Origin of the sequence: Martinezella multihospitum (assembly GCF_900094585.1) — a bacterium.
GTDB classification, from domain to species: Bacteria; Pseudomonadota; Alphaproteobacteria; order Rhizobiales; family Rhizobiaceae; genus Rhizobium; species Rhizobium multihospitium.
In genome coordinates this window covers 111,901-168,055 of sequence record NZ_FMAG01000005.1, presented here as the reverse complement: position 1 = coordinate 168,055, position 56,155 = coordinate 111,901, and the positions used below count along the sequence as shown (strand labels likewise).

At 60.8% G+C, this 56,155-nt stretch carries 54 protein-coding genes, 1 tRNA gene and 1 pseudogene (2 of these 56 running past the window's edge); 26 read left to right on the top strand and 30 right to left on the bottom strand.

Annotation, left to right across the window (positions count from 1 at the left end):
• Window positions 1–542 carry the 3' portion of an HAD-IA family hydrolase gene (locus GA0061103_RS21325; RefSeq protein ID WP_092714745.1) on the top strand. 64 nt of this gene lie to the left of the window's left edge, so only the last 542 of its 606 coding nucleotides appear in the window; its start codon lies beyond the left edge, outside the window; it ends in the stop codon at window positions 540–542.
• Window positions 543–552: 10 nt separating this feature from the next.
• On the opposite strand, the gene GA0061103_RS21320 is transcribed toward GA0061103_RS21325, so the two are convergent.
• Window positions 553–1,074 carry a GNAT family N-acetyltransferase gene (locus tag GA0061103_RS21320; protein ID WP_092714744.1) on the bottom strand — a complete coding sequence of 174 codons (522 nt, stop codon included), beginning with the start codon at window positions 1,072–1,074 and terminating at the stop codon, window positions 553–555.
• Window positions 1,075–1,092: 18 nt separating this feature from the next.
• Entirely contained in the window at window positions 1,093–1,665 is a 573-nt protein-coding gene (locus GA0061103_RS21315) for a helix-turn-helix domain-containing protein (protein WP_092714742.1), read from the bottom strand.
• Window positions 1,666–1,836: 171 nt separating this feature from the next.
• Here GA0061103_RS21315 and lepA point away from each other — a divergent pair, with 171 nt between their 5' ends.
• Window positions 1,837–3,669: a translation elongation factor 4 gene (lepA, locus tag GA0061103_RS21310; protein ID WP_092714740.1), complete on the top strand. Its 1,833-nt coding sequence runs from the start codon at window positions 1,837–1,839 to the stop codon at window positions 3,667–3,669.
• Between the two features lie 41 nt (window positions 3,670–3,710).
• Window positions 3,711–3,833: pseudogene (locus tag GA0061103_RS21305) on the top strand (type II toxin-antitoxin system CcdA family antitoxin); the annotation flags it as partial.
• A gap of 24 nt (window positions 3,834–3,857) precedes the next feature.
• Here GA0061103_RS21305 and GA0061103_RS21300 read toward each other — a convergent pair.
• Together GA0061103_RS21300 and GA0061103_RS21295 are read right to left on the bottom strand one after the other, a co-directional pair.
• Window positions 3,858–4,313: a GFA family protein gene (locus GA0061103_RS21300; RefSeq protein WP_092714737.1), complete on the bottom strand. Its 456-nt coding sequence runs from the start codon at window positions 4,311–4,313 to the stop codon at window positions 3,858–3,860.
• 85 nt (window positions 4,314–4,398) lie between these two features.
• Complete coding sequence (locus GA0061103_RS21295; RefSeq protein WP_092714735.1) at window positions 4,399–5,133, bottom strand: type 1 glutamine amidotransferase; 735 nt, start codon at window positions 5,131–5,133, stop codon at window positions 4,399–4,401.
• A 226-nt stretch (window positions 5,134–5,359) separates the two neighbouring features.
• On the opposite strand from GA0061103_RS21295, the gene GA0061103_RS21290 reads away from it, so the two are divergent.
• Window positions 5,360–5,653, top strand: coding sequence for an Rdx family protein (locus tag GA0061103_RS21290; protein ID WP_092714733.1), 294 nt, complete (start codon window positions 5,360–5,362; stop codon window positions 5,651–5,653).
• Between the two features lie 19 nt (window positions 5,654–5,672).
• Here GA0061103_RS21290 and GA0061103_RS21285 read toward each other — a convergent pair whose 3' ends face one another.
• On the bottom strand, window positions 5,673–6,101 hold the full coding sequence (locus GA0061103_RS21285; RefSeq protein ID WP_092714731.1) for a BA14K family protein: 429 nt from the start codon (window positions 6,099–6,101) through the stop codon (window positions 5,673–5,675).
• Between the two features lie 180 nt (window positions 6,102–6,281).
• Here GA0061103_RS21285 and GA0061103_RS21280 point away from each other — a divergent pair, with 180 nt between their 5' ends.
• The 3 genes from GA0061103_RS21280 to GA0061103_RS35580 all read left to right on the top strand — a co-directional run bounded on the left by GA0061103_RS21280 (window position 6,282) and on the right by GA0061103_RS35580 (window position 8,305).
• Window positions 6,282–7,712: a phosphomannomutase gene (locus tag GA0061103_RS21280; RefSeq protein ID WP_092714729.1), complete on the top strand. Its 1,431-nt coding sequence runs from the start codon at window positions 6,282–6,284 to the stop codon at window positions 7,710–7,712.
• A 92-nt stretch (window positions 7,713–7,804) separates the two neighbouring features.
• A tRNA-Leu gene (locus tag GA0061103_RS21275) sits at window positions 7,805–7,889 on the top strand.
• A 284-nt stretch (window positions 7,890–8,173) separates the two neighbouring features.
• Window positions 8,174–8,305, top strand: a complete 132-nt coding sequence (locus GA0061103_RS35580) for a hypothetical protein (RefSeq protein WP_280949802.1) — start codon at window positions 8,174–8,176, stop codon at window positions 8,303–8,305.
• Window positions 8,306–8,348: 43 nt separating this feature from the next.
• On the opposite strand, the gene GA0061103_RS21270 is transcribed toward GA0061103_RS35580, so the two are convergent.
• Complete coding sequence (locus GA0061103_RS21270; protein WP_092714727.1) at window positions 8,349–8,615, bottom strand: DUF982 domain-containing protein; 267 nt, start codon at window positions 8,613–8,615, stop codon at window positions 8,349–8,351.
• Between the two features lie 297 nt (window positions 8,616–8,912).
• On the opposite strand from GA0061103_RS21270, the gene GA0061103_RS34795 reads away from it, so the two are divergent.
• Window positions 8,913–9,095 carry a hypothetical protein gene (locus tag GA0061103_RS34795; protein WP_113348069.1) on the top strand — a complete coding sequence of 61 codons (183 nt, stop codon included), beginning with the start codon at window positions 8,913–8,915 and terminating at the stop codon, window positions 9,093–9,095.
• Window positions 9,096–9,326: 231 nt separating this feature from the next.
• On the opposite strand, the gene GA0061103_RS21260 is transcribed toward GA0061103_RS34795, so the two are convergent.
• Both GA0061103_RS21260 and GA0061103_RS21255 read right to left on the bottom strand, forming a co-directional pair.
• On the bottom strand, window positions 9,327–10,103 hold the full coding sequence (locus tag GA0061103_RS21260) for an SDR family oxidoreductase (protein ID WP_092715165.1): 777 nt from the start codon (window positions 10,101–10,103) through the stop codon (window positions 9,327–9,329).
• A 109-nt stretch (window positions 10,104–10,212) separates the two neighbouring features.
• Window positions 10,213–11,076 (bottom strand): MurR/RpiR family transcriptional regulator, encoded by an 864-nt coding sequence (locus tag GA0061103_RS21255; protein ID WP_092714723.1) that lies wholly within the window; start codon window positions 11,074–11,076, stop codon window positions 10,213–10,215.
• A 274-nt stretch (window positions 11,077–11,350) separates the two neighbouring features.
• Between GA0061103_RS21255 and GA0061103_RS21250 the strand changes: the two genes are divergently transcribed.
• From GA0061103_RS21250 to GA0061103_RS21240, 3 genes are read left to right on the top strand one after another with little or no spacing between them, the layout of a single operon-like run.
• Entirely contained in the window at window positions 11,351–11,836 is a 486-nt protein-coding gene (locus GA0061103_RS21250; RefSeq protein WP_092715163.1) for a hypothetical protein, read from the top strand.
• Between the two features lie 11 nt (window positions 11,837–11,847).
• Window positions 11,848–13,323: a M81 family metallopeptidase gene (locus GA0061103_RS21245; protein ID WP_092714720.1), complete on the top strand. Its 1,476-nt coding sequence runs from the start codon at window positions 11,848–11,850 to the stop codon at window positions 13,321–13,323.
• Window position 13,324: 1 nt separating this feature from the next.
• Complete coding sequence (locus tag GA0061103_RS21240; protein WP_092714718.1) at window positions 13,325–14,428, top strand: D-TA family PLP-dependent enzyme; 1,104 nt, start codon at window positions 13,325–13,327, stop codon at window positions 14,426–14,428.
• A gap of 182 nt (window positions 14,429–14,610) precedes the next feature.
• On the opposite strand, the gene GA0061103_RS21235 is transcribed toward GA0061103_RS21240, so the two are convergent.
• From GA0061103_RS21235 to GA0061103_RS21210, 6 genes are all read right to left on the bottom strand, one after another.
• Window positions 14,611–15,744 (bottom strand): ABC transporter ATP-binding protein, encoded by a 1,134-nt coding sequence (locus tag GA0061103_RS21235; protein ID WP_092714716.1) that lies wholly within the window; start codon window positions 15,742–15,744, stop codon window positions 14,611–14,613.
• Window positions 15,745–15,828: 84 nt separating this feature from the next.
• The gene (locus GA0061103_RS21230) at window positions 15,829–17,058 is read right to left on the bottom strand and encodes an ABC transporter substrate-binding protein (RefSeq protein WP_092714714.1); all 1,230 of its coding nucleotides are present in this window, start codon (window positions 17,056–17,058) and stop codon (window positions 15,829–15,831) included.
• 36 nt (window positions 17,059–17,094) lie between these two features.
• Window positions 17,095–17,952 carry a carbohydrate ABC transporter permease gene (locus tag GA0061103_RS21225; protein WP_092714712.1) on the bottom strand — a complete coding sequence of 286 codons (858 nt, stop codon included), beginning with the start codon at window positions 17,950–17,952 and terminating at the stop codon, window positions 17,095–17,097.
• Window positions 17,949–18,836: a carbohydrate ABC transporter permease gene (locus GA0061103_RS21220; protein ID WP_092714710.1), complete on the bottom strand. Its 888-nt coding sequence runs from the start codon at window positions 18,834–18,836 to the stop codon at window positions 17,949–17,951. Before GA0061103_RS21220 ends, GA0061103_RS21225 begins: the two co-directional genes overlap by 4 nt.
• A 13-nt stretch (window positions 18,837–18,849) precedes the next feature.
• The gene (locus GA0061103_RS21215) at window positions 18,850–20,007 is read right to left on the bottom strand and encodes a Gfo/Idh/MocA family protein (RefSeq protein WP_092714708.1); all 1,158 of its coding nucleotides are present in this window, start codon (window positions 20,005–20,007) and stop codon (window positions 18,850–18,852) included.
• Window positions 20,008–20,200: 193 nt separating this feature from the next.
• The gene (locus GA0061103_RS21210) at window positions 20,201–20,533 is read right to left on the bottom strand and encodes a hypothetical protein (protein ID WP_092714706.1); all 333 of its coding nucleotides are present in this window, start codon (window positions 20,531–20,533) and stop codon (window positions 20,201–20,203) included.
• A 248-nt stretch (window positions 20,534–20,781) separates the two neighbouring features.
• Between GA0061103_RS21210 and GA0061103_RS21205 the strand changes: the two genes are divergently transcribed.
• The gene (locus GA0061103_RS21205; protein WP_245304838.1) at window positions 20,782–21,642 is read left to right on the top strand and encodes a glycosyltransferase family 25 protein; all 861 of its coding nucleotides are present in this window, start codon (window positions 20,782–20,784) and stop codon (window positions 21,640–21,642) included.
• Between the two features lie 163 nt (window positions 21,643–21,805).
• Here GA0061103_RS21205 and GA0061103_RS21200 read toward each other — a convergent pair whose 3' ends face one another.
• The gene (locus tag GA0061103_RS21200) at window positions 21,806–23,788 is read right to left on the bottom strand and encodes a polysaccharide biosynthesis protein (RefSeq protein ID WP_092714704.1); all 1,983 of its coding nucleotides are present in this window, start codon (window positions 23,786–23,788) and stop codon (window positions 21,806–21,808) included.
• 215 nt (window positions 23,789–24,003) lie between these two features.
• On the bottom strand, window positions 24,004–25,680 hold the full coding sequence (locus GA0061103_RS21195; protein WP_092714702.1) for a GumC family protein: 1,677 nt from the start codon (window positions 25,678–25,680) through the stop codon (window positions 24,004–24,006).
• A 194-nt stretch (window positions 25,681–25,874) separates the two neighbouring features.
• Between GA0061103_RS21195 and GA0061103_RS21190 the strand changes: the two genes are divergently transcribed.
• From GA0061103_RS21190 to GA0061103_RS21130, 12 genes are all read left to right on the top strand, one after another.
• On the top strand, window positions 25,875–26,954 hold the full coding sequence (locus GA0061103_RS21190) for a glycoside hydrolase family 5 protein (protein WP_092714700.1): 1,080 nt from the start codon (window positions 25,875–25,877) through the stop codon (window positions 26,952–26,954).
• Window positions 26,955–27,042: 88 nt separating this feature from the next.
• Window positions 27,043–28,278, top strand: coding sequence for a hypothetical protein (locus GA0061103_RS21185; RefSeq protein ID WP_092714698.1), 1,236 nt, complete (start codon window positions 27,043–27,045; stop codon window positions 28,276–28,278).
• 154 nt (window positions 28,279–28,432) lie between these two features.
• A complete protein-coding gene (purU, locus tag GA0061103_RS21180; RefSeq protein ID WP_092714696.1) occupies window positions 28,433–29,317 on the top strand; it encodes a formyltetrahydrofolate deformylase in 885 nt (294 codons plus the stop codon).
• A 99-nt stretch (window positions 29,318–29,416) separates the two neighbouring features.
• Window positions 29,417–29,968 carry a hypothetical protein gene (locus GA0061103_RS21175; RefSeq protein ID WP_092714694.1) on the top strand — a complete coding sequence of 184 codons (552 nt, stop codon included), beginning with the start codon at window positions 29,417–29,419 and terminating at the stop codon, window positions 29,966–29,968.
• A gap of 134 nt (window positions 29,969–30,102) precedes the next feature.
• Window positions 30,103–33,030 (top strand): aminotransferase, encoded by a 2,928-nt coding sequence (locus GA0061103_RS21170; RefSeq protein ID WP_092715160.1) that lies wholly within the window; start codon window positions 30,103–30,105, stop codon window positions 33,028–33,030.
• 511 nt (window positions 33,031–33,541) lie between these two features.
• The gene (locus tag GA0061103_RS21165; protein ID WP_015338438.1) at window positions 33,542–33,736 is read left to right on the top strand and encodes a hypothetical protein; all 195 of its coding nucleotides are present in this window, start codon (window positions 33,542–33,544) and stop codon (window positions 33,734–33,736) included.
• 295 nt (window positions 33,737–34,031) lie between these two features.
• Entirely contained in the window at window positions 34,032–35,030 is a 999-nt protein-coding gene (locus GA0061103_RS21155; protein WP_092714690.1) for a P1 family peptidase, read from the top strand.
• 17 nt (window positions 35,031–35,047) lie between these two features.
• Window positions 35,048–35,965, top strand: coding sequence for a LysR substrate-binding domain-containing protein (locus GA0061103_RS21150; RefSeq protein ID WP_092714688.1), 918 nt, complete (start codon window positions 35,048–35,050; stop codon window positions 35,963–35,965).
• 158 nt (window positions 35,966–36,123) lie between these two features.
• Window positions 36,124–37,653, top strand: coding sequence for an ABC transporter substrate-binding protein (locus GA0061103_RS21145; RefSeq protein WP_092714686.1), 1,530 nt, complete (start codon window positions 36,124–36,126; stop codon window positions 37,651–37,653).
• 145 nt (window positions 37,654–37,798) lie between these two features.
• The gene (locus GA0061103_RS21140) at window positions 37,799–38,752 is read left to right on the top strand and encodes an ABC transporter permease (RefSeq protein WP_092714684.1); all 954 of its coding nucleotides are present in this window, start codon (window positions 37,799–37,801) and stop codon (window positions 38,750–38,752) included.
• On the top strand, window positions 38,749–39,615 hold the full coding sequence (locus GA0061103_RS21135) for an ABC transporter permease (protein WP_092714683.1): 867 nt from the start codon (window positions 38,749–38,751) through the stop codon (window positions 39,613–39,615). The genes GA0061103_RS21140 and GA0061103_RS21135 overlap by 4 nt, the downstream gene beginning before the upstream one ends.
• Window positions 39,616–39,638: 23 nt before the next feature.
• Window positions 39,639–41,030 (top strand): amidase, encoded by a 1,392-nt coding sequence (locus GA0061103_RS21130; protein WP_092714681.1) that lies wholly within the window; start codon window positions 39,639–39,641, stop codon window positions 41,028–41,030.
• A 20-nt stretch (window positions 41,031–41,050) separates the two neighbouring features.
• Here the strand turns inward: GA0061103_RS21130 and GA0061103_RS21125 are convergent, their stop codons facing one another.
• Window positions 41,051–41,530, bottom strand: a complete 480-nt coding sequence (locus GA0061103_RS21125) for an Lrp/AsnC family transcriptional regulator (RefSeq protein WP_092714679.1) — start codon at window positions 41,528–41,530, stop codon at window positions 41,051–41,053.
• 151 nt (window positions 41,531–41,681) lie between these two features.
• On the opposite strand from GA0061103_RS21125, the gene GA0061103_RS21120 reads away from it, so the two are divergent.
• On the top strand, window positions 41,682–42,581 hold the full coding sequence (locus tag GA0061103_RS21120; protein WP_245304837.1) for a DMT family transporter: 900 nt from the start codon (window positions 41,682–41,684) through the stop codon (window positions 42,579–42,581).
• A 34-nt stretch (window positions 42,582–42,615) separates the two neighbouring features.
• On the opposite strand, the gene GA0061103_RS21115 is transcribed toward GA0061103_RS21120, so the two are convergent.
• The 4 genes from GA0061103_RS21115 to GA0061103_RS21100 form a co-directional block, all read right to left on the bottom strand.
• The gene (locus GA0061103_RS21115) at window positions 42,616–42,855 is read right to left on the bottom strand and encodes a hypothetical protein (protein ID WP_092714676.1); all 240 of its coding nucleotides are present in this window, start codon (window positions 42,853–42,855) and stop codon (window positions 42,616–42,618) included.
• Between the two features lie 74 nt (window positions 42,856–42,929).
• Entirely contained in the window at window positions 42,930–43,784 is an 855-nt protein-coding gene (locus GA0061103_RS21110) for a C40 family peptidase (protein WP_092714674.1), read from the bottom strand.
• 16 nt (window positions 43,785–43,800) lie between these two features.
• Window positions 43,801–44,145 (bottom strand): MarR family transcriptional regulator, encoded by a 345-nt coding sequence (locus GA0061103_RS21105; protein WP_092714672.1) that lies wholly within the window; start codon window positions 44,143–44,145, stop codon window positions 43,801–43,803.
• 369 nt (window positions 44,146–44,514) lie between these two features.
• Window positions 44,515–45,906: a leucyl aminopeptidase family protein gene (locus tag GA0061103_RS21100; protein WP_092714670.1), complete on the bottom strand. Its 1,392-nt coding sequence runs from the start codon at window positions 45,904–45,906 to the stop codon at window positions 44,515–44,517.
• A gap of 167 nt (window positions 45,907–46,073) precedes the next feature.
• Between GA0061103_RS21100 and GA0061103_RS21095 the strand changes: the two genes are divergently transcribed.
• Window positions 46,074–46,904 (top strand): tetratricopeptide repeat protein, encoded by an 831-nt coding sequence (locus GA0061103_RS21095; protein ID WP_092714668.1) that lies wholly within the window; start codon window positions 46,074–46,076, stop codon window positions 46,902–46,904.
• Window positions 46,905–46,997: 93 nt separating this feature from the next.
• Here the strand turns inward: GA0061103_RS21095 and GA0061103_RS21090 are convergent, their stop codons facing one another.
• The 9 genes from GA0061103_RS21090 to GA0061103_RS21050 all read right to left on the bottom strand — a co-directional run.
• The gene (locus tag GA0061103_RS21090) at window positions 46,998–47,642 is read right to left on the bottom strand and encodes a LysE family translocator (RefSeq protein WP_092714666.1); all 645 of its coding nucleotides are present in this window, start codon (window positions 47,640–47,642) and stop codon (window positions 46,998–47,000) included.
• Window positions 47,643–47,765: 123 nt separating this feature from the next.
• A complete protein-coding gene (locus tag GA0061103_RS21085; RefSeq protein WP_092714664.1) occupies window positions 47,766–48,743 on the bottom strand; it encodes a type II secretion system F family protein in 978 nt (325 codons plus the stop codon).
• A gap of 21 nt (window positions 48,744–48,764) precedes the next feature.
• Window positions 48,765–49,772: a type II secretion system F family protein gene (locus GA0061103_RS21080; protein WP_092714662.1), complete on the bottom strand. Its 1,008-nt coding sequence runs from the start codon at window positions 49,770–49,772 to the stop codon at window positions 48,765–48,767.
• An 8-nt stretch (window positions 49,773–49,780) separates the two neighbouring features.
• Entirely contained in the window at window positions 49,781–51,265 is a 1,485-nt protein-coding gene (locus GA0061103_RS21075) for a TadA family conjugal transfer-associated ATPase (protein WP_092714660.1), read from the bottom strand.
• A gap of 78 nt (window positions 51,266–51,343) precedes the next feature.
• Window positions 51,344–52,615, bottom strand: coding sequence for a CpaE/TadZ family protein (locus GA0061103_RS21070; RefSeq protein ID WP_092714659.1), 1,272 nt, complete (start codon window positions 52,613–52,615; stop codon window positions 51,344–51,346).
• Between the two features lie 37 nt (window positions 52,616–52,652).
• Window positions 52,653–53,390: a CpaD family pilus assembly protein gene (locus GA0061103_RS21065; RefSeq protein WP_092714657.1), complete on the bottom strand. Its 738-nt coding sequence runs from the start codon at window positions 53,388–53,390 to the stop codon at window positions 52,653–52,655.
• A gap of 55 nt (window positions 53,391–53,445) precedes the next feature.
• On the bottom strand, window positions 53,446–54,951 hold the full coding sequence (locus GA0061103_RS21060) for a type II and III secretion system protein family protein (RefSeq protein WP_092714655.1): 1,506 nt from the start codon (window positions 54,949–54,951) through the stop codon (window positions 53,446–53,448).
• Window positions 54,952–54,965: 14 nt separating this feature from the next.
• A complete protein-coding gene (gene cpaB, locus GA0061103_RS21055) occupies window positions 54,966–55,781 on the bottom strand; it encodes a Flp pilus assembly protein CpaB (RefSeq protein ID WP_092714654.1) in 816 nt (271 codons plus the stop codon).
• A gap of 156 nt (window positions 55,782–55,937) precedes the next feature.
• A protein-coding gene (locus GA0061103_RS21050) for an A24 family peptidase (RefSeq protein ID WP_092714652.1) crosses the window boundary here: on the bottom strand, window positions 55,938–56,155 show its end. 313 nt of this gene lie beyond the right edge of the window; the window shows 218 of its 531 coding nt (coding positions 314–531); its start codon lies beyond the right edge, outside the window; the stop codon is at window positions 55,938–55,940.

Genomic DNA, 56,155 nt, shown 5'->3' with positions numbered 1-56,155 from the left:
CGCTGTTCACCTATCTGGAGCGGGATCTCGGCTTGCCTCTGGATGTGCTTCAACAGGCGTTCTTCAAAACCTATTGGCAGGATATCGTCACCGGCCGCGATGCGCTGGAGCCGAGGCTAGCGGAGGTTCTCGGCAGGATCGCGCCTGAGCTTACGGCCCGAACGCTGATCGACTATTGGTTCGAGAACGATTCTCGCCTCGATCACGGCCTGCTCGACGACCTCGCCGCGCTGCGGGCCGGAGGAACGAAGATGTTCCTGGCAACCAATCAGGAGCATATGCGCGCCGCCTATCTGATGGACGAACTTGGGCTCTCCTCGCGTTTCGACGGCATCTTCTATTCCGCCGCCCTCGGCCATCAGAAGCCATCAACCGAATTCTTTCGACTGGCGACCGAACGTGTCGGGATCTCCGCAAGCGAGATCGGCTTCATCGACGACATGGAGGCCAATATCGAAGCCGCACGGCACTTCGGCTGGAAGGCGATGCTGTGGACTTCGGGTTCCAGACTGCGCGATGCCGTGGCCGCCTTCTCAGCCTGAATTGCTTTGTTCAGGCCGAGATGCGCTTATAGAAAATGGTGGTGTCGCAAAGGCCGCCCTCGGGCCATAGGGCATAATCCGGCACCACGCCGACGCGCTGCCAGCCAAGGCGCGGATAGATCGCCTCCGCATCACTGCCTGTGGCAGTATCGAGCACCAGCAAGGTCTTGCCAATGTGGGCGGCTTCGCGCTCCGCGGCGTCCATCAGGAGGCGGGCAAGCCCCTTGCCCCTTGCGGACGTGTGCACCAGCAGCTTCTTGAGATCGCCGCGATGCGGCTGGTTCGGCATTTGCGCTGCGCCCACCTGCACCGTTCCGACAACCTTGCCCTCGAGCACGGCGACGAAAAGCAGCGTCGCGCCGCTTTCGACGCTGTCGGCAACGCCCTGCCAATAGGGCAAGGCATCAGCCGTTCCGTAAGGCTGCATAAAGCCGACGGAGGCGCCGCCATTGACGCAATCGACAAGCACATCGCAGAGATCGGATAGGCTGGCGCGGGCCTCGGCGGCGGAGAGAAGACGAATATCGGTCATGAAAAGGTCCTTGGGTAGCTATGAACGGCCGTGATCGAGGATGACGCTGTAGCGTGCCGGACCCTCGCCGGGATTGTGGAAGGCATGGCCGTCGCCGACGCCCATGAAGAGACAATCGCCGGGCATCAGGTGATGGGTGACATCGCGATGGGTCACCTCCATCTCGCCCTCGAACAGCCAGACATGCTGGCTCATATCGGCGCTCGCCGTATTCGGCGGGAAGATGACCCGCGCACCGGCGGGGAAGATGACCTCGACGACATCGACCTTCGAGCCCGTGCCCGGCGGCGAGACGGCGCGCCTGACATAGCCGGTTCCCGGATCGCGCCAGATCGCCTGCTGCTCGCGGCGGGCAAGCGGCGATACCTCATCCTCTTCCTCGGCGAAGAAAGCCGATAGTGAGAGGCCGAGCGCTGCACAGAGCCGCGACAGCAGCGAAGCCGTCGGGCTCGCCTCCGCCCGCTCGATGCGCGAGATCATGGCGCGGCTGACGGCCGAGGCAGTGGCAAGCTCATCCAGCGTCAGGCCGCGGGCGATGCGCAGCTCCTTGATGCGCACGCCGATCGCCAGTTCCAGATCATCATCCGCCATTATCAATGTCTCACGCCTTGGAATTCTACTATATGAGAAATACACGATCTCATGATGGAATCAAGTCCGCATCGGCGCTCCCTGGCGGCGGGCTGGAAAAGGCTAACATAACGTGAAGATAGCCGCCAAAACCCCGCTTTTCCGCTTTGCGGCGCGGGGCGGCGCTGCTATATGGCGCGCATGAGCACCAATTCCACCACTCCGCTTTCGCATATCCGCAACTTCTCGATCGTGGCCCATATCGACCACGGCAAATCGACGTTGGCCGACCGCCTGATCCAGACGACGGGCGGCCTTGCCGAACGCGAGATGTCGGAGCAGGTGTTGGACAATATGGAGATCGAGCGCGAGCGCGGCATCACCATCAAGGCCCAGACGGTGCGCCTGCACTACAAGGCCAACAATGGCGAAACCTATATCCTCAACCTGATCGACACGCCCGGACACGTCGACTTCGCCTATGAAGTCTCGCGCTCGCTGTCGGCCTGCGAGGGATCGCTGCTGGTTGTCGACGCCTCTCAGGGTGTGGAGGCGCAGACGCTGGCGAACGTCTATCAGGCGATCGACAACAATCACGAGCTCGTCACCGTCCTCAACAAGATCGACCTGCCGGCGGCCGAACCCGACCGCATCAAGGACCAGATCGAGGAAGTGATCGGCATCGATGCCTCCGATGCGGTGCTGATTTCCGCGAAGACCGGCCTCGGCATTCCGGACGTTCTCGAAGCCATCGTCCACAAGCTGCCGGCGCCGAAGAGCGCGGGCGGCGAAAAGGCGCCCTTGAAGGCGCTGCTGGTCGATAGCTGGTACGACACCTATCTCGGCGTCATGGTTCTCGTGCGCATCATCGACGGTACGCTCACCAAAGGCCAGACCATCCGCATGATGGGCACGGACGCGAAATACCAGATCGAGCGCGTCGGCGTTCTCACGCCGAAGATGGTTGCCGTCGACAGCCTTGGCCCCGGCGAGATCGGCTTCATCACCGCCTCGATCAAGGAAGTGGCCGATACCCGCGTCGGCGATACCATCACCGAAGACAAGCGCCCGACCGCAGAAGCGCTGCCGGGCTTCAAGCCGGCGCAGCCTGTGGTGTTCTGCGGCCTCTTCCCGGTCGATGCCGCCGATTTCGAAGATCTGCGCTCGGCCATGGGCAAGCTGCGCCTCAACGACGCCAGCTTTTCCTTCGAAATGGAATCGTCCGCCGCCCTCGGCTTCGGCTTCCGCTGCGGTTTCCTCGGCCTGCTGCACCTCGAAATCATCCAGGAGCGCCTGGAGCGCGAATTCAATCTCGACCTGATCGCGACGGCGCCTTCGGTCGTTTATCAGCTCACCATGACCGACGGCACCGAGATCGAGCTGCACAATCCGGCCGACATGCCCGACGTCGTCAAGATTGCCGAATTCCGCGAGCCATGGATCAAGGCGACGATCCTGACGCCGGACGATTATCTCGGCTCGATCCTGAAGCTTTGCCAGGACCGCCGCGGCATCCAGACGGAGCTGACCTATGTCGGCAACCGCGCCATGATCACCTACGACCTGCCGCTTAATGAAGTCGTCTTCGACTTCTACGACCGCCTGAAGTCGATCTCCAAGGGCTACGCCTCCTTCGACTACAGCCTGACGGACTATCGCGAGAGCGATCTCGTCAAGATGTCGATCCTAGTCAACGCCGAGCCGGTGGATGCGCTCTCAATGCTCGTGCACCGCTCCGCCGCCGAAAAGCGTGGCCGCGTCATGTGCGAAAAGCTGAAGGACCTGATCCCGCAGCACATGTTTCAGATCCCGATCCAGGCCGCGATCGGCGGGCGCATCATCGCCCGTGAGACGGTGAAGGCCCTGCGCAAGGACGTGACCGCCAAGTGCTACGGTGGCGACGCCACCCGCAAGCGCAAGCTGCTTGACAAGCAGAAGGAAGGCAAGAAGCGCATGCGGCAGTTCGGCAAGGTCGAAATCCCGCAGGAAGCGTTTATCGCCGCGCTGAAGATGGGGGATGAGTGAGCGACCCGAAGCGCGGTATCTCAGCTCCCGTCGAACATAACGCTCGCGTCAGTAAAGTTGAGCGCGAGCGTCTCTGGCTCATTGAAAATGCAGAGACAATTGCCAAAGCTAATGCCTATGTCGAAAGGCATGGCCTGCCTTTCGCGCAGTACCGTCAGTTCTGACGGCGCAACCTCGCCGCTTCAGCATTATGCCTGCCCCATATACTCCTTCGTCAGCCCTTCATACTCCTCCATCGCCGGGAGCGCGGCGTAGCTGTGCCTGGCCGGCGTCGTCACCCAGGGGAGCTTTTCGCTCGCCCAGGTCTCGATGAAGGGCGTGAACCAGCTGGTGTCGTCGAGCATGGTGGCGCGGACATTGACGAACCAGTCGACGCCTTCCAGCTTCGTGAACATCCAGCTCATGCAATGCGGACAGAAATAGTGATGGATGGCATCGCCGTGCAGGCCGCCGATGACAGGCTCGCCTTGCGTCACCTCGAAGCCCTGAGAGGGGATGGCGGCGCTCAGCGAATAGGGGCCGCCGGTCATGCGCTGACAGCCGGTGCAGTGGCAGGCCATGGTGAGCATCGGCTTGGCGCTGATCTTCAACCGCACCTGCCCGCAACGGCAGCCGCCCTCGCTCGGTAGTTCCAGCGTGCTCATGATGTCATTTCCTCCTATTTCAAAACTATCGGTGTAGAGCACGTCGCCATCGGATTGATCGGACGTGTCCGATCATCAGCGACCCTCAAGCCTCTGCGGCCTGAGGGCGCCCCACCGGCACTTTTATGGTTCTCACCCAGGCCCTTGCGATGGCAAGGCCGGCCGTCTCGGCCGCTGCCGCATGCTTGGCCACAAGCTCCGGGTAGCGATCGAGCCAGCCCGGCTCCTTGCGCTCAATGGTTTCCTTGAATTCGCCGCGCCAGCGCTCGACCACGGCGGCATTGGCCTCGAAGTGAAACTGCGTGCCATAGGTGGCGCGGCCGATGCGGAAGGCCTGGTTCGGCGTGACGCCGTTGGCGGCCAGGCGCGTGGCGCCGGCAGGCAAGGTAAAGGTGTCACCGTGCCATTCGAAAATGGTGAATTCATCGCCGACATCGGCGAGCAACGGGTCCCGCTTCCCCTCGTCAGTCAGGCCGACCGTCTTCCAGCCGAATTCATGGGCGGTGCCGAGCAGATTTTCGGCCTCGTAGGCGCGCGCCAGGATCTGGCTGCCGAGGCAGATGCCGAGCACGGCCTTGTCCTCACCCTCGAAACGGCGCATCAGCCGCGCCAACTCGGGCAGATAGGGATGGGTGTCGTCGTCGCGGGCGCTCTGCTCGCCACCGAGCACGGCCAGCGCATCGTAGAACGACGTGTCCTTCGGCAGCGCTTCGCCGCTCCAGGGGCGGAACCAGTCGATCTCGGCCCCGGCCTCCTCCAGCGCGATGCCGAGGGCGCCGAGCGGGGTGTTCTTCATATTCTCGATGATGGCGACGCGCATACCGTTGATTCCCGAGCAATGTTACCACCGGAGATGAGCATGAGGCTGCGGGAGAGGCAAGTGGCCAGAGCATTTGAGCACCCCATGGAAATGCCGAACCGCTCTGTCCGTCTATCCTTGCGCAATTGCGGACGGAAAACCGCTGGGCGCTTTTCCTGGAAGTACTTTGGCTTGTAACGGACTAAAGTTGAGCCTAGATCTCAGCAAACAACAAAGGATCAGGACGATGAGCGACAAGCCGCGGATCACCATTCTCTACTGCACCCAATGCAACTGGCTGCTCCGCTCCGGCTGGATGGCGCAGGAGCTGCTGCAGACCTTTACCGACAGTCTCGGCGAAGTGGCGCTGATCCCCGGCACTGGCGGCATCTTCGAAATCCGCATCGACGGCGAGCTGTTGTGGGAGCGCAAGCGCGATGGCGGCTTCCCTGGGCCGAAGGAGCTGAAGCAGCGGGTGCGCGATATCATCGACCCCGAGCGCGATCTCGGCCATACCGACCGCGCGTCGCTGGAGAGCTAGGTCCCTCCTGCTCGGGACATCAATCGAAGGGCGAACGGCAGGGCCTGGTGCCGTTGTTGATCGTCGTATAGCTGTTGGTGCCGGGATTGTAGGTCCGGTAGCGCTCGGCGCACCAGGTCTGATGCTGCCTAAGTTTCTGGGCCGGCGAAGGATAGAGAGCCCTCGGCGGCGGCGTAAAGGTTTCGCGCGGAGGAACCTGAACTCGCGGGCTGCCAAAGCGATTGAGCCCTCCGTTATAGGGCGGCGTGATCGGAAGCGGCTGGCCTGGGCGAGTGTAGAACTGCCGCTGTCCGAAACCGAAGCAGCCACGGGAATCACAGATGACGGTATTGGTGCGCGGCGGGGTGATGAGCTTCCGAGAGTCCGAGGCGGCCGTAGCGAAATCCGCCTGAGCCAGCGAGGCAAGCGCGAGAACGCAGCCAAACGCGATCCTATGAAAAACAGCCATGACATACTCCTGTTCCGGACGCTGCGGACCTATGCCGGGCCGTCGCACCCCTCATCTTAGTTGGGGTCATGGCGATGGCAAAACCAGTGTTGCTGCAACCGGAACCTATCGATCCACGATGAGTTGATCGCCGCCACCGCTTGCGCCATAACAGCCCAACCATTGCAAGGGAGATTGCCTGTGAGCAGCTTGAAATTCGGCACCAGCGGCCTTCGCGGCCTATCCGCAGACCTCACCGGACGAGCATCAGCGCTCTACGCTACAGCCTTTGCCCGCCATCTGCTGAAAAACGGCCATGCCAAGCCGGGCGATCTCATCCTCGTCGGCCGCGATTTCCGCGAATCGAGCCCGGCGATCTCAGCCACCTGTATCGGCGCACTGAAGCGGGCAGGCCTGACGCCGATCGACTGCGGCACATTGCCGACGCCGGCGCTGGCGCTTTACGGCCTGCAGCTGAAGGCGGCCTCGCTGATGATCACCGGCTCACATATTCCAGCCGACCGCAACGGCATCAAATTCTACCGGCCGGATGGCGAAATCGACAAGCGCGACGAAGTGGCGATCAGCGAGGAGGCGCTTGCGATCGGCGATAAGGTGCTCGACGAAACGCCTGCCGAGGCGGAAAATCGCACGGCCGAGACGGAGGCGCTGTTCCTGGAGCGCAACAAGGGCCTGCTGCCACCAGGCAGCCTCGCCGGCCTCACCATCGGCGTCTATCAGCACAGCACGGTGGCGCGCGATCTCTTCGGTGAGGTGCTGACCCATTACAGCGCCCGCGTCGTGCCGCTTGGCCGCTCCGAGAGCTTCATTCCGGTCGATACCGAAGCGGTCTCGGCCGAAACCATCCGCCTCATGAAAGCCTGGGCACCCGAGCACGGCCTGGATGCCATCGTCTCGGCCGATGGCGACGGCGACCGGCCGCTGGTCGCGGACGAAACCGGAGAACCGCTGCGTGGCGATCTGCTCGGCCTTATCGCGGCGAACTTCCTCGGCGCGCAAGTGGTCGTCACGCCGGTCACCTCCAATTCCGGCATCGAGGCCGCCGGCTCCTATGCCGTCACCCGCACCCGCGTCGGCTCGCCCTATGTGATCGCCGGCATGGATGAGGCCATTGCGGCCGGCAAGACCAATGTGATGGGCTTCGAGGCCAATGGCGGCACGCTGACCGCCAGCCGTTTCACTGTCGAGGGAAAAGCCTTCGAGCCGCTGCCGACGCGCGACAGCTTCCTGCCGATCCTCGCGACGCTCTACGCCGCCGCAAAGGCAGGCAAGCCGCTTTCGGCCGTTGCCGGCAGCTACCGCCTGCCCTTTGCCGCAGCCGACCGCCTGGAGAACTTTCCGGTGGAAACGAGTGCGGCTCTGATGGCCTATCTGCGCGCCTCCGACGCCAATCTTGCGGATTTCCTCAAGCCCATTGCTAGCGTCGCCTCGAAGAGCGACATCGACGGCCTGCGGGTGACACTTGTGGATAACCGAATCATCCATTTCCGCCCCTCCGGCAATGCGCCGGAAATGCGCTGTTATGTGGAAGCATCGAGCGAAAACGAGGCAAAGGCCTTGCTGGAACAGGGACTTGGCCTGATCAGCGCATGGGCCGCAGCCCGGGTTTGACCCGGGCTTCACCCGCTTTTTTCACGATTGCCACGAAAACTTCAAAAACCCTGTTGACACCGGACGGCCACCCCCTTACATGCGTGTCCGTCGCCCAGATGGCGGAATTGGTAGACGCGCAGGTTTCAGGTACCTGTGCCGCGAGGCGTGGAGGTTCGAGTCCTCTTCTGGGCACCATTTCCTTTCTTGAGAAACTCGGATTTCTCAAAGATTTCAAGATTAAGCGAGCTCGTAAGATGCCGCTTCCGGTTGGCCGGGAGTTCACATGAACTTGTCTTGAAATCGGCTGTCCGGATGAAAACCGGCCTTTTGGCATCCCTGAATAATCTCCATTTGAACCGATCCCTGATGCCCGCCGCAGGCAGGCGATAAAAGCCTGATCGACGGCCGCCACCCACCGTCTTTAAATCATTGACTACCGAAGAAGAGATCGACCTAATGGGGCAAACCCTGAGGGACGTATGATGAACCACAAAAGCGACTGGTACGACCTGATCGTCGGCAACGGCAATGTCAACGAAGGGCTCGGGAGAATGATAGGGTTCATCCTCGCCGTCATCATAGTCCTCAGCCTGATCTTCTGGGCAATCTGAGCGCCTCCCGTCCAGGGAGGCCGTCGCCCCCGTCTTATGGCGACTAGTGAAGGCTTCCCGAATCCGGCCTGACACTCAGCCCGGCCTCGCGCGCCGCCTCCAGAAAAGCCTTTCGCGACCGCTCGGCGGAAACCTTGCCGAGAACGGCGTCGAGGCAGACCAGCACGGCCTCATCCATTGCCGGGCCGCCGTTTACCGGCCACTCCTCGCTCATGCAGTTTGCCGCGTCCAGCGCGTTGGTGATGATCGCGAAATGGCCGACACCATCGAGATCGACTATGACGGGATTGTTCCAATCACCATGTTCCATGGCAGCCCTCCTCGCCTTAACGCCACCGGGCCATAACGGCGAGCAGTGGCAAGATGTTCCGGGGCTCGTGCGCTTGCCGTTAAGATTTTCTTGCGGGCCTCATCGGATGTGATCGGAGGCGAGACGCGCGGCATGAAAACCCTATGGGCTGGCCGTCAAATGCCCATCCCGGCGGCGGCTGAGATCTCCGCTTCCCGCTGTGTGCAAACCTCCATCCCGCTATGGCGCTACCTCGCGCACCACTATGTCGTTAACTTTTGTAGCGGGGAGGAAAAGACGAATAAGGGGAACAACAAAATGGACCACGTCTGGAATCTGCTCTGGCTCGCCTTCAGTGTCGCTCTTCTCTTTGCCGCGTTGAATCGGCGACTGGTCGGGGATTATGTCGTTATGTGGTATCTGCTCGTCATCACCGCCATGACCGTGATGGCCTGGGCGGGTTTCTTCCCGACCGATATGGCGACCCTGCGGGCAGGGTAGCGCGCTCCAGCGCCACAACCATGCAATCCCGTCGACCGTTGCTTCGATAACGGCTGGACACGAAAAAGCCGCCGAAAATCTATATCGGCGGCCTGAAGCATGATTAAAAGTCGAGCCGACGCCTTAAAGCGTGTCCGGAGTCAGGCGACCGTGCTTTCCGCGTTCGGGAGGCCAGATGTTTTCGAGATGATAGGAGGACGGCTGCATTCTATTCCCCGTCGGCGTAGCCCGTCAGTAATGTTCGGACTGGGAGAAGGTGTGAGCAAGCTCCGCCTGCCCTGCCGTCAGGCCGCAATCAACGGGCAAGCAGACACCAGTGATCGCCGAGGCGAGTGGGCTTGCGAGGAAAGAGACGGCATTGGCGACATCGGCCGGATCGACGACGCGCCGCAGCGCATACCAGCGTTTTGCCTCCTCGAAGACATTCGGGTTTGCGGCGGCGCGCGCTTCCCAGGCCTGGGTGCGCACCGTGCCGGGCGCGACCGCATTCGAGCGGATGCCGAACTTGCCGTATTCGACCGCGACCAGCCGGGTGAAATGCAGAAGCCCGGCCTTGGCGGCGCTGTAGGCCGGATGGCCGAAGACGGCCATGCCGTTGACCGAAGCGATATTGATGACCGATCCCTTTGACGCCTTCAGCATGTCTTCGACGGCGCGGAAGCACAGGAAGGCCGCTTCGAGATTGAGAGCATTGTCGGCACGCCAGATGGCCGGCGTGGTGTCATGAAGGCTGACGGCGCGGGCGGCACCGGCATTGTTGACGAGCGTCTTCACCTCGCCGAGATCCAATGCGGCCTTCGCCATGGCGGCAACGTCGGCATCACTGGTGATATCCGCCTTGAATGTGACGAAACGTTCCGCCGGGCCGAGTTCTCCGACAGCCTTCTGCATGGCCGCCTCGTCGATATCGACGAGCAGGATGACGTCATGGTCATCCGCCAGGCGTTTTGCGATGGCTCGGCCGATATCGCCGGCCGCCCCTGTGACGATGGCAACGGATTTGCTCATATCATATTCCTTCGATCGGTTCCCCGAGCGGCTTGATCCGCCACCCTGTGTTCTGTTGTTTTCGGCGGAGCCCAACGCGATAAGCGTCGCCGACTTTCCTGAAACTGCTTCAATCTCCGAGAAGCTGGCGGTCGTCGCCATCGCGGTGGGTGACGAGCTGCTGCTTGATGCGGCGCAGCGTCACCGTTGCCTGCGGCTGGATGCGGTAGGCAATCAGGCTGGCGAGAATGTCCACCACGGCCAGATAGGCGATGCGGGTCGATGTCGGCCGATAGATATTGTCTCCTTCCGGCAGGTCGACGGGCACCGTAATCTCGGCGGCGCGGGCCACCGGGCTTTCGCTCTGCGTCAGGGCGATGGTCGGGACCTTGGCTTCGCGTGCCAGCGCGAAAGCGCGCACCAGCTCGGCGTTGCGGCCGGAGAAGGACGAGCCGATCAGTACGTCCGTCGGCTTGGCAGCCGCAGCCATCATCAGCTGCATGCTGTGGTCGGAACTTGCGGTAATGCGGAGGCCAAGCCGGAACAGGCGGTTCTGCAGCTCGGTCGCGATCATCGAGGAATTGCCGCCGGAGCCGAAGGCATAGATCATCTCCGCGCCGGCAAGCCGGTTCGCGGCCCGCTCGATGGCCGCAACATCCAGCCCACGATGCAGCAGGAAGAGTGCATTCTGCGCCTTGGTAATAATATCCTGGGCAACGTCGGCCGGTGCGATGCTCTTCGGCTCGGGCTTCAGATAGCGCATGCCGACATAGGCTGTGCGCGCGAGCTGCACCTTGAAATCGGAAAAGCTTTCGCAGCCCAGACGCCGGCAGAAACGCGTCACCGTCGGCGGCGAGACATCCGCCTTGCCCGCAAGCTCGATGATGGAAGCATTGACGGCGAATTCGAAATCATTGAGGACGATATCGGCGATACGGATTTCCGATTGCGAAAGCCGGCCTCTCTCTTCCTGCATGGTCGTGAAGATATCCATCAGCCCCCCTTGTCGCTGTTTTCCTGACGTCCGACACGTAGTAAGCGACGCGATCCATCTCAACCTTACCTATTTCCGCCAGCACCTGTGAACGGGTTTGCGAGCAGATGCGGCTTGTCATTCGTTCCCATTCGGCCGGAACCCTGACATGCGATGGCCACCATGCGGTTCCTGCAAATTATTTTCTTGATACGTTGACAAATGACCATAGAAAGCAGAATTTGACCAGTGAAAATCGCAAATTATGAAAAGAATTTAAATGACGGCGGATACCATGCGTGATCCTTTCAAGAATCCCTTCCCTGCCAGCGATACCGCCAGGCATTCGATCTGGGAGATGCTCGTCCCGCGCGATATCGATGCTTTTCTTGCCGCTGACTGGTCGATGGTCGCGAGCGATTTCGTCGAAGAGGGCTTTATCGGCATCGATGGCAAGCGCGCGGTCAGCCCCGACAAATGGCGCCTCGCCTTCCCGACGCTGTCAGCCTATCGCGACGAGTGGCTGCGCCAGGCACGTGACTTTGCCACGCAATCCTTCGCCGAAGATCCGCGCACCGCCATCTTCACGACAACGACCCTCGAAGACATCGAGATCGAAGACGAGATGGCGCTGGTGCGCAAAAAGTTCGACGGCAGCCTGAAGAAATCGGATGGCGGCATCGACGTGATGAAGTGGCAGACACTTTATTACTGCCGCCTGTATGAAGGACGCTGGAAGATCTGCGGCTTCACCGGCTATCTGCCGAACCCCATGGAATAGAGGCGACAGCATTGCGCATTTTCACCGCGGCCCTTGCGACCGAGACGAATACCTTCTCCCCCATCTGCATCGACCGGCGCGCTTTCGAAGCCTCTCTCTATGCGCCGCCCGGTATGCATCCGGAAACGCCGACGCTGTGTTCCGCACCGATCACGGTGGGACGACGCATCGCGGTGGAAAAGGGCTGGGACGTGATCGAGGGTACTGCCACCTGGGCCGATCCCGCCGGACTGGTGAACCGCCGGGCCTATGAGGAATTGCGCGACGAAATTCTCGAGCAGCTGCGGGCGGCGATGCCTGTCGATGCCGTCGTCCTCGGTCTGCACGGCGCCATGGTCGCAGACGGTTACGAGGATACGGAAGGCGACTTCCTGTCGCGCGTGCGCGAGATCGTCGGGCCGGATATCCTGGTCTGCGCCGAGCTCGATCCGCATAGCCATCTGACGGCGAAGCGCCGCGCAGCCGCAAATTTCTTCGTCTATTTCAAGGAATTCCCGCATACAGACTTCGTCGATCGCGCCGAGGATTTGTGGCGCATCGCCATCGATACGCTGGAAGGCAGGGTCAAGCCGGTCATGTCGGCCTTCGACTGCCGCATGATCGATGTCTTTCCGACGTCGCGCGAGCCGATGCGCTCCTTCGTCGACAAGATCATGGCGATGGAAAAGAGTGACGCCGATATTCTTTCGATTTCGGTCGTTCATGGTTTCATGGCAGGCGACGTGCCGGAGATGGGTACGAAGCTGCTCGTCGTTACCGATAATAAGCCGGATAAAGGTTCAGCAATCGCCCGCGATCTCGGCCTGGAACTCTTCTCCAAGCGCGGCACCTTCATCATGCCGCAGATCGACGAGAAGCAAGCGGTAAGCGAGGCCATGGCCGCTACTTCAGGTCCGGTCGTCATCGCCGATCTCTGGGATAATCCCGGCGGCGGCACGGCAGGCGACGCAACGGTCATCCTGCAGGAATTGCTCGACCGCGGCGCAACCGACACGGCGATCGGCACGATCTGGGACCCCATGGCCGTGCAGATCTGCATGGCGGCGGGCGAAGGCGCCGAAATTCCCTTGCGCTTCGGCGCGAAATCGGCGCCGGGCACGGGCAATCCGATCGACGGCCTCGTCAAGATCATCCGCCTTGTCGCCAATGCCGAGATGCGTTTCGGCGAGAGCTTCGCTCCCTTCGGCGATGCCGCGCATATTCAGCTCGACGGTATCGACATCATCCTGAACTCGACGCGCGCCCAAAGTTTCGATCCGAGCTTGTTTTCCGTCATGGGCATCGACCCCAGAACGAAAAAGATCCTGGTCATCAAATCGACCAATCATTTCTATGCGTCCTTCTCGAAGATTGCATCGCAGATCCTTTACTGCTCCGCGGGAACGCCTTATCCCAACAATCCCGCACGCACGCCTTATCGCCGCGCGCGGAAGGATCTCTGGCCGATGGTGGCGGACCCCTTTGCAGAAGAACGGAAAGACGCCTGACATGGCACATGATATCGCCTCGGAAATCAGCCCCAAGCCCGGCGACCGCATCGAGAGCCTCTCGACGCCGCGCCCGGTCATCGACGAAGACCGGCTGGCTGCGAACATCACCCGCGTGCAGTCCTACATGGACGAGCACGGCCTGAATTTTCGCCCGCATATCAAGACGCACAAGATTCCAGCTCTCGCACGCGCACAGGTCGCCGCCGGCGCCAAGGGCATCAACTGCCAGAAGATCACCGAGGCGGAAGCCTTCGCCGATGCGGGCTTCGAGGATATTCTGATCACCTTCAACATTCTCGGCCTGGAGAAGCTTACGCGCCTCTCGGCCTTGAACGACCGCATTGCCGGCCTCAAGGTCGTCGCCGACAGCGCCGTCACGGTCGACGGACTTTCCGACTGGTTCGCCGCCCGCAAGCCACTGACCGTGCTGGTGGAATGCGATACCGGGGGCGCCCGTTGTGGCGTGCAATCGCCTGCAGAGGCGGCAAAGCTCGGCAAGCATATCGCCGGCAAGCCGGGCCTCGTCTTTGGCGGCCTGATGACCTATCCGAAGCCGGATAGCGCTGCCGCGACACAGGAATTCCTGTCGGACGCCGTGGGGCTCCTCAAAGCGGATGGTATCGAATGCCCGATCGTCAGCAATGGCGGCACACCGAGCCTTTTCGACGCACATCTCGTGACCGCAGCCACGGAGCATCGTGCCGGGACCTACATCTATAATGACCGCTCGATGGTGCGGGCGGGCCATTGCCGGGAAGAGGATTGCGCCATGCACATCCTCGCCACAGTCGTTTCCCGACCGACCGAGGATCGCGCCGTCATCGATGCCGGCTCGAAGGCGCTGACCTCAGACCTTCTGGGCTTTGCCGATTACGGCCAGGTGGTCGGCTACCCGGACGCCGTCATCAAGGGTCTTTCGGAGGAACACGGCGTCATCGACCTGTCGAACTGCACCGGTCCTCGCCCTGAGATCGGCGACAAGATCCGCATCATCCCGAACCACACCTGCGTCATTTCCAATCTCTTTGACCAGATGGTCTTCCATCGCGATGGCGTCGTCACCCGCGTCGAGGACGTGGCGGCGCGTGGGCTCGTCTGGTAGGGCGATCTACCGTCCGCCAATTGCTTCCGTGGCCACCCTCTTCCTTCGACGAGCTCAGGATGAGGGTGGAGCGAGCTCTGAGCTATAAGCTGGGCGAGATTGATCAGTCCTCATGGTGAGGAGGCCCAAAGGGCCGTCTCGAACCACGAGGGCGGATGGCTGCTTCCGGGCAACCGCCTCCCTCAGGAAGCGGCCTGGTTCAGCAATTCCATGTCGATTTCGGTGAGTTCTACCCGACGCTCGAAAGCCTCGCCGTTTTCGTCGAACAGGTGGCAATCGCCAAGGCGGATGCCGGTCTTCAGTGGCGTATCCATGCGGATGGCGGCGCTGCCGGGCAATGTCGCGCAGAAATTCTCGTCGATACCGTCAGCCGTGGCATAGGCGACGGTCTGAGCGCCAAGGTGCTCGACGACCGTCGGAACGATGGTCAGAGTGAGGTCGCCATCGCCGAGTTGAACATGCTCCGGCCGAATGCCTAGTGTCAGCGCCTTGCCGACAACGCCCTGGCGCGGCGCCACGGGCAGCACGGCCTTCTGGCCTTTGTATTCTACCTCGACGCCGGCATCGCTGACGCCGGTGCAGGTGACGGGCAAGAAGTTCATCTTGGGATTGCCGATGAAGCGGGCGACGAAGGTATTCGCCGGCTTGTGATAAAGCTCCAGCGGGGCGCCGACCTGCGATATTTCACCGGCGTTCAAGACGACGATGCGGTCGGCCATGGTCATGGCCTCGACCTGGTCGTGGGTCACGTAGATCATGGTCGCCTGCAGCTGGCGGTGCAGCTTGGCGAGTTCGATGCGCATATCGGCGCGAAGGGCCGCATCAAGATTGGACAGCGGCTCGTCGAACAGGAAGATCTTCGGCTCACGCACGATGGCGCGACCGATGGCGACGCGCTGGCGCTGGCCACCGGAAAGCTGACCCGGCTTCTGCTGCAGGCGCTGATCCAGGTGCAGAATGCGGGCGGCATTCTCGACCTTGGCCTTCAGCTTGTCCTCCGCCATTTTCTCCACCCGCAACGGGAAAGCGATGTTCTCGAACACCGACATATGCGGATAGAGGGCATAGGACTGGAAGACCATGGCGATGCCGCGCTTGACGGGCGGCAGATCGTTGACGCGGGCGCCATCGATCTTGATGTCGCCGCTGGTCACGTCGTCGAGGCCGGCAATCATGCGCAGCAAGGTCGACTTGCCGCAGCCGGACGGACCGACGAAGACGATGAATTCACCGTCATTTACGTCGAGCTCGATGCCCTTGATGACCTCGAAATGACCATAGAATTTCTTGACCTGATGAAGGTGCAGCTTTCCCAAACTCTGTCTCCGCGCGGCGCCGCCTTTCGGCGGGCAGGGCTCCAAAGGCCGCGCGCATTGCGCGCGACCCGGTGATTTGCAGACTTACTTATACTGCTCGAGATCGGCAGCGGCCTTCTTCAGCGCATCCGCCGGCTGAGCCTGGCCAGTGACGACCGACTGGACCATGGAGATCATCACGTTCTGGAAGCCCTTATAGTCCTTGAAGAGCGGCTCGGGACCACCATAGGCGATACCGTCGATGAACGGCTTCCAGGAAGCGTCCTTCTTGACGAACTCGTCAACCATCGGAGACGGGCGCAACGGCGTGAGGCCGGCGCCGCCCTGGAGTTCGTATTCGCCCTGCGGACCGGGAGACGTGATGAACTTGGCGAATTCGATCGCCTTGTCCTCGACGCCGCTGCCCTTGAAGACGGCGAGGCTGTCGGTGATGAGCAGCGTGCCCTGCCCCTTGGCCGAAGGACCGAGCGGCAGCGGTGCCACGCCCCAGTTGATCTTCGTTTCCTTCAGGCGGGCGGCGGCACCGGAGCCGGCCTGGATCATGCCGACCTTGCCATCGAGGAAGATGGCGCGCATTTCGTTCTGCTCGTAAGCCGTCGGACCTTCGACCGAGTAAGGCGTGATGTCCTTGTAGGCCTGAAGGGCTGCCAGAACTTCGGGGCTATCGAGGGTGATCTTGTCGCCATCGATGACCTTGCCGTTGTTGGTGTAAACCCAATGCAGGAACTGGTGCATCGTGTTGTCGAAGGTCTTGGCCGACAGGCCATAGCCAGGAATGCCGGTCTTTTCCTTGATCGTCTTGGCGTCGGCAATTTCCTCAGCCCAAGTGGTCGGCGGCTTCTCGGGATCGAGACCGGCCTGCTTGAAGAGATCCTTGTTCCAGTAGAGCGCCTTGGTCGAGAAGGCGATCGGCGTGCCCCACTGCTTCCCATCGAAGGTTACCGTACCAACGATGCCCGGATAATAGGCCTTCTTCTCGTCGTCCGTCATCGGGATCGGAACGATCAGATCGTTATCGGCGAACTGCTTCAGCGTGCGCGAGCCGACATAGGCCATGGCGACCGGCGTACCAGCTGCAGCGAGCGTCGTTGCCTTGTCCTGGCACTGCTCCCAACCGACAACCTCAGGCTTGACAGCCCAGCCCGGATTCTTGTCTTCCCACTGCTTGATGTACTTCACATGGATCGGATCGATGCTGTCACCGCAATAGATCCAGCTGATTTCCTTGTCGGCGGCCTGGGCGTTCACGGCGCCAAGCGCGGTGGAGCCGAGCAAAGCAAGGGCGAGAAGCCCCGTCTTGAAATGGAATGTCACGTTTAAGCTCCCGTTCTCTCTGGTGGTTGATTGATTTTATTGCTTCACCGCGCCAGCGGTCAGACCGCTGACGAGATACCGTTGCAGGAAGAAGATCACGACCAGAGCCGGCGCGATGCCGACGAAGCTTGCGGCCATGAGTTCGTTCCAGACGACCTCCTGCCGGCCGAAATAGGCAAAGAGCCCAACCGGCAGCGGCATGTATTCCGTCTTCGAATTGAAGGTAAGAGCGTAGATGAACTGCTGTGCGTAAGAGCCGATGAAGGTGGTAATGGCGACGACGGTGATGCCCGGCATGGCGATCGGCAGGATGACGCGACGCAGCGTATAGAAATGGCTGGCACCATCGACAAAGGCCGCCTCATCAAGCTCCTTCGGAATGCGCATCATATAGGTGCGCAGCAGCCAGATCCCGGAGGGAATGAGGAAAGCGACACCCGGTACGATCATGGCAAAATAGGTGTTCAAAAAGCCGAAGGAGCGCATGAGCCGGAACAGCGGGATCAGCAGCACGGCGCCAGAGAACATGTTGACCGCCAGGAAGGCGCCGAGCAGCAAGCCGGCGCCTCGGAACTCGAAACGCGCGAAGGCATAGGCGGCCGGCACGACGAGGATCAGCACGATGACAGTGCTCACGCCTGATATCAGGAAGGAGTTGAAGATATACCAGCCGAAACCGGGCACGCTGGTCCACATCGTGCGATAGGCTGCAAACGAACCGTTCTCGGGAATGAACCGATAGGGCGACGAGAAAAGCTGGCTGAGTGGCTTCAGCGACACCAGGAACCCCTCGACGAAGGGCGCCAGCACGAAAGTCAGGAACAGCAGGATCCCGGCATAGATGCCGATGAGCTCGTACCACTTGTAGCGATTGATCATGGCGGGCTGGCTCATCGCTGCTTGGCTCCCGTGGAAAAGCGGCTGGTCAGGCGGAAATAGGCAAGGCAGAAGATCGACAGGAAGATGCAGATCAACACCGCGCGGGCGGCACCCTCGCCATATTTGTAGGATCCGATCGCGGTGCGATAGGTGTCGATGATCATCGTCGTCGTCTCGCCGTTCGGGCCGCCGCGCGTCAGGATCCAGATGATGTCGAAGGAATTGAAGGTGGCGATCAGCGACAGCATTGACATGGTGACCAGCGACGGCACCAGCAGCGGCAGGGTGATCCGACGGAAGCGATAGAAGCGACCGGCGCCGTCCGTCCAGGCGGCTTCGTAGAGGTCATGCGGGATCGCCTGCATCGCCGCCAGCATATAAAGAGTGACCATCGGCACACCGATCCAGACATCGGTAATGATCGTCGCCCAGAAGGCCGTGCTGCCATAGGCGAGGAACGCCACCGGGCTGTCGACGATGCCGAAACGCTGCAGCATGCCTGAAATCATGCCGAACTGGCCATTGTACATCCAGCCCCACATGAAGATGCCGATCGCCATTGGCACAACCCAGGGCGGCATGGTCAAGACGCGGAAAAGCGAGCGGCCCGGAACGGCGGAATTCAGCAGTGCCGCGCCCAGCGTACCGATGATCATCTTGATCGACACGGAGAAGAACGTCCAGATAAAGGTCCGGACGATGACGCCTGCGAAAGTGTCGTTGAAGATCTTGGCGTAATTCTCGAAACCGACCCAATTCGTCACCTTCTTCAACGATGCATCGGTGAAGGACAGGATTATGGTGTCGACCAGCGGATAGGCGACGATGACGGTGACGTAGAGGAGAGCCGGAAAAAGAAGGAGCCAGGCGAAGATGACCGTGCCGCGTTGAACACCCATCCTGCGCCCCTCCCTAGGCAGCTCTTGAATGAAGCGCTTCGTCGAACTCATCCCAGATGGGCCGGAGATCAACGACGGTCCGCTTCATGCGCGCCTCGTCCATCGAGAGAGCCAGAATGCCGGCTTCCAGCGCATTCTGGGTCGACACCGGCAGGTGCAGGCCCGTCTTGACGTGTGCGATAATATCGGCGGCCATCTGTTCATCGGCGCCATAGTGCTGCGAAAGCGTGGTGGCCGCATAGGTCTTATCGATCACCTTCTTGCCGGTGAGCACTTCATGCACGTTGAAATAACCGCGAATGAAATCACCCTCGGCCATGCCGCGCGAGCCCATGATGGCGAAGCGGCGGAACTGGTCCGGCACGTTGAGATTGGTGTGGAAGTTCATGCCGACACCATTGGCATACTCAATGATCGCCACCTGATAGTCGATGATGTCGCCATCGCTGTCGAAGACCTTGTCCGACCCCATCCAGCCGCTCGGCTTGCGATGGAAAAGCTCGAGATCGTTGATGCCTTCCCGCGCAGGATCATTTTCCGGGATGAAGCTCTTGCGGCCACCGAAGCTCGCAACCCGCTCCGGCCGCGCGCCAACCACGCCGTTATAGAGATCGAGGTCGTGGCAGCATTTCTCCAGCATGAAGCTGCCCGAATAATGCTCGTAGCGGCGCCAGTCACGCATGAAGAAGGCGCCGTGATAGGGTTCGATGTGCTCGGCAGCCTCGATGGAAACGACATGGCCGAGCTTTCCCTCGGCCTGGGCTGAGAGGAGATCACGGTACATCGGCGAATAGCGCAGCACGAGGCCGACATTCAGGCGCTCATGGCCGAATTTCGCCATCAGGCGGGCAAGCTCGATGCTATCCTTGATGGTCGTGACGATCGGCTTTTCGCAGAAGATCTTGAGGCCGGCCTCGAGGCCAATGCGGATATGATCGAGATGCATGTGGTTCGGCGAGCCGATCATCAACAGATCGATCTTTTCGTTGGCGATCAGATCCTGGGGTGTTGCATAGGCTTTTCCGGCAGAGATGCCCTTTTCGAGCAAACCGGGCAGGCCCGCAGGTTCCGGATCAACATATCCCGCAATCTCGAAGCTCTCGTCGATCGCCTTGAAGACATAGCCCAGATAGCCCAGGCGGAATCCCAGCCCAATGATTCCAACGCGCATGCTTTTGTGTTCCCATTACGTAATTTATTTTCGTAACCTTGGGGCAAATTTTCGCATTCGTCAACGACGTTCGCGCATTTAACCAAAAACATGAAATTTATTTTCAGATCGCCAACAAAACTTACAAGAGGCAAACGTGAAGCCACGCTCGTTTTGATTGCGCTGCCGCATAATTCGGCAGAATGCCTACGACTTATCTATTCGGGCCGTTATACTGCCAATATTGGTAGTTCGGCTTTCTGGTGCTGCCGGAAATGACGCCATTCTGCTCGCAAACGTAACCGAGACGCGGCAGGCCCCGGTAGAACGGGCCTTCGTGAAAATAATCTGCGTACACGGTGGCGGTGCGACATTGAAACTTCTCGTCAGCCGCCATTTTCGGCGCAGTTACTCCCGGAAGGTCCTTGTAAGGATAGACGGGAGCGACATATGGCTTGGGCAGGAGCGGGTTATCGGCAAAGGCAGCCGCCGGCATCAAGACCGCAAAGGACAGGGCAGCAATGACGATTTTCGACTTGATCCACATGAACTGCTACGCTCCTTTACAAATGCGAGCGCAACGACCACACGCCGCATATTATAGATATAATGGGGCCGCAGTCATGCGCCAACGGGTTCCCCGATCAAAATCGCGCGTCATGGATAGTTTCCGCATCGCCGATGCGGGCCATTCACGCTACGTTACACCAAAAAAAATGCTTTTATCTGCGAATACAATTCGTACGTGTGTCAGCCGTTTGCGACAAGTCATAAGCATGTTATATAGTATGGAAATTGTCATCTTGGTTGCTGTCGGCGCGATTTCTGTTTGAAGGAGTAGCAGTCATTCTCGAACAGATAAATCGTATCCCGCCTCTTGTTGACCCGGAGATTGCTGACGATGCCGCTCAGCGGGTCTCAATCTATGTCATCAATCTCGATCGCTCGCGTGATCGCTGGGAGCGCTTGTGCAACCAGGCTGTCGAATACGATCTGCATATCACGCGCATTCCTGCCGTCGACGGCCGCATCATTGCAGAGACGGACCGTGTCGATTTTTACCCGCATTCGTTCATCTACCACAACGGCCGCAAGCTTCTGCCGGGAGAATACGGATGCTACCGCAGTCATCTGATCGCGCTTGAACAATTCGTCGCGAGCGGCGACAAAATGGCGATCATCATGGAAGACGACGTCGAGCTCAACGAGAAGCTTATCCCACGTGCGATCGCGGCGATGGAAAGCGTCCAGGGTGCGCGTCTCGTCAAACTCGTCAACCATCGCCTTGTCGGCTTCAAGCCGATCTGCGAAACCAGCGAAAACGACGTCGTCGGCCGCTGCATGCATGGTCCTCAGGGGTCGGCTGCCTGTTATATCGTCAACCGCAAGGCGGCCAAGAAGCTGCTGACGACGCTGAAGCCTATGCTTCTTCCCTATGACGTCGCCTTGGAACGCGGCTGGTCGACCGGCGTCGAGACATTCACGACCTTTGAAAACCTGGTCGACTTCAGCCCGCACCGCGCAGACACCACAATCGGCAAGCGCGTGCACTACCGCGCCGTAAAGCGCCCGCCCCTGTTGCGGCTGACCGCACATTGGTTCCGCACCTGTGATCAGCTTCGCCGCTGGTACTACGCCATCACCGTGAAACAGTAGCGGCCATCAAAGCTTGGCGAAGGCAAGCCTGAAGAGCGGCCGCCTAGAGCAATTCCAGGAAAAGTGCGCAGCGGTTTTCCGTCCGAAATTGCGTGAAAACAAGGAGCTAGAGCGTTTCAGAGTTTCCGTGAAAAGCTGAACCGCTCTAACGGCGGATACGCGTCTATAGCTGCGCAACGTTGTCGAGGTTCGGCTGATCGACCGTCAGATCCGTCTCGCGCTCGCGATAGACCAGATCGACCACTTCGCTGCTCGGCGCATAGCCGGAAACGAGCTTTTGCAGTAAGGCTCTGGCCAAGGGGATATCGTTTTCATCCAGCGCCGCCTCAAGCGCGGCGAGCCGCTTCGACAGCTCCGACCAGGGCAGGAAATCCTCCTTGGCCTGCATGATGCGCGGATGGCTGGTCGGCTGCGGGTTGTCGCCGATCAACAGTTCCTCAAAAAGCTTCTCGCCCGGTCGCAGGCCAGTGATTTCAAGCTCGATATCGCCATCCGGCTCGTCCTCATCCCGCACGGTCAGGCCGGACAGTTCCACCATTCGCCGCGCGAGATCGGCAATACGCACAGCTTCGCCCATATCGAGCAGGAAGACATCGCCGCCGCCCGACATCGCGCCCGCCTGGATCACAAGCTGCGACGCCTCGGGAATGGTCATGAAATAACGGGTGATATCAGGATGCGTCAGCGTGATCGGGCCGCCATCGCGGATCTGCTGGCGAAAAAGCGGCACGACCGAACCGGAGGAGCCGAGCACGTTGCCGAAGCGCACCATGGCGAAATTGGTACTGTCGGTGCCGGGCTTGCGATCGGCGTCCATCGCCTGCAGCACCATTTCCGCCAACCGCTTGCTGGCGCCCATGATGTTGGTCGGACGCACGGCCTTGTCGGTGCTGATGAGGACGAAATTTTCGACACCATGATCGCGCGCGGCTTCGGCCGCTATCTGCGTTCCCTGCACATTGTTGCGGATGCCTTCGACGGGATTGTATTCAACGAGCGGCACATGCTTGTAGGCAGCGGCATGATAGACGGTCTTCGGCCGCCAGGCCTGCATGATCTGCCTGATCCGCTGGCCGTCACGGACGGAAGCCAGAAAGGGAATGATGCGCACATCGGCATAGCCGGCGGAGGCGGCCGCCTTCTCCAACTCGCCGTGAATGGCATAGAGGGCGAACTCGCTCTGCTCGATCAGCAGCAGCGCAGACGGACCGTTCTTCAGGATCTGGCGGCAGAGTTCGCTGCCGATCGAACCGCCGGCACCGGTGACCATGACGACCTTGCCGCGAATATTCTTGTCGATCAGGCCGCGGTCCGGAGCGATCACGTTGCGACCGAGCAGGTCCTCGATGTCAAGCTCGCGCAGATCCGAAACCGCGACGCGGCCTTGAGCGAGCGCCGTCAGATCTGGCATGGTCCGGACGGTGACGCGAGCCTTGCGCATGTCTTCAAGGATTTCGTTGCGCCGCTGCCGTGTGGCATTCGGCAGGGCGAGCAATACGCCCTTGATCTCGCCCGAGACCACGAGCGCCGGCAGATCGGCCGGATCGTAGATCGGCAGGCCGCCCATGATGCTGCCATGCAGGTTGCGATCGTCGTCGAGATAGCCGACGACGTTCAGTTCCGCACTGTTGGCAAGGGCGCCCGCAAGCTGACGCCCTGACGCGCCGGCGCCATAGACCAGCACCTTGGCGAGCTGATTGCGATTGAGAAGGCGCTGATAGGCGTTGCCAAGCCAGTAACGTGTCCACATGCGCGACAGGCCGATCGCGATCAGCAGCAGCAAGGGCTGCAATATGCCGACGGTGCGGGGCACGCCCGGCACGCTGATCGCGGTAAAAATCGTCATGAAAGCGAGAGCATAGATCGCCACAGCCTTTACGACCGTCACGAAAGCCGAAAGACCCGCATAGCGGAAGATGGCGCGGTAGAGGCCGAGGACGATGAAGATCGGAATGGCAAGCAGAAGCGAAACGACCGCAGGCAGCCACTCGACGCCTTCGAGAATGACCCAGTCGTCGAGGCGAAGACAATAGGCAAACCAGACCGTCAGCACGCACAGGCTGGCATCGACAAGCAGCGCAAGCGCGCGCTTGGTGGAGCGCGGCAACGCCAGAAACGGCAGAACGAGTTTATCCGCGGGCACCATCGATCAGCTTTCCCTGGCGCCAGTCATCGGAGCAACGCACCGCTTTTCTCGCATAGATTGTCTCACAAAGTATCGCACAACGCCTAATGACCGTATCGCGCTTCCATTAGCAAGACCCGATCATCCCCAGCGCCGATTTACATTTAGAACAGTCGGCGCGCAATTGCATCCTCAATGCTGAAAAAGGCCGACGATGCGAAAGGGTAAGACGATGATCACTTGCCGAAATAGCCGCGGATGACGGGATGCCGAAACAGGCCGAGGAGAATGGCAAACGCCATGCCAAGACCGGCACCAAAGATTGCGCCGGCGATCAGCCCGGCCACCATCATCACCTTGCGGCTCGGCCCATCCGCCTTCAGTGGCGGTTCCGCCTCCGAGATCACGCGGATATTGCTCTGCGACAGGTCCTGGGCATCGCTCGCCTGACCGGACCGTTTCAGCAGCGATTCATAGAGATTGCGGGCCGCGGTCGCCTTGCGCTGCAGCTCGTTCAGGCCGACAAGCTTGCCTGAGGTATTGACCTGCGAGGCCTTCTGCACGGCAAGTTCCTTGGCGATATCCTGCTCGGCCTTCTGTGCCTGCTCGTAATCGGCGCGGGCCGAGGTCATCTGCCGCTGCAGCTCCGCACGGATTTCGGCAGCGAGGCTATCCAGCGACGATTTTGCGGCGAGCAGGCGCGGATGGCGGGCGCCGAGCTGGCTTTGAAGGCTGCCGACATTGGCCGCCATCGTCGCATATTGCTGCCGGAGGCTGCTCAAAGCCGTCGACGTCACGCCTGCGGACGGATTGTTGGAGACTACGTCTTCAAAGCTGAGCTTGCCGGCGGCGTCCGCGCGGGCTCTTGCCTCGATCGTCTTCTGCTGGGCCGTCACCAATAGGTCGTTCAGAGCAGTCAGGCGTTTGTCGGAGATCAGATTGCCTTCGACGGCCACCATGTCGTTGTCGGCGCGGTAGGTTTCGACTGCCTTTTCGGCTGACAGTACCAGCTGGCGCAGATCCTCCAGGCGGGAGTCGAGTGCCGTATTGCTGTTCTTGTAGGTGCTCGCAGCCGCCTTGCTTTCTTCCTCCATGAAGGAGGTCACAAGCTGGTTGGCGATCTCGGCCGATTTTTGAGGATCGCCCGTCGTCACCTTCGCATTGACGACGTAGGTGCTGGACTCGCGGGCGATCTGCACGGCTTTCGCCAAGGCGGCGGTAGCCACATATTTTGCTGCCTCGCCGGTGGCGCCGCCATTGAATTTCGGATCCTGATCGAGTTTCAGTGCATCGACGACGCCCCCCAGCACTTTGCCGGAAGACAGGATCTGCGTCTGGCTGTCGATCATCGTCGTGATCAATTCCGGTGGCGTCGGAGCCTGCTGGGCAGAATCGGAGCCTCCGACCGGCCGAGGGTCGAAATAGAGGCTGGTCTCGGCGGTGAATTTCTGCGGAATAAGGGGAATGACCGCGCCGCCCAGAACGGCGCCGGCACCCGCCAGGGCAAGAACCACAAACTTCTTCGCCCAGATCGAAGCGATGGCCGATCGAAGATCAAGCAATGGCAACTTTGCCGCCGGTATCGATGCCGCTGGAGCAGCAGCGGACATCGGAGCAACCGCAACCTGCTCGACGGTCGGGATCGCCGCAGCGACAACCGGCTCGGCAACGGGGCGCGGGACCACCGGCTCCTCGACATCGGATCGCTTCGGCGGGCTTTGCGGAACGACGGCATCCGCGATAGGCGCCTCAAGCTCCTCGGAATGTGCTATAGGCTCGGCAGCGGCGACGAAATCCCGAGGGCGCAAGACAGGACTGCGCAGGCGCATACCGTCGCGCCGTATGTCAGACGGCTCGGTATCGCGCCAACCCGCAAGTCGGTCCGATCTCTTGCTTCGTTCCATTGAGCTCATGGCAGACTTTCAATGCTCCGCAGGCGCATTCCACGCAGCAGGTACCCGAAGTTTAGAAACGTTTGGCTAACGGAACATTAAGGACGCTCTCAGGAAATCGCGTGGCGGGCGCAAGCAGGATCCATCCCTTCATCATTGCTCAACACCATCATCCCTATGAAAAGCCACACCCGCACGGAAGGCAGGGCCATGCAATGACCGCATCGATGACGAAAACTCTGCGACGCCTGCTGGCCGCCACGGTCATGCTCGCTTTCACGGCGCAGGCGGAGAGCTCCCTCGCGGCGCAGCAGCTATGCTATCGCGGCGTCAATCTGTCCGGCGCGGAATATGGCGAGCGTGGCGGGGCCGTGAATGTCAATTACACATATCCGTCCGAGCAGACCGTGCGCTATTTCGCGGAAAAAGGCATGAATACGATCCGCCTGCCCTTCCGATGGGAACGGCTGCAGCCCGTGCTCGGAGCGCCCCTCGATGGCGACGAACTGCAGCGGCTGAAGGATGCCGTCGACCTCATCCAGAAACATGGAATGGCGGTCGTTCTCGATCCGCACAATTACGCCTATTACGACAAGACCCAGCTCAAACAGGCTCCCGCGACCGATCTTGCCTTCGGCGATTTCTGGGCGCGGCTTGCAGTCGAATTCGCCAATCGGAAGGGCGTCGCCTTCGGCCTGATGAATGAGCCGCACGATATCAAGGCTCCCGACTGGCTCGAACTTGCCAATACCGCGATCCGCAGCATCCGCACCGTCGGCGCGCGCAATCTCATTCTCGTGCCGGGCACGAACTGGACCGGCGCACACAGCTGGTCCGCCGATGTGCTTGGCGGTGGCGCAAACGGCACCGTGATGCTCGGCGTCAAGGACCCGATCGATTTCTACGCCTTCGAATTCCACCAGTATCTGGATTCGGACAGCTCCGGCACGCACCCGGTCTGCGACGGCACCGACAATGCCGTGAAGGGCATGAACGACGTCACCGACTGGCTGCGCAAGAACGGGAAGCGCGGATTCCTCGGTGAGTTCGGCGTCGCCGCCAATGATGGTTGCCTCGACGGTCTCAAGCAGGTTCTCGACATCATGAACGCCAACGGCGACGTGTGGCTCGGCTGGACCTACTGGGCCGCTGGCGACTGGTGGCCGCCGGAAGAGCCGCTCAACGTCCAGCCCCACAACGGCCGCGACAAACCGCAGATGAAGGTTCTCGCCGAAGGCCTGAGCCGAAAGGTGTCGCTGGCGCCTTCATGCGCGCTGGTCAAGCCTGCGAAATGACCGGTAACGGAGAGCCGGCTCTTTGTCGCGAATCATCGGGCTGATATGTTGCCGCGGCCAGTGAAGACGCCACGACCTCGGATATCTCATGCAACGTTCAGGCGAAAAGCAGCCGATCAATTTCGTCATTCTCACGATTTCGCTGCTTGCGGTCTGCTATAACTGCATCCTTGCCTTCATCAATCACAATATCACGCCGCTGACGCCGAGCTCCGTCGTGCTGTCCGAAGTTCTGCTGCAGGTCGCCGCTTTCACCTACCTGCTGACGAAAGGTATATATGAAGAGGACATAGCGCCGCTCCTTTACCTGCTGCTGACCATCGTGCTGACGGTTTTTGTCATCGCCATCAACAAGCAGGCCTATATCGACCATCTCCGCAACGTGATGATCATCTTCGCCTTTTCGATCATGGGGCGGCTGGCTAACGAGCGCACTGTCAAGCTTGCCTTCAAGATTTCATGCTTCATCGTGCTTGCCGTGCTTGTCCTGGAAATCGTGTCCGTAAAGCAATATGTCGCGCTGTTTCATCCGGCCGAATATTTCCAGAACACGCGCGGCGTGCCGCCGGCCACCTACAGCGATCTTGGCCTGTTTCGCGGCGCACTCGGTTTCGAGGGCCGATTTTCCTTCGGCCTGATCGATCACCGGTCGTCATCCATCTTCCTGGAGCAGGTCTCGCTCGCCAATTTCTGCGGCGTCATGGTGCTGTATCTGATCAGCTTTTCCAATCGTCTCGGGTTGCTGGAGCGACTGCTGTTTTTCTCGACGGTCGTGCTGATCCTGCTGACGAACGACACGCGCACGATGCTGATCTTCAGCCTCATCTGCGTCGCAGGCTATTTCATCTATCCCTGGCTTCCGAAGGCGCTGGATCTGCTGACGATGCCCGGGATCATCATTGTCGGTTTCGTCATTCACGCGCTCAAGCCGACCGTGACGGGCGATAATTTCGTCGGGCGCATCAATGGCACGGTAAAGGCTTTCCTCGGCATGGACCTGCAGAGCACCATCGGCCTGCAGCTCGATCAGGTCGGCATCTTCTTCGACAGCGGATACGTCTACATCATCTATGGCGCCACCATCTTCGGCCTGATCCTGTTCTGGCTCTATGCCTCGCTCTATCCGGGCGGCGAAACGGTCAATCAGCGACGCCTCGGTCATGCGCTTTCCCTCTTCCTGTTCCTCAATCTGATGATCGGCTCCACGGCCATCTTCTCCATGAAGACCGCCGGACTCGTCTGGCTTCTTGTTGGATTCCTGAAATTCAACGAGGGAGCCCTGGCAAAGCGGCCGCAAAAGCTTTCGCTGGCAACCAGCGGCTGAGGCGGGGATGCGCCGTTCGAAGACGCAACGGGAACGGCTTTTTGCCTGCCATCCTGCCTAAATATCCGTCGAAACATGGCTGGGGGGAGGTATTTCCCAGACCTCCGATTTCATCTAAGCAGGCGGACATCCTCGGGATATGAAGAGAAGAGACATGACGAGCTATGTATTGACAGTGACGTGCCAATCGACGCGTGGGATTGTTGCGGCGATCTCGAACTATCTGGCCGGTGAGGGCTGCAACATCGTCGATTCCAGCCAGTTCGATGACCTCGACACCGGCATGTTCTTCATGCGCGTCTCCTTCATCTCAGAGGAAGGTGTCGGCCAGGCAGCGCTCATCGAAGGCTTCAAGCCGATCGCGGAAAAGTTCGCCATGGTTTCGGAGATCCATGACGAGAAGAAGCGCATGAAGGTGTTGCTGATGGTGTCGCGCTTCGGCCACTGCCTCAACGACCTGCTCTATCGCTGGAAGATCGGTGCTTTGCCGATCGACATCGTCGGCGTCGTCTCCAACCATTTCGATTACCAGAAAGTGGTGGTCAATCACGATATCCCCTTCCACCACATCAAGGTGACGAAGGACAACAAGCCGCAGGCGGAAGCCCAGCTGCTGGATCTGGTCGAGCAGACCGGCACCGAGCTTGTGGTGCTGGCCCGCTACATGCAGGTTCTGTCGGATGCGCTGTGCCGAAAAATGTCTGGGCGGATCATCAACATCCACCATTCCTTCCTGCCGTCCTTCAAGGGAGCCAATCCCTACAAGCAGGCCTATGAGCGCGGGGTGAAGCTGATCGGGGCGACGGCGCATTATGTGACGGCCGATCTCGACGAGGGTCCGATCATCGAGCAGGACACGGCGCGCATCACGCATGCGCAGTCGGCCGAGGATTATGTGTCGATTGGCCGTGATGTCGAGAGCCAGGTACTCGCCCGCGCCATCCATGCGCATATCCACTACCGCACCTTCCTCAACGGCAACCGCACCATCGTCTTCCCGGCAAGCCCGGGCTCCTATGCCTCCGAGCGCATGGGGTGAGACGCCGAGGTTCGGTTTCGGCCGTCTTCCTTCCCTTTTCGCTTCGAAGCGCGATTTGATATTACAACTGTCGAATCGCCCGGAGATTGAGGAGAGGACATGTCATTCTACCGCAATGGTGCGCTGCTGCTGGCGGCGCTCCTGCTATCTGCGCCGGCATCCCATGCCGAAACGTCGGAACAGGATCCGTCCAAGATCGATCTCGCCAAGCTGATCGAATGCGCGACCTATGACGTGCCGAGTTACAACAATTTCGCCCTATGGCTGACCGGGCCGGAACGCGCCACAGCCATGAAACTATTCGGCATTGCCGAGCTGCCATCGGACAATCCGTTGCTGCGCGAATTCCAGCTTTCGATACCCATGACCGTTTTCGGGCGGCAGACGAACAGGATCGTCTTCGCCTCCACCGGACCGCTTGCCGTGCTCGACGAGGCAGATCCGCATCCACTCGCCAAACAGCTTGGCGTGACAGCGTCGGTCGACCAACCGAACAAGTTTCTCGGCGAGAAGGTCATCCTGTCGCGCAAGGACCAGCAGGAAAATTCGGACACCGTGCTGGAAACACGCATCTCGCTCAACGTCTCCACTGTCGATACTCATCCGGGCAAGACGCTTGCCGGTTGCAGCTATTCCATCGAGGTCGAATAGGCTGCTATGCCTAGCCGGCTGCATTCTGCGGCCTATCTTCCTCCTCGCCGCTCGACTACCCTATCTGTTTTGGGTAATTTTCTTTAGGATGGAATGGTTTAGTGTCGATGCGAATGAACCATCCGGGGGATGCCATGGCCGACGCCACGCTCGTGAACCGTATGCAACTGCCGAGACCGGACGTGACACCGGAGGAGGCTGCCGAGATCCTGCAGATGCATTACGGTCTGAGCGGGACGCTGACCGAGCTCGGCAGCCAGCAGGACCGCAACTATCGCATCGATGCCGGCGACAATGCCTATGTGCTGAAGATCTGCCGGACCGAATACGAGCTGGTCGAGCTGGAAGCACAGAACGCCGCCATCCGCTATCTGCATGCCAAGCCGGATGCGCCGCGCGTGCCCGAGGTCATACCCTCACTGAATGGCCGCGATATCCTCGCCATTACCCTTCGCGAGCAGGATTACCTCATCCGGCTGCTCCGTTTTCTCCCCGGCCAGACGCTGACGCGGCGCAACTACCTGCCGCCGGCTTCGGTGGCCGGGCTCGGCGCGCTTTCGGCGCGGCTGGCGCGCGACCTTGCCGATTTCGATCATCCCGGCCTGCACCGCAGCCTGCAATGGGACCTGCGACGGGCAGGACCGGTCGCCGTGCAGCTGCTGTCGGCCATAACCGATCACGAGGCGCGCGACCGAATCGCCAAGGCGATGGTCGCCGCCGTCAAGCGCATCCAGCCGCTTGCCAGCCAATTGCGCGTTCAACCGGTGCATCACGATGTCACCGACGACAATGTCGTCAGCCATCCCGATGCGCATGGACAGCTCGTGCCCGATGGCGTCATCGACTTCGGCGATATCATCCAGGGCTGGCTGGTGGGCGATCTCGCCGTCACCTGTGCATCGCTGCTACATCACGCGGGCGGCAACCCCTTCCATATTCTTCCGGCGATCAAGGCCTATCATGCGATCTATCCTCTGGAGGAAGTCGAAGCCAAGGCCCTGTGGCCGCTGATCGTCGCGCGGGCCGTCATCCTCACCGCCAGCACCGAGCAGCAGCTCGCCATCGACCCCGACAACGACTATGTGCGCGGCAATCTCGATTTCGAACGCGAAATCTTCAATGTTGCAACCGAGGCGCAGCCGGACGTCATGGAAGCAGCGATCCTCAAAGCGATCGGTTTCGATGTCGCGCCAGTGGTGACCGACGGCTGGTCGCCGTTGCTGCCCGACATAGACCCCTCGCAGATTGCCGCCATCGATCTTTCCGTCACCGGGCCTGACTTCATGGACGGCAACTGGCAGAAGCCGGATATGGACTGGCGGCTGCTTGCCCAGACGGCAATCGCCTCCGGAGCTGCGGCGACCCGCTACGGCGAATTCCGCCTGTCTCTCGCCGCCCCGCTCAATATGGCGCCGCCGCAGAATTTCGCCCTGCATTGCGATATCTGCCTGCCGGCGGGCGCCACTGTCGCCGCGCCTTTTTCTGGCCTGCTGCAACGGCAGGGCCAGCATTTCGTGCTGGTCGGTGAAGAAATCAGCCTGCATCTCGACGGTATCGAGAGTGCTCTCGAGGACGGAGCGGCCATCGAGCAAGGCGCAACAATGGGGACGATCGGCAGCGAGGGTTCGGCGATCGGAGGATTGCGCATCCAGCTTTGCCGCGTGCCCGGCCTCGTGCCGCCGCTTTTTGCGACGGCGGATCAGGCGGAGGGATGGTCGGCCGTCTCCCCCTCGCCCGCCGCTCTCCTCAATCCGGCCTGCGAGGCGCCGCGGCCGGACGCCTCCGCGCTGCTTTCTCTGCGCAATGCCCGCTTCGCCAAGCCGCAGAAGCACTATTACGAGTTCCCGCCGCAGATCGAGCGCGGCTGGCGCGAATTCCTGTTCGACATGCAGGGGCGCTGCTACCTCGATATGGTCAACAACGTCACGACCCTCGGCCACGCCCATCCGCGCCTGACGGCAGCGGTCGCCCAGCAATGGTCTCGCCTCAATACCAACTCCCGCTTCCATTATGCAGCCGTTGCCGAATTCTCCGAGCGGCTGGCAACGCTGGCGCCGGAAGGTCTCGACAGCGTCTTCCTCGTCAATAGCGGTTCGGAAGCCAATGATCTGGCGATCCGCCTTGCCTGGGCGCACACGACCAAGAGGAACATGCTCTGCCTGCTGGAGGCCTATCATGGCTGGACGGTTGCGAGCGACGCGGTCTCCACCTCGATCGCCGACAATCCGCAGGCGCTGACGACGAGGCCGGATTGGGTGCATCCCGTCCTCTCGCCGAACACCTATCGCGGGCCGTTTCGCGGCCCGGATTCCGCGATCGACTATCTCAACGACGTCATGGCGAAGTTGCAGGCGATCGACGAAAAGGGTAATGGCCTTGCCGGCTTCATCGCCGAACCGGTCTATGGCAATGCCGGCGGCATCGCGCTGCCGCATGGCTATCTCGCCGGCGTCTATGATGCGGTGCGCCAGCGCGGCGGCCTTTGCATCGCCGACGAAGTGCAGGTCGGCTACGGCCGGCTCGGTGAGCATTTCTGGGGCTTTGAAACCCAGGGCGTCGTGCCCGATATCATCACCATCGCCAAGGGCATGGGCAACGGTCATCCGCTTGGCGCCGTCATCACCCGCCGCGAGATCGCCGAATCGCTGGAAAAGGAAGGTTATTTCTTCTCGTCGGCCGGCGGCAGCCCGGTCAGCTGCGTCGTCGGCCTCACCGTTCTCGACATTCTCAAGGACGAGAATCTGCAGGAAAATGCCCGCGTCGTCGGCGACCGGCTGAAGGCTGGGCTGATTGCTCTCATGGATCGCTTCCCGCTGATCGGTGCCGTGCATGGCACGGGGCTTTATCTCGGCGTGGAATTCGTGCGCGACCGCGAAAGCCTGACGCCGGCGACCGAAGAAACGGCTGCAATCTGCGAGCATCTGCTCGATCTCGGGGTCATCATGCAGCCGACCGGCGATCACTTGAATGTGTTGAAGATCAAGCCGCCACTATGCCTCGCAGCCGAGAGCGCCGATTTCTTCGTGAAGGCCCTGGAAAGGGTGCTTGAGGATGGATTTTGACGTTCTCGTCACGCCGTTAACCATTGAGGTGTTTTAGCGGCGCACGAATTTTAACGCTGCCGGGGCATTGTCGAATCTCGCGCCAGTTCCTATCTGTCACTCGGTGATCGGCGAGCCACACCGACACGGGTAGCAATACGAAGGTTTTAAGACAACCTTCCCCGCAATCCGCCAGGCTGGAAATTTTATTTTCCCGATCGTCGACATTTTGACATCTTTCGGAATATGTTTCTGAGGATGCAATTGCTATTATCTACTAATGTAGTGGATAATAGTGCACCAATCACGGTGCTCCGCTACTGGGGCCCCTAGCAAGTACAACGCCAATTGAGGAAGTGACATGCTGAATAGAAAAGTCATCGCTTCGATCCTTGGGCGGTCCGTGCTTGGCAATGACCGTTCGGGCGCGCTCTCCCGCCCGTGCTGTCGAATGTGACGTTCGTCCTCCCTACCGGAATCAAACAGTCAATTCGCCATGTCTGCGCCGTGCGTGCGCAGAGGGAGTCTATTTATGAAGAAGCAAGTCATCGAATACGCCGGCGTTCCCGTCGGTATCGTCGTTCCTGACCAGGATCGGCTCAAGTTCATCGCTGTAAAATATCATGTCCATGATCTAGACGAGCAGCATTTCAGAAATGCGGACGAAGTGAAGCTGGCAATACGCGACCTTCTCTCCCGCCAACAGGCAAAACCGATCCATGTTTGATGGGTCGGATCACCTCTATTTTCGCATTACAAAATCACCCGCCCTCGTGGTTCGAGACGGCCCTTCGGGCCTCCTCACCATGAGGGCTAGTCTTTCGCGCTAAGCCCGCCAGTCGACATTTCGTCGATTCGCCGCACTCTCTCCGCCCTCATGGTGAGGCGCGCAGGCTGAAGGCCGAAGCCTCGAACCACGAGCGCCGGCCCCAAAGACCTCAACCACCTATCTTGTCTTTTCCCCCTCTTTACGGTCCTATCGCCATGACGACCTCGCGTTGTAAACGGCGAAGGATTTTTCATTGGCTGATCTCCTCAATCTCCTGACCGACGTCGAAGGCGTCGCCGTCGGTCACTCTACCGATCTTGCACTCGGTTCCGGCGTCACTGCCATCATCTTCGATGAGCCGGCTATCGCCTCCTGCGCTGTTCTCGGCGGCGCGCCAAGCGGGCGGGATACGGCGCTATTGGACCCGGCGATGACTGTTGGTACGGTGGATGCTCTCGTTCTTTCCGGCGGTTCGGCCTTCGGCCTCGATGCGGCAGGAGGGGTGCAGGCAGGCTTGCGGGAGATCGGACGCGGCCTTCAGGTCGGCAGCGCGCTGGTGCCGATCGTGCCGCAGGCGATCCTGTTCGATCTCATCAACGGCGGCAACAAGGATTGGGGATTGCACTCCCCCTATCGCGATATGGGATATGCTGCCTTCAAGGCCGCCAATAAAGGACCGTTTGCGCTTGGAAGCATCGGCGCCGGCACCGGCGCCACGACGGCAACAGTCAAGGGCGGCCTCGGCTCGGCGAGCGCCGTCAGCAGTAGGGGATACAGGATCGCCGCCATCGTCGCCGTCAATGCGCTCGGTTCCGCCACCATCGGCGACGGTCCGCATTTCTGGGCGGCGCCCTTCGAGGAGAACAGCGAATTCGGTGGCCTCGGCATGCCTGAGGCGATCGATTCCCGCCTGCGACTGAAGGGCACCAACATCACCGCCACGACCATCGGCGCCGTCGTCACCGATGCTCAGCTGACCAAGGCGGAGGCGCACCGCCTCTCCATCTGCACCCATGACGGTTTTGCCCGGGCGCTTTTGCCGACACACCTGCCGCTCGATGGCGATACCGTGTTTGCGGCGTCTACCGGCAAGCACGCCCGGGACGACATGCCTGGTTTCATGGAGCTCTGCCATCTAGCCACCATCGTCATGGCGCGTGCCATCGCCCGCGGCGTCTACGAGGCAACGGCACTGCCGGTCGAAGGTGGACAAGCGGCGTGGCGGGATCGCTTCGCCAAGCCCGCCGCTTGAAGCCGGAGATCCCTCGCATGCAGATTCGCGCGCTGATCTATTTCGACGAGTTAGTCCGCACCAATTCGATGCGGCAAGCGGCCGAAAACCTCAACGTGGCGCCGACGGCGATCAGCCGGCAGATCGAGAACCTCGAATATCACTTCGGCACGCAGCTGGTCGAACGCAGTGCCCGCGGCATCAAATTGACGGCTGCCGGCGAATTGCTGGCGGAACGCGCCGGCCGGACGCTGCGCGAGCTCGACCACGTTCACCAGCTGATCGAAGACCTGAAGGGCCTGCAGCGCGGGACCGTCAGCATCTATGCCAACGGCGCGTCGGTCGCCAATATCCTCGCGCCGGCGCTTGCCGAGTTTAGCCTGCGCTATCCGCGCCTGCGGTTCGACGTGACCATCACCAGCGCCCGCGGCGCCATCGAAGCCGTCAACAATGCCGAGGCCGATATTGCGGTAACGCTGTTTGCCCCGCCGCTTTCCGGCACAAAGGTACGCCTGCGTTCCGAGCTGATCTATGATGTCATCGCCGCCGCCTCTCATCCGCTTGCTGCCGCCAGCGAGATCACGCTTGCGGAAATCTCTGCACACCCGCTCGCCGTCCCCGATCGCTCCTTCGGCGCAAGGCAGGCCTTCGACGCGTTGTTCGAACGTGCGGGGCTGAGGCTCGATCCAGTCTTTGAGACTGGCTCGCTGGAAATGCAGAAGGAACTGGTGCTGCGTGGCGCGGCAATCACCATGCTGCCGGCACTCACAGTTCAAAGGGAGATCGAGGCGGGGCAGCTCGTCGCGCGGCCCGTTGCGGGCGGCATGGGGGTACGGACGCCGGTCGATCTCTGCGTCGCACCCGATCGCCAGCTCTCCTTCGCGGCCGGCAAACTGCTCGATTTCATCGAGCGCTTCATGCGCCAGCAACTTTCCGCCAAGGGGAGGCAGGATTGAGCGAAACACAGTAGAAGATCAAACCAGTGTAACGGTTTCGGCTACACTGAGCACACATTTTCGGAATTGTGTGTGCGCCTATGAGATGACACTATCCTGAAAAAGACCGCAGGCCGGAGGGAAGCCGGACATGCGGGCAAAAAAGCAAGGGAACCGACATGACCAAGTTTTCACGCCCGAGCCTGGGCGACGTCGCGCGCCGGCTTGCCTATGGCGCCGCAGTTTCCGCCGGCCTGCTGATGATGGGCCTCGCACCGGCCGAAGCCGCGAAGACGACGCTCAATCTCGGCATGAGCGTCGAGCCGACGGGCCTCGATCCGACGATCGCCGCTCCCGTCGCGATCGGCCAGGTCACATGGCAGAACATCTTCGAAGGGCTGGTTGCGATCGACGAAAACGGCAAGATCGTACCGCAGCTCGCCAAGAGTTGGGAGATTTCGCCTGATGGCCTCACCTATACATTCAAGCTGCAGACCGGCGTGAAATTCCACGACGGCGAGACCTTCGATTCCGCCGCCGCCAAGTTCACGCTCGATCGCGCCCGCGGCGCCGATTCCGTCAATCCGCAGAAGCGCTTCTTTTCGACCATTGCCTCGATCGACACGCCGGACGCGGAAACGCTGGTACTGCATCTTTCCTCGCCGACCGGCAGCCTGCTCTATTGGCTCGGCTGGCCCTCTTCGGTCATGGTCGGGCCGAAGTCCTCCGCCAATGACAAGACGACGCCCGTCGGCACCGGCCCGTTCAAATTCTCCTCCTGGACGAAGGGCGACCATGTCGACCTGGTCAAGAACCCGGATTACTGGAACAAGTCGGTCGACGTGAAGCTTGAGAAGGTAACCTTCCGCTTCATCGCCGATCCGCAGGCGGAGGCCGCCGCGCTGAAAGCCGGCGATGTCGATGCCTTTCCGGAATTCGCCGCGCCGGAGCTCATGAGCTCCTTCGAGGGCGATGCCAGGCTGACGAGCAAGATCGGCAATACCGAGCTCAAGGTCGTGGCCGGCATGAACAACACCCGCAAGCCTTTCGACGACAAGCGCGTGCGTCAGGCCCTGATGATGGCGCTTGACCGCAAGACGATCATCGAAGGCGCATGGTCCGGCTTAGGCACCGCGATCGGCAGCCACTACACGCCGAACGACCCCGGCTACAAGGACCTGACCGGCACGTTGCCCTATGACGCCGCCAAGGCCAAGGCGCTGCTTGCCGAAGCCGGCTATCCAAATGGTTTCACCTTCACCATCAAGACACCGCAGATGGCCTATGCGCCGCGCAGCGCACAGGTCATGCAGGCGATGTTTGCCGATATCGGCGTGACGATGAACATCGAGCCGACGGAATTTCCGGCGAAGTGGGTGCAGGACGTCTTCACCGGCCGCAACTACGACATGACCATCGTCGCCCATGCCGAGCCGCTGGATATCGATATCTATTCGCGCGATCCCTATTACTTCAATTACAAGAACCCGGCGTTTAACGATCTCATGAAGAAGATCCAGCTGACGGCCGATCCCGCCGAGCAGAACAAGCTTTATGGCGAGGCGCAGAGCATTCTTGCCGAGGATGTGCCGGCGCTCTTCCTCTTCGTCATGCCGAAGCTCGGCGTCTGGGACAAGAAACTTAGGGGTCTCTGGGGGAACGAACCGATCCCATCCAACGTGCTGACCAACGTCTCCTGGGAAGATTGACCGCTCCAACAGTTTGATTGGGCATGATCTTGGTATTTCTTTCGCGCACGACGGCCACCTCCTTCTCCCCAGCGCGGAGAAGGAGGTGTCAAAGGCCGCACCAACTCCGCATTCTTAGCCGAATTAGCCTGGCCATGGACTTGCTATGATCGCACTGCTCACCCGCCGGATTTTGGGACTTGTGCTGACGCTGATCGCCGTCTCGCTGCTGGTCTTTGCCGTCATGGCGCTGCTGCCGGGCGACCAGGCTGCGATCACGCTCGGCACCTCGGCGACACCGGAAACGCTTGCGGCACTCAGACATGAGATGGGCCTCGACCAGCCGTTGATCGTCCGCTACGGCCAATGGCTTGCCGGCGCGCTGACGGGCGACCTCGGCACGTCCTATACCTATGGCGTGCCGGTCACGGGCCTGATTGTGGAACGGCTTACCGTTACCCTGCCGCTCGCGATCCTTGCCATTTTGCTCTCCGTTCTCGTTGCCGTGCCGCTCGGCGTTGCCGCGGCGGCACGGCGCGGCGGCATTTTCGATATCATCGCCACGCTGTTTTCGCAGATGGGCATTGCCGTGCCGGGTTTCTGGGTCGGCCTCTTGCTGGTGCTTCTGTTCGCCACTTCGCTTGGCTGGATGCCGGCGGGCGGCTTTCCCGGTTGGGAGAGTGGATTCTGGCCCTCATTGAAATCTTTGGTGCTGCCCGCGATCGCGCTTGCACTGCCGCAGGCGGCGGTACTGACCCGCGTGACGCGCTCGGCCGTGCTCGACACGCTGCATGAGGATTTTGCCCGCACGGCGATCGCCAAGGGCCTGTCGCGCAGCCGCGTGCTCTGGGGGCATGTGGTGCCGAATGCGCTGGTCCCGGTGCTGACCATCCTCGGGCTGCAGTTCACCTTTCTGGTCGCCGGCGCCGTGTTGATCGAGAACGTCTTCACCCTGCCCGGCCTTGGCCGCCTTGCCTATCAGGCTCTCAGCCAGCGCGATGTCATCGTACTTCAGGATGTCGTGTTGTTCTTTGCCGGCCTCGTTATCGTCGTGAACTTCCTGGTGGATCTCTCCTATCTCGTCATCGATCCCCGACTGCGCGCCGGAGGAGTACGATGACATCAATCGAAGCAGGAGCTGCCACCCAGCCCTCCCGTCGCCGGTTTCGGGCGCTGCGACGGATGAACCTCATCGTCGGCGCCGTCATCATCCTTGCGCTCGTCTGCGTCGCCATCGTCTCGCTGTTCTGGACGCCGGTGCCGCCGGCGAAGATGCAGATCCTCCACAAGCTGCAGCCGCCTTTTGGCTTCGGGCTTCTCGGCACAGATCAGCTCGGTCACGACGTCCTGTCAATGCTGATGGCCGGTTGCTGGAATTCGCTGTCGATCTCAGTCTCGGCCGTTGCGATCGGCGGTACGCTCGGAACGATCATCGGCGTCACGGCTGCTGCGCAGCGCGGCCTGTTCGAGGCGCTCGTCATGCGCGCCTGCGATGTGATCTTCGCGCTGCCGCCGATCCTTTCAGCCATGATCCTCGGCGCCTTCCTCGGGACGGGGCGGATGACGGCCATCGTCGCCATTGCCGTTTTCATGGTGCCGGTCTTTGCCCGCGTTGCGCTCGGCTCGGCGCTGCAGGCCTGGAGCCGGGACTATGTGCTGGCGGCTCGCGCCATCGGCAATACGCAACTTTCCATCACGCTGCGTCACGTCCTGCCGAACATCATGAGCAGCATCATCGTCCAGGCAACGATCCAGCTCGGCCTTGCGATCCTGACCGAGGCCGGGCTTGCTTTTCTGGGCTTGAGCGTACCGCCGCCGGCGCCGACCTGGGGCCGCATGCTCGCCGATGCGCAGACCTATTTCCACCTCGCGCCGTGGCTCGCGCTCCTGCCGGGTCTTGCCATCGCGCTCTCCGTTCTCGGCTTCAACCTGCTCGGCGACGGGCTGCGCGATCTCCTCGACCCCCGCGAGGCGACGCGCTGATTGAGACATGAAGAGTATAGACCATGACCGAACCTACCGATCTTTCCATCCGAGACCTCCGGCGCAAGTTCGCCGACAAGAGCCTGTCACCCAGCGAATACTGGCTCGCGCTCGAAGCGCATATCGAGGCATGGGAGCCAACGATCGCCGCTCTCTATGCCTATGATCCCGAGGATGCCCGCAAGCAGGCCGCGGCCTCCACTGAGCGCTGGGCGAAGGGTGTGCCGCTTGGAACCCTGGACGGTATTCCGGTGACGCTGAAGGAGCTGATCGCCACCAAGGGTCAGCCGGTGCCGCTCGGCACAGCGGCCGTCGAGCTCGTTCCTGCCGCCGAGGACGCGCCGATCGCCGCCCGGATGCGCGAGGACGGCGCGGTGATCTTCGCCAAGACCACCTGCCCCGATTACGGCATGCTGTCCTCGGGTCTATCGAGCTTTCACAAGCTTAGCCGCAATCCCTGGGATCCAAGCCAAAATCCGGGCGGCTCCAGCGCCGGCGCATCGGCCGCTGCCGCTGCCGGTTATGGACCGCTGCATATCGGCACCGATATCGGCGGCTCGATACGCCTGCCGGCCGGGTGGACCGGCATTTTCGGCTTCAAGCCGAGCAATGGCCGTATTCCGATCGATCCCTATTATCTTGGGCGCTGCGCCGGACCGATGACCCGAACAGTCGAGGATGCCGCCTTTTCCATGGCGACGCTCTCGCGGCCCGACTGGCGCGACTGCACCAGCCTGGCGCCTGATAACATCGACTGGATGGATCTCGATATCGATGTCCGGGGCATGAAGATCGGCCTTATGCTGGACGCAGGCTGCGGCCTGCCTGTCGAGGACGAGATACAAGATGCAGTCGTTGCTGCCGCCAAGCGCTTCGAAGAAGCAGGCGCCATCATCATCGACGTCGCGCCGGTGCTGACCAGACAGATGCTTGACGGACTGGATGCCTTCTGGCGCGCCCGCTTCTGGGGCGACATGACAGCATTGAGCGAAGAGCGCCGCAATAGCATCCTGCCCTATATTTATAGTTGGGCGAAGGGCGGCGCCGATATCAGCGGCGTCGATGCCGTTCGCGGCTTCAACCAGACCTACGAGATGCGCAAGAGCTGCGGCAAGCTCTTCGCAGGCGTGGATGCCGTGCTTTCGCCGAGCAATCCGATCGTCTCCTATTCCGCCGAATGGGCTTCGCCCACCAACGACCCGGCGCGGCCTTTCGAGCACATCGCCTTCACCGTTCCGTGGAACATGTCGGAGCAGCCGGCCGCATCGATCAATTGCGGCTTTTCCCGCTCCGGCATGCCGATCGGCATGCAGATCATCGGCCCGCGCTTCGACGATCTGCTGGTACTCCGGCTTTCCAAAGCCTATGAGGACTGGACCGGCGGCGTGACGAACTGGCCGAAACGGCCGGGATGAGACATTCCAACAGCTAAACGCTAGTCCCTCGCCAGAGGCAGGGACAAGCCGATCTTCACCCGGTCCATGGTCACAAGCGACTTGAACTTGGTGACATTCGGATTGTCGTAGAAAAGACGCCGGGCCACCTCCTCATAGGCGGACATGCTGGGGACGACGATGATGAGCACGAAATCGGCCTCGCCTGTGACGCCATAGCATTGCTGCACCTCCGGCGCTTCGAGGAAGCTGCGCTTGATCGCATTGATCAGGTCGTAGCGCTCGTTCGCGATATGCACCTCGACGACGATGGTGATCGGCAGGCCCACCGCTGCCGGATCGACAACCGCGATATTGGCCTGAATGACGCCGCTTTCCTGCATGCGCTTGATGCGCCGCTGCACGGCCGGCGCCGATAGATTGACCCGTTCGCCGATCTCGCGCTGCGGGACGGTATTGTCCTTCTGAAGAATCTCGAGAATCGCGAGGTCAAACTCGTCGAGATCGGCGGATTTGCGCATTTCAATACATCCTTACCGCAAAGAAGAAACAAAATTGCATGAAACTTGTCGCAAAGGAGCCAAATCCTCTTTCCCTATGTACTAGCTTTGCGCCACAAATCACCTGACTTGCAAAGGCACGAGAATGTCACAGCCGGACACAGAATACGATATGCGCAGCCCGAGCCTCGAAGAAGGCGCCGATGCGAAGGGTTTTCTTCTTGGCGTGGTGGCGATGCTTCTGGCCGCACTGGCCATGAGCATTTCGCCGAGCCTCGTGCGTCTTGCCGATGTCGGACCGTTCGCCAGCGCCTTCTGGCGTGTCTTCCTGGCGCTACCGATCCTTTGGATATGGATGCGATATGGCGAAGCCGCGGAGCCCAATGCGCCGCGCGCCAGCTTTACGATACCGACGATCCTCGCCGGCATCGCCTTCACGGGCGACCTGTTCTTCTGGCATCTCTCGATCATGCGGACGACGATCGCCAATGCTACCTTCTTCGCAACGATGGCGCCGCTATGGGTCGTGATCTTCGGCTGGCTCCTGCTGAGGCAAAGGGTCGGTCGCACTACGCTTCTCGGGCTTCTCGTCTGCCTTGCCGGCGGTACGGCGCTGGTAGTCCAGAGCTTGGCGTTCAATCCAGACCGCGCCGTCGGCGATGCTCTCGCCATCATCACCGGCGCCTTCTTCGGCCTTTATTTTCTGGCAGTCGGTGCCGCTCGCCCCGGGACAAACGCAGCACGCGTTACCTTCGAATTGAGCGTCATCACTGCGACGATCCTGTTCTTCATCGCCTTTTTCTTTGAACCGCGGATATTGCCGCAATCGATTTCGGGATGGGGTGTGCTTCTGGCGCTCGGCCTCATCAGCCACGCCGGTGGACAAGGCCTGCTTTCGGTGGCGCTCGGACGATTGCCGACCGTTTTCTCCTCGCTCGTCATTTTCGTGGAGTCGATCGCAGCCGCCCTTTTCGCCTGGTTCCTGTTCGGCGAAAACGTTACGCTGCTGCAGGCGCTTGGCGGCATCGTCATCGTCGCCGGCATCTGGATCGCGCGCCCTCGCACGCCTTAACTATCGGCACCATAAGCGTCGACAACAGCCGCGGCTACAAGGTCGCGGCGCCCTTGTGCGAGACATCGGCATCCAGATCGTGCAGTGCCTTTTCAATCACGCGCAAATCGTCCTGAAGGCCGTCATCGGCGCTCATCGAGCTTTCGCTGCCGGCGCGCTGGATAGCCCGAGCCTCGCTGCGCAGCTCACGAAGCCTGTCGATCTTGCCGCTTTTGCGCAGATGATTGTCGAACAGAATATCCCGCACCGTCTTTTCCATGGCCGTAATGGGCATGAGTTTTCTCCTCTCGATAGGATATCTCGATCAGGAAGATAACGAGCGAGAGAAAGGACGGTTCCGGAGCGCTATCAGTCGATGAAACGGCGATAGCCCGTCGGCCGCTCATAGAGCCAACCGATCCGTTCGATGGCCGCGTCGAAATTCTCGCGGGCGACGGTCATGGTATGGCCGTTGGCGTGGACGATGGTTTCCGGATCTTCCATGATTGCGACATGACCCTTCCAGAAGACGAAATCGCCGCGCTTCAGCTCCTCGCGCTCGATCGGCTGGCCGAGGCCGGCGGCCTGCATGTCGGTATCCCGCGGAGCGGCACGGCCTGTCATCGACAGCGCCAACTGCACGAGGCCGGAGCAATCGATGCCGAGGCCTGAGCGGCCACCCCACAGATAGGGCGTCTCCAGAAAGCGCAAGGCGACGTCGACGAAGTCGCCGCCCCGGTTTTCGCCGATCGGCTGGACATGCTTGGCGAAGATGGCTGTGCCGTCCTCCAGGACGACATAGTGATTGCCCCGCGCCTCTGCAGTACCGGTAACGCCGACAAGGCTGCCCATGGAAAGGATCGCCGCATGCGGCTTGCGCAGCTCCGGCTCGGGATAGAGGAAGGTGCGCTGCGGGACGACGACGTGGGTCGGCGCGGCTGCGCCTTCCTTGATTGCCGCCTCCGGGAGATAGCCGACATAACCGTCGGCCAGAGCCTTGACCCAGCACCAGCCATCGCGGCGTTCGAATACCGTCACCTCTTCGCCCATTAGCAACTCGGTGTCGATGCCCGAGGCAAGATCAGGCTTCGGCCGAAGCGCAATGACCGGTACTGTGATGCGTGCGCTGCTGCCCTCGACGAAGCGCTCGGCCTCGACCTTGCCCTTGAGAGAAGCCTCTGCGAGATCAGGCCTGAAAGCATTGAGACGGCGGTCGAGCGTCATGGCGGAATTCCTGAGGTTACAGTTTGCGGCCGTGCTCGATGACGAGATCGCCGAGTTTTTCAAGATAGAGCGCGCCGGTGACTGTTCGCTTAATGATGACGTTGCGACGATCGCGATCGTCGCGCACGCGGTCGACCAATCCCATCACGCCCATGGTGTCAAGCGCCCGGGTGATGACCGGCTTGGTGACGCCGAGGGTTGCAGCAAGGCCACGCACGGTATGGGGCGGCGGCACGAGATAGATTTGAAGCAGGATCGCCGTCTGCCGCAGCGTCAAATCGTGATCCTCGCGGCGCACCTGAGCGAGCGTCACGCCATGCCAGAGGCCGAGAGCCTGTGAGGCAGAGAGTTCGAGCGGCAAGGGCAACCCCGAGGATTCGTTACGCTACCGTTCCAGTTTCGGCCAAGATCATGGCGGTTTCAAGGGGTGTTTTGGTTCTAGCTCCTTCGAAGATGGACTTTCGAGTCATAGAACTCGCGGAGGGTGCGCACCCCCCTCTGTCGCTTTCGCGACATCTCCCCCACATGGGGGGAGATCGTTCGGAGTTTGCCGCTCGTCGACCTCAAAACAACGAACTGCGATTTCAGCAGGCACGACGTTAGCTTGTGGCAGGTATGTGCAGCGAGTGACCAATCTCCCCCCTTGTGGGGCAGATGTCGCGACAGCGACAGGGGGGGTATCAGAGGCCCGGCATAGTCGAACACCCATCTGCTCGCGATAATGTAGCCCCTACCGTACGCTCTGCCTGATGTGATGATACAGCGCCCGGATTGCCTGGGCCTCGCCGCCGCCGGGCGAATGGGGCCGCTCGCTCGGCGCCCAGCCATAGATGTCGAAATGCACCCAGCTCGGCGTCTTCGTGACGAAGCGCTTCAGGAACAGAGCCGCGGTGATGGAGCCGGCCATGCCGCCGGCAGGCGCATTGGTGATATCGGCAAATTTGGTGCGGATATCCTTGTCGTAGCCCATATAGAGCGGCATCCGCCACAGCGGGTCATCCGTCTCCAGGCTCGCCTCGGTCAGATCGCTGGCAAGTTCGCTGTCGTCCGTGAAGAAGGGCGGCAGGTCGGGGCCGAGCGCGACGCGGGCAGCACCCGTCAGCGTCGCCATGTCGATCATCAGGTCCGGTGTATCTTCATCGGCATAGGCCAGCGCATCGGCGAGGATCAGCCGTCCCTCGGCATCCGTATTGTCGATCTGCACGGTCAAGCCCTTGCGGCTTCTGTAGATATCGCCGGGGCGGAAGGCGTTGGCCGAAATCGAATTCTCGACGACCGGAATGATGACGCGCAGGTCGACCTTGAGCTTGGCGTCCATAATCATCAGCGCCAGGCCCATGACGTTGGCAGCACCGCCCATGTCCTTCTTCATCAGCAGCATCGAGGATGCCGGCTTGATATCGAGGCCGCCGGTATCGAAGCAGACGCCCTTGCCCACTAGCGTGATGCGGCGATGGCCCTTCTTGCCCCAGCGCAGTTCCAGGAGACGCGGCGCATCGGCGCTGGCGCGACCGACTGTGTGCACGAGGGGGAAATTCTCCTTCAGCAGATCATCGCCAATGATGACGGACATTTCTGCCTTGTAGTGCTCGGCAAGCGCCCGGAAGGCCGCTTCGAGCTGTTCCGGACCCATGTCGTTGGTCGGCGTATTGATGAGATCGCGGGCGAGGAAGACGCCGGCGAGCTGGCGCTTGATATCGGCAGCATCGGCATCGCGCGGGATCATCAGCGTCGGTGCTGCGGTTTTTTCCGACTTGTAGCGGTCAAAACGGTAGCTGCCGAGACCGAAACCGAGCGAGAGCCGGTTCGCCGTCAGCGGCGCGGTCTCGATATGCCAGTCACCAGCCGGCAGGCTGCGTGCCAGCTTGCCCGTGAGGAAGGGTTGCTCGGACGGATTGGAGCCGAGGCCGAACAAGGCTCCGCCTAGATGCCCCTCAGCGGTCGGGATCAGCAGCAGCGAGCCGCTTTCAGCCTTGTAACCCGCCTTGCGTGCCCAATCGAGCGCGATGGGATCGATGGTGCCTGTCTCGATATGCGCCGGAGTGACGGCAAAGATCGGCAGGGTCGCGCCACCCTTCGAATTGAAGGGTGTCGCGCGCTCGATGAATTGATAGGGGGCCATGACTATCCTTTGACGATGACTTCAGGGAATCGGGGACTTCAGGGAATCGAGAGTTAACCGTCTGTTAGGGTTAACAGATTATTGCTGGAGCGAACATTGCGTCGAACCTTTCCCTGTTCCGATTCTAGGCCGGGCGCAAGACTATAAGGAATTCAGGGATAAGCGACATGCCCGCCGTCTCAATCACGTCTTCGTTCAGCACCTTCCTTTTCCGGGGGGCTTCCGCCGCACTTCTGGCGCTTGCGCTTGCAGGCTGCTCGACGACTGGAAAAGACAGGATGACGACTGGCTCGATCCCCACGGCGTCGCGGCCTCTCGACACGATGAACAGCACCGATCTTGCGCAGGCGACCGCCACGTATGGCAAGGCCTATGACGCCAATCCTAGGGATCGCGATGCAGGCGTCAACTACGCCAACGCCTTGCGCATGAGCGGCCGTAATGATCAGGCGCTTGCAGTCATGCAGCAGGTGGCGATCGCCAATCCGACCGACCGCGGCGTGCTGGCGGCCTACGGCAAGGCACAGGCGGCAGCTGGGCAGCTCGACGAAGCGCTCTCGACCATTGACCGCGCACAGCTGCCGGACCGGCCGGACTGGCGGCTGGTTTCGGCGCAGGGTGCCATCCTCGATCAGCTAGGACGATCCACCGACGCACGGGCCAAATATCGCGATGCGCTCGTGCTCGCCCCTAACGAACCGACCATTCTTTCCAATCTCGGCATGTCCTACGTGCTGACCGGTGATCTCAAGAATGCGGAAAGCTATCTTCGCACAGCTGTCGCGCAGCCGGGTGCCGATAGCCGCGTGCGGCAGAATCTGGCGCTCGTCGTCGGCCTGCAGGGCCGCTTTGCGGAGGCCGAACAAATCGCTCGCCAGGAACTGACGCCGCAGCAGGCAAACGCCAACGTCGCCTATCTGCGCGGCATGCTGGCACAGCAGAACTCCTGGCAGAAGCTTGCCGCCAGCGGCGACACCAGGAAAGTAGCCCAGCAATAGAGCAGGAGAACCGTAACGGCCTCCCTACCCAACTTTCGAAAACGGAACTCGTCAGCGGAGCCGTTGAGGCACACGCCCGATAGCCGCAGGCCTTTAACGCCAGATGTGGCGCGGCAGCCCCTCGGCGACAAGCCGCGCGCCGAGGGCGCCCATCACAACGCCCGCCACCCGATCTATCCATAACTTCGCACCGAGATAGATGGCCCGCGGCCGGTTCGAAGAAAAGGCCATCGTGACCACCGTGTACCAGCCCACTTCGACCAGGAAAACTGCGGGCGGAACCGTAAACAGCAGCCAGGGAGCCGGAGCCGCCGGCAGGAGTGCAGCGAAGATACTGCCGTAGAAAATGGCCGTCTTCGGATTGCTGAGCTGCGTGCCGAGCGCAAAGAGGAAATTGCGCATCACACCGCCCGCCGCCGGCGTCGTAGGCGCATCGATGGGAAGATCGTCCGCAGCACCGCGCCAGATGCGGATGCCGATATAGATCAGATAGAGGCCACCGGCGACTTTTAGCGCCAGATACAGCCATTCAACTTTCATCAGCAATGCGCTCAAGCCGAACAGGGCCAAAGTCGCGAAAATGACGCTGCCTGTTCCCATGCCGAAGGCGGCGGCAAGACCTGCCTTGCGCGAGCGGGAAACGGCGATGCGCGAAACGAGCACGAAGCTCGGGCCAGGGCTCACCGCACCGATGAAGACTGCCGCGATGACGCTGAAAAATATTGCCAAGGATGACATGTGAGACCTCCCAATATGGTCGATACAAACGCCCGGCGCCTTTCCGGAACGATGCGCCTGACGCCCATCGGCGACATTGCATGGAAGATAATCATGCCCGCATGCCGCGAGCAAGTCGGCGGCTCAGAATTTGTCCATTGCCTGAATGATCGCCGGGCCGAGAATGACTGCCATCAAGACCGGCAGGAAGAAGACGATCATCGGCACGGTCAGCTTCGGCGGCAGTGCGGCCGCCTTCTTTTCCGCCTCGTTCATGCGCTCGTCGCGGCCTTCCTGCGCCATGACACGCAAGGCCTGCGAGAGCGGCGTGCCATAGCGTTCCGCCTGGATGAGCGCCTGCGTCACCGATTTGACGAGTTCGATCTGGGTGCGGGCGGCGAGATTGTCAAAGGCGGTGCGGCGATCCTGCAGGAAGGAAAGCTCGGCTGTGGTCAGAACCATTTCCTCGGCGAGCGCCGGGGACTGCTCGGCCATTTCCTCGGACACGCGATGCATGCCGGCTTCGATTGAAATGCCCGACTCCACGCAGATCAGCATCAGGTCGAGAGCATCCGGCCAGGCGCGCTTGATCGATTTCTGGCGCTTGGTCACCAGATTGGAGATATAGATGTTCGGCGCGTAGAAGCCCAGATAGGCGAAACCGATGACACCAAGCAGGCGGATCGGCAGGGGCTTTGCGGCAAACCAGCCGAGAACGAAGACGACGACGATCGCAACCGCCAGAAACAGGAAAGGCAGCACGAATCGCGCCACCAGGAACATGTTGAGCGCATTTTCCGAGCGCAGGCCGGCAGACCGCAAGCGATTGACGGTATTGGCGTCGACAAGCGCATTGCGCAGGTTGAACCGCTCGACGATCTGTCTGACGTTTCGATTGTTGTGGCTGCGCAGCGATGCCTTGCCGCCCTCTGCGCTCAGCCGTGCGCGTTCACGGGCGCGAATCTGCTCGCGCTCTGTCGACACGGCCTTCATGCGCTTGCTGAGATCACCACGCTCCAGCAGCGGTATGGCGATCGTATAGAAGGTCGCGAAAACGGCAATGGCAACCACAACGGCAAGAAGGGTGCCAGGATCGGTCAAATTGGCTGCCAGATCGGACATGGGCTACGCGGCTCCTTCCGCTCAGATCTCGAAATTGACCATGTTGCGCATGATGAAGATGCCGAGCGACATCCAGATGCCGGCCGCAATCAAGATCAGATGGCCGCGCGGATCGGTGAACAGGATCAACATGTATTGCGGCGACGTCAGATAGACGAGCAGCATCACGATGAAGGGCAGAGCGCCGATGATGACGGCGGATGCCTTGGCCTCCATCGACAATGCCTTGACCTTCGCCTTCATTTTCTTCCGTTCGCGCAGCACCTTCGAGAGGTTGCCCAGGGCTTCCGACAGGTTGCCGCCCGCCTGGGCCTGAATGGCGATGACGATCGAGAAGAAATTTACTTCCTGCAGCGGCATATGGTTCGCGATGCGTGCGCAGGCGTCCGACATGCTAAGACCGACCTGCTGCGCTTCGACCACCCGCCGAAACTCCGTCTTGACAGGCTCTCGCGCCTCGCCAGCCACCAGCCGCACTGCATCGTTGAGCGGCAGGCCCGAGCGAAGCGAGCGCGTGATGAGGTCAAGCGAGTTCGGAAACTCTTCGAGGAACTTGCCTTGCCGGCGCTTGATGAGAAAGCCTATGACCCAGCGCGGCAAGCCGAAAGCCATGGCGAAGAACAGCCCCATGATGACGAGAGGCGGTGCGCCAATGATGAAAAACACCAGGACGGCGAAAAGACCGAAGAGCACGCTGAAAATGTAGAAGCGCGACGGCGTCAACGACAGGCCGGCCTGCGCCAGACGTGCCTTGAGCGACTGCTTCTTCTTCGTGTTTTCGCTCTGTCGCCGCTCCAGGTCCTTAAGTGTGTCCTGCACCGACTTGCGTCGCTTGGACATTTCCTGGACGCGATCGCGCGCAGCCTTGACCTTGACGCGATCGGTCTCGGCCTGCTTGACCCGGTTGACCCGGCTATCGGCCTTTTTCTGCGTCTCGATCCGTGAATAGAGAATGCCGTAGCAAACCGCGGCGGCGGAGACCGCCGTCAGCAGGACAATCAGCAGCACTATCGGATCGATACCAAACATCGTGAACCCTATTGCGCCTTCTGTTCCATCTCATCGAGGGCAGCTGCCAGGCGCCGCTCCTCGTTATAGTAGCGAGCACGATCCCAGAAATGCGGCTTGCCGATGCCGGTGGAGACGTGCCGTCCGATGATCCGGCCGTTCGCATCTTCGCCCTCGATCTCGTAGCGCATCAGGTCCTGGGTAATGATCACATCGCCTTCCATGCCGATCACCTCGGTGATCTGGGTGATGCGGCGCGAACCGTCACGCAGGCGAGCAGCCTGGATGACGACGTCGACGGAGCTGGAAATGATCTCACGGACGGTCTTGGCCGGCAGGCTGAAACCGCCCATGGCGATCATCGATTCCATGCGGCTCAGGCATTCGCGCGGCGTATTGGCGTGGATCGTGCCCATGGAGCCGTCGTGACCCGTGTTCATCGCCTGCAGCAGGTCGAAGACCTCAGGCCCGCGCACTTCGCCGACGATGATGCGCTCAGGACGCATACGCAGGCAGTTCTTGACGAGATCGCGCATGGTGATTTCGCCCTCGCCCTCGATGTTGGGCGGACGGGTTTCGAGGCGCACCACGTGCGGCTGCTGCAGTTGCAGTTCGGCGGTGTCTTCGCAGGTGATGACGCGTTCGTCGCGGTCGATATAGTTGGTCAGGCAGTTCAGAAGGGTCGTTTTGCCCGAGCCCGTACCGCCTGAAATGACGACGTTGCAGCGCACGCGGCCGATGATCTGCAAAAGCGTCGCGCCCTCAGGCGTGATGGCGCCGAAACGGACGAGCTGATCGAGCGTCAGCTTGTCCTTCTTGAACTTACGAATGGTGAGCGCCGGCCCATCGATCGCCAGCGGCGGAGCAATGACGTTGACGCGCGAACCATCGGGCAGACGCGCATCGCAGATGGGACTGGATTCATCGACGCGGCGGCCGACCTGGCTGACGATACGCTGGCAGATGGATAGAAGCTGCGAATTGTCGCGGAAGCGGATTTCGGATTCAACCGTCTTGCCGCCGACTTCGATGAAGGTCTGACCGGCGCCGTTGACCATGATGTCGGCAATGTCGTCACGGGCGAGCAGCGGCTCCAGCGGGCCATAGCCAAGCACGTCGTTGCAGATATCCTCGAGCAGCTCCTCCTGCTCGGAGATCGACATCGCGAAATTCTTGATGGTGATGATATCGTTGACGATATCACGGATTTCCTCGCGTGCGGCCTCGTTGCCGAGCTTGGAGAGCTGCGACAGGTCGATCGTATCGATGAGCGCGGAGAAGACCTGCGATTTCGTATCGTAATATTCTTCGGTACGCGCCGTGCGACGCCGGCTGGGCGTCTGCATCGGCGGCGGGGCGACCTGCTGACGCGGCTGCGCGGCATCACGGGACGGCTCTATCAGCACGGCCGGCGCCGTCGGCCCGCCTGCGGGAACGGGTGCACGCGCCGGTGCCGGCGGAGGCATTGCGCCACCGCTCTTTGCAGGACCTTCACTTCCGCGCTTGCCAAACATGTCTTCGATCCAATTCTACTGCTGCTGCATGGCTTTCACGAAAGATCGGCTGTCGGAAAGCTATGCGAAATCATAGGATTACTTTCGCTTCAAAAGGCCAAGCAAACCGCCCTTTCTTGCCTTCTTCAAAGCAACACGCCCGGTGACGATGTGCGATATCTGCGAGAAAGTTTCCGCGATCGGCGACTTCGGATCGGTCTCGGAGATCATCTGCCCACTGTTGGCTGCATTGCCGAACAGGTTGATGTCAAAAGGTATGATCGCAATCGGATCCGTCTCCAGCGGCGCGCAGAATTCCGAAGGATTGATCTCCGGGCGCTTCGGCATGCCGACCTGATTGAGAATGAGGTGCGGCGCCTTGTCGTTGGGCCGCAGCTTGCGCAGAGCATCGATCAGGTTCTTGGCGTTGCGCAGATTGGCGAGATCGGGCGCGGCACAGATGACGACCTCGTCTACCGCACCAAGCACCGAGCGTGTCCACTCCGTCCAGACATGGGGCACATCGAGAACCGCCACCGGCGCGCTGCGCTGGAGAACGTCGAGCACCGGCAGGAATGCCTGCCCTTCGAAATCATAAGCGCGATCCAGCATCGAGGGCGCCGCGAGCAGCGACAGGTGCTGCGAGCACTTGGTCAGCAGCCGGTCGAGAAAGACCTCGTCGAGGCGCTCCGGCGCATAGACGGCCTCGGCTATCCCCTGGGCAGGGTCCTGGTCGAAATCGATATTGGCGGTGCCATAGGGCAGATCGAGATCGGCAAGAATGGTTTCGGTCGAGAAGAGGCTGGAGATTCCGAAAGCGCAATTATGGGCGATCGTGGATGCACCCACCCCACCCTTGGCGCCGATGAAAGCAATGCTGCGGCCCAGCGGTTCGGCATCCGGATCGATAAAAATCGCCGTCATCGCCGTCATGAGATCGACCATGTCGGTGGGCTGCACGATATATTCGGAAATACCGTTGCGGATGAGTTCCCGGTAGAGACCGATGTCGTTGTGATAGCCGACGATGATGACCTTGGTGCTCGGATCGCAGACTGCGGCAAGCGGCTCGAGTTCCGCCAGGAGGCCGCGCGGATTGGCGCGTGTCTCCAGAATGATCAGATTCGGGGTCGGTGCCGAGGAGAACATGTTCGCCGCCGCCGCGACACCGCCGCTGGTGATCCGGAGGCTGACCTTGGACATGCGCCGATCGTTGGCGCACTGGTCCATCACCTGCTGCAGCTGCTCGCTTTCGCAGAAGGCATGTATGGAAATACGCGGCAGCGGCCGTAGATTGTCGAGATTGCCCGAGCGCGAAACTTCTTCCGCTTCCGGGGCAGTCGAGCCGATATCGTATTCGATGGCGTTCATGATTTCATCCCGTTGCGCCGACGCGTGAGCCCCATGATCATTGGCCGGAACCACTGAAGCCGCCGAGCGTGGCGGTACTCGTCGGAACCGAGCCGTTGCGGTAATTGTCGATCACCTTGCTGCGCTGATCGGTATCGATGGGCGACACAGCCCTGGGCGAGATCAAATCCGTGGGATTGGCGATCTGCGCTGCCAGGTTGCGCTGCGTCGCGCAACCGAAATTGTAGTAGTTCTGATTGTCGAAGGCGTTGTCGGAAAGATCATTCGGCCATTGACCGCAGCTGTTGGTCAGAGCCGTCGTGGCTGTGAAACGCAGACGGATCGGAGCCGCATCGCCTGGATCTCCAGCCCTATAGTAGCTGTCGACGATGCGGGCTGACGGGATGCCGTTCGCAACCAGCTCTCTGCGGATTTGCTGACGCAACGTGGATGCCGCCAGCGAATTCATCGATCCCCTGGGCGCAAGGATTTCGACCGTACCGCTTGCATGAGCTCGATAATCCTGGACAAATCCGCGGACGGTATCGCGCATTCCCGTCGTCAGGCGCCGGTCGCTGGCGGCAACCGGGATATCGAGATTGTGTTCCTTCTCCGTCAACACGATCGGATGACGCTGCCGGTAATCGTCGTTGATGGCACTGGTGGTCATGCGATCACGTGAATCGGCGCAGCCGCTAATGGCGGCGGCCGTCAGGAACAGGGCCGGTGCTATCAGAGCCAGCCCGGAGAAACGGGGCCGGCCGATGCGAGTCGCATTGCGTTCGGGACTGGCCATTTTTAGATCTCTCGTTAATCCGGTTGAAAAGGCACGCTTCATGGTCAGTGTCCCCTCACTTGTAGATGAAGCCGACAGTGCCGTGGAAATCGGCATCGGCGACCGGCGGCCCGTCCCTGCGGCCGTAGATCTTGTTGACACGGTTCATGAAAAAGCCGCTGATATCGTTGCTTGGCGAGAAATTGTCGTCAGGGCGGGCAAGCTGGCTGCGGGCGACCGGACGCACCAGATAAGGTGTCGCGATGATGACCAGCTCGGTTTCGTCGCGCTGAAAGCTCTTCTGGCGGAACAGAGCGCCGAGAATTGGAATCTTCGAGGCGCCCGGCGTACCGTTGGTGGTCTGCTGAATGGTATCGCTCAAGAGACCGGCCAAAGCGATCGAGCCGCCCGACGGCAGCTCGACAGAGGTATCGGCGGCGCGCTGGTTATAGGTTGCCGTGCCGGCGTTAGCCGTGCCAACCGGATTGGAAACCTGGGTCTGCACATGCAGGGCGATTCGTCCGGCAGACAGCACGACAGGTGTGAAGGCCAAACTGATGCCATAGGTGAAGGGCGTGACCGTGACACTCCCGTCCTTGTTCGTCACGGCGTATAGCGTCTGACCGCCCGAATTGAAGGTCGCGGCCTGACCGGAGATCGCCGTCAACGTCGGCTCAGCCAGCGTGCGGACGGCACCAGCCTGCTCAAGAGCGTTGAGATAAGTACTGATATTGTATTTGCCGATGGCGGTTTTGAACAAGCTGGCCAGACCGCCGCCGCCGGTTGCCGCGGTCCCATCCGAGACAGGGCTGCCGAGTTGAGCGACCGACAGGCCAGAGGAGTTGCTGACAAGGTTGTCGAAGCCGATCTGCTTCAGGACGCTGCGCTTGATTTCGGCGACGGTCACCTTGAGCGTCACCTGATCTTCGCCTTCGATCTGCAGCATGTTGACGATCTGCGACGTCTGCCGCGCTTCGGCGAAGATGGCGACCGCATTGTTGTCGCCGCTGCCCGAGGCAGTCTGGTTTCGAGTCGTCGCTTCGCCGCCTTTGAGGAAAGCCTGTGCGAGCTGCTCGGCGCGTGTCGCATCCTGCGGCGTGCGCACCGTACCGGTCATGACGATGTTGTCGGAAACGATCTCGACGTTGATGTCGGAGTCCGGAATGAAGCGCTTGAGGTTGGCCTGCAGCCCGGCAATGTCGCGCTCGATCTGGAGATCGAGGCTGACGATCTCCTTGCCGTCGGCGCCGAAGATGAAGATGTTGGTCTGGCCGACCGTCTTGCCGAAAAGGTAGATGCGACGCGAGGTCCGCGTCACCGCATCCGCCATCTTCGGATCGGAGACAAGAATGTCGTGGGCATCGGCCGGCAGATCGACGACAAGCGCCTTGTTGAGACCAAGCTTCAATGTGCGCTTCGTGCCGAGGCCGGCTATCGTGACGATACTGTCCGATCCGCCCGCAAAAGCGGTGGGCGTGCGCAGAAAGGCCGGGACATCTGCCAAGGGCAGGCCGGCAAAGGCGACCGAGAAGGAGAGGCTCACGGCAAGGGGGAGGCTGGCTTTCTTGCTTGTCTTTAACATGGTCTCGCCCCTTCTCACTGCGGTTTCGGCCCGCTTGGGCCATCGGTTACGATCGCTCCCGATTTGATGACTTGGATCATGCTGCCGCCATTGTCCCCGGCCAGCAGATAATCCGCCGCTGTCGTATCGGGCTGCTGCGCGTCGGCAACGGAGCGCAGTGCCAGCGTCAGGCGATCGGCCATCTGATGCGCGACGGCCAGGACCTTCGTCTGGTCCGGCGTCAGCTCCAGCGTCGCGGTTGCGCCGACGACGGCCTTGCTTCCGTCCTGCTTTTCCTCGATCTGCTGATCGACTGCCAGAACGCGAACGTTGCTGAGCACGGTTTCGGTGACAAGCTGCTGTTGTGAACCCTTGCGCACCATGATCACATCGACGCGGTCATTCGGAAGGATGAAGCCGCCTGCGCCGGTGGCGACGGAAATCTCGGTGGCGACGGCACGTTTGCCCGCCGGCAGCAATGAGGAAAGGATGCGGCTGTTGGAATCGGCGACCTTTTCCTCGCGGATCGGCTCGCCCTCGAATATCGGCAGGCGAACAACGGCACCGGTCAGATCTTTGAGTGCATTTGGGCGCTCGCGTTCGGTGATGAGACCTTTGACGACGCCGCTCTCCGGCCAGGGCATCCAATGGATCGATTGCTCGTTCAGACGCGAACCGACGGGCAGATTGGCACCGGCGACGAGGACATTGATCGTCGCCTCCTTCTCCACTACCGCCGCAATCTGCTGGGGAACGATATCGCGCGAACCAGCCAGGCGCATCGCGAGCAGACCGGCCATCCCGGCCGCGACGGCTGCCACTGCGAGTATCATTATGCGGGCGGGTTTCATGGTCATTCCTTGAGGAACAGGATTCTTCGCCCACAGAATGACCGGCAATTGGTGTAATTATGGTTAATGGGAAGTTACATTTATTGTTACTTAACCATGATTACTTGGTATATATTAGAAATTATATATGTTCGAGTTTGATTTTTACTCGCCGGCTCAAGACATGCTGCCCGTAGCCGCAATCAGGAGCGGCGAAGACGGAAAGGCCATGATGCCACCGATGGCAATGGCAACTCCGTAAGGAATTTTCTTGGCGATCACCAACGAATTCGGCAGCGGAAGACCAATGGCCAGTATCGTGTTGGCCTGGGAGCGGAGTAAAACGATCAAGACCGTCAGCACGCCGCCGATGAACGCGACATAGATGAGAAATT

What these genes read in the sequence shown, in the direction of transcription:
- GA0061103_RS21240 (WP_092714718.1), top strand. Translation starts at nt 13,325, where the DNA reads ATGGCACATGATATCGCCTCGGAAATCAGCCCCAAGCCCGGCGACCGC.
- GA0061103_RS21065 (WP_092714657.1), bottom strand. Translation starts at nt 53,390, where the DNA reads ATGGCCAGTCCCGAACGCAATGCGACTCGCATCGGCCGGCCCCGTTTC.
- GA0061103_RS21285 (WP_092714731.1), bottom strand. Translation starts at nt 6,101, where the DNA reads ATGGCTGTTTTTCATAGGATCGCGTTTGGCTGCGTTCTCGCGCTTGCC.
- GA0061103_RS21070 (WP_092714659.1), bottom strand. Translation starts at nt 52,615, where the DNA reads ATGAACGCCATCGAATACGATATCGGCTCGACTGCCCCGGAAGCGGAA.
- GA0061103_RS34795 (WP_113348069.1), top strand. Translation starts at nt 8,913, where the DNA reads ATGGACCACGTCTGGAATCTGCTCTGGCTCGCCTTCAGTGTCGCTCTT.
- GA0061103_RS21080 (WP_092714662.1), bottom strand. Translation starts at nt 49,772, where the DNA reads ATGTTTGGTATCGATCCGATAGTGCTGCTGATTGTCCTGCTGACGGCG.
- GA0061103_RS21060 (WP_092714655.1), bottom strand. Translation starts at nt 54,951, where the DNA reads ATGTTAAAGACAAGCAAGAAAGCCAGCCTCCCCCTTGCCGTGAGCCTC.
- GA0061103_RS21255 (WP_092714723.1), bottom strand. Translation starts at nt 11,076, where the DNA reads ATGGATATCTTCACGACCATGCAGGAAGAGAGAGGCCGGCTTTCGCAA.
- GA0061103_RS21090 (WP_092714666.1), bottom strand. Translation starts at nt 47,642, where the DNA reads ATGTCATCCTTGGCAATATTTTTCAGCGTCATCGCGGCAGTCTTCATC.
- GA0061103_RS21125 (WP_092714679.1), bottom strand. Translation starts at nt 41,530, where the DNA reads ATGCGCAAATCCGCCGATCTCGACGAGTTTGACCTCGCGATTCTCGAG.
- GA0061103_RS21300 (WP_092714737.1), bottom strand. Translation starts at nt 4,313, where the DNA reads ATGAGCACGCTGGAACTACCGAGCGAGGGCGGCTGCCGTTGCGGGCAG.
- GA0061103_RS21225 (WP_092714712.1), bottom strand. Translation starts at nt 17,952, where the DNA reads ATGAGCCAGCCCGCCATGATCAATCGCTACAAGTGGTACGAGCTCATC.
- GA0061103_RS21270 (WP_092714727.1), bottom strand. Translation starts at nt 8,615, where the DNA reads ATGGAACATGGTGATTGGAACAATCCCGTCATAGTCGATCTCGATGGT.
- GA0061103_RS21115 (WP_092714676.1), bottom strand. Translation starts at nt 42,855, where the DNA reads ATGCCCATTACGGCCATGGAAAAGACGGTGCGGGATATTCTGTTCGAC.
- GA0061103_RS35580 (WP_280949802.1), top strand. Translation starts at nt 8,174, where the DNA reads ATGATGAACCACAAAAGCGACTGGTACGACCTGATCGTCGGCAACGGC.
- GA0061103_RS21220 (WP_092714710.1), bottom strand. Translation starts at nt 18,836, where the DNA reads ATGGGTGTTCAACGCGGCACGGTCATCTTCGCCTGGCTCCTTCTTTTT.
- GA0061103_RS21195 (WP_092714702.1), bottom strand. Translation starts at nt 25,680, where the DNA reads ATGAGCTCAATGGAACGAAGCAAGAGATCGGACCGACTTGCGGGTTGG.
- GA0061103_RS21135 (WP_092714683.1), top strand. Translation starts at nt 38,749, where the DNA reads ATGACATCAATCGAAGCAGGAGCTGCCACCCAGCCCTCCCGTCGCCGG.
- GA0061103_RS21085 (WP_092714664.1), bottom strand. Translation starts at nt 48,743, where the DNA reads ATGTCCGATCTGGCAGCCAATTTGACCGATCCTGGCACCCTTCTTGCC.
- GA0061103_RS21120 (WP_245304837.1), top strand. Translation starts at nt 41,682, where the DNA reads ATGCGCAGCCCGAGCCTCGAAGAAGGCGCCGATGCGAAGGGTTTTCTT.
- GA0061103_RS21095 (WP_092714668.1), top strand. Translation starts at nt 46,074, where the DNA reads ATGCCCGCCGTCTCAATCACGTCTTCGTTCAGCACCTTCCTTTTCCGG.
- GA0061103_RS21200 (WP_092714704.1), bottom strand. Translation starts at nt 23,788, where the DNA reads ATGGTGCCCGCGGATAAACTCGTTCTGCCGTTTCTGGCGTTGCCGCGC.
- GA0061103_RS21170 (WP_092715160.1), top strand. Translation starts at nt 30,103, where the DNA reads ATGGCCGACGCCACGCTCGTGAACCGTATGCAACTGCCGAGACCGGAC.
- GA0061103_RS21185 (WP_092714698.1), top strand. Translation starts at nt 27,043, where the DNA reads ATGCAACGTTCAGGCGAAAAGCAGCCGATCAATTTCGTCATTCTCACG.
- GA0061103_RS21130 (WP_092714681.1), top strand. Translation starts at nt 39,639, where the DNA reads ATGACCGAACCTACCGATCTTTCCATCCGAGACCTCCGGCGCAAGTTC.
- GA0061103_RS21110 (WP_092714674.1), bottom strand. Translation starts at nt 43,784, where the DNA reads ATGACGCTCGACCGCCGTCTCAATGCTTTCAGGCCTGATCTCGCAGAG.
- GA0061103_RS21320 (WP_092714744.1), bottom strand. Translation starts at nt 1,074, where the DNA reads ATGACCGATATTCGTCTTCTCTCCGCCGCCGAGGCCCGCGCCAGCCTA.
- GA0061103_RS21150 (WP_092714688.1), top strand. Translation starts at nt 35,048, where the DNA reads ATGCAGATTCGCGCGCTGATCTATTTCGACGAGTTAGTCCGCACCAAT.
- cpaB (WP_092714654.1), bottom strand. Translation starts at nt 55,781, where the DNA reads ATGAAACCCGCCCGCATAATGATACTCGCAGTGGCAGCCGTCGCGGCC.
- GA0061103_RS21100 (WP_092714670.1), bottom strand. Translation starts at nt 45,906, where the DNA reads ATGGCCCCCTATCAATTCATCGAGCGCGCGACACCCTTCAATTCGAAG.
- GA0061103_RS21215 (WP_092714708.1), bottom strand. Translation starts at nt 20,007, where the DNA reads ATGCGCGTTGGAATCATTGGGCTGGGATTCCGCCTGGGCTATCTGGGC.
- lepA (WP_092714740.1), top strand. Translation starts at nt 1,837, where the DNA reads ATGGCGCGCATGAGCACCAATTCCACCACTCCGCTTTCGCATATCCGC.
- GA0061103_RS21075 (WP_092714660.1), bottom strand. Translation starts at nt 51,265, where the DNA reads ATGTTTGGCAAGCGCGGAAGTGAAGGTCCTGCAAAGAGCGGTGGCGCA.
- GA0061103_RS21190 (WP_092714700.1), top strand. Translation starts at nt 25,875, where the DNA reads ATGACCGCATCGATGACGAAAACTCTGCGACGCCTGCTGGCCGCCACG.
- GA0061103_RS21165 (WP_015338438.1), top strand. Translation starts at nt 33,542, where the DNA reads ATGAAGAAGCAAGTCATCGAATACGCCGGCGTTCCCGTCGGTATCGTC.
- GA0061103_RS21175 (WP_092714694.1), top strand. Translation starts at nt 29,417, where the DNA reads ATGTCATTCTACCGCAATGGTGCGCTGCTGCTGGCGGCGCTCCTGCTA.
- GA0061103_RS21260 (WP_092715165.1), bottom strand. Translation starts at nt 10,103, where the DNA reads ATGAGCAAATCCGTTGCCATCGTCACAGGGGCGGCCGGCGATATCGGC.
- GA0061103_RS21145 (WP_092714686.1), top strand. Translation starts at nt 36,124, where the DNA reads ATGACCAAGTTTTCACGCCCGAGCCTGGGCGACGTCGCGCGCCGGCTT.
- GA0061103_RS21290 (WP_092714733.1), top strand. Translation starts at nt 5,360, where the DNA reads ATGAGCGACAAGCCGCGGATCACCATTCTCTACTGCACCCAATGCAAC.
- GA0061103_RS21315 (WP_092714742.1), bottom strand. Translation starts at nt 1,665, where the DNA reads ATGGCGGATGATGATCTGGAACTGGCGATCGGCGTGCGCATCAAGGAG.
- GA0061103_RS21210 (WP_092714706.1), bottom strand. Translation starts at nt 20,533, where the DNA reads ATGTGGATCAAGTCGAAAATCGTCATTGCTGCCCTGTCCTTTGCGGTC.
- GA0061103_RS21250 (WP_092715163.1), top strand. Translation starts at nt 11,351, where the DNA reads ATGCGTGATCCTTTCAAGAATCCCTTCCCTGCCAGCGATACCGCCAGG.
- GA0061103_RS21295 (WP_092714735.1), bottom strand. Translation starts at nt 5,133, where the DNA reads ATGCGCGTCGCCATCATCGAGAATATGAAGAACACCCCGCTCGGCGCC.
- GA0061103_RS21140 (WP_092714684.1), top strand. Translation starts at nt 37,799, where the DNA reads ATGATCGCACTGCTCACCCGCCGGATTTTGGGACTTGTGCTGACGCTG.
- purU (WP_092714696.1), top strand. Translation starts at nt 28,433, where the DNA reads ATGACGAGCTATGTATTGACAGTGACGTGCCAATCGACGCGTGGGATT.